This is a genomic window from Pseudomonadota bacterium, from assembly GCA_037200975.1.
Lineage (GTDB): Bacteria > Pseudomonadota > Gammaproteobacteria > Steroidobacterales > Steroidobacteraceae > CADEED01.
The window spans coordinates 1,089,001-1,145,929 of the sequence record JBBCGI010000001.1 but is presented as its reverse complement, the minus strand read 5'-3'; the positions used below and the strand labels follow the sequence as shown (position 1 = coordinate 1,145,929).

The following is a 56,929-nucleotide window of genomic DNA, read 5'->3' as shown; positions in this document are numbered from 1 at the left end:
ACGCGGGAGTGCGCGACGTGGAAGCGACGGTTGCCGCCGCGCGCGGGTTGTCAGGCGGACTGCCCACCGGAGTCATGGGATTCTGTCTCGGCGGGTTGCTGACATTCCTCGCCGCGGCGCGTACGCGCGTGGACGCGGCGGTCGCGTTTCACGGCGGGCGCACCGAGGAATTCCTCGGCGAGGCGCAGGACATCGATGCGCCAATGCAGATGCATCTCGCCGAAGAAGACGAGTTCATTTCGAAGGATGCACAGGCCAGCGTCAAGGCGGCGCTGTCCGGCAACCCGCGCGTGGAAATCCATAGCTACCCCGGCTGCAATCACGCATTCTCGCGGCACGGCGGCGCGCATTTCGATATCGACGCGGCGGGCATCTCGCGTGCCCGCACGCTCGATTTCTTCAACCGGCATCTGAGGTCCCAATGAAAGAAGAGTTCTTTACCGGCCGTTACGGCACCCGACTGTTCCTGCGCTCGTGGCGCCCCGATGCGCCCAAGGCGGTGGTCGTGATCTGCCACGGTGTGAACTCGCACAGCGGCCAATACATCTGGCCCGCCGAGCAGTTCGCGGCGGCCGGGTTCGCGGTGTACGCCTACGATCAGCGCGGTCGCGGCAAATCCGAAGGCCCGCGTTTCTACATCGACGAATACGCGGACTACACCGAAGATCTGGGAACGGTCATCGCGCTGGCAAAATCCCGTGAGCCCGGGTTGAAGGTGTTCCTGTTAGGCCACAGCGCCGGGGGCGTGGTGGGCTGCACCTGGACGCTGGATCACCAGACGGAAATCGCCGGCTTCATCTGCGAAAGTTTTGCCTTCCAGGTGCCGGCGCCTGCCATCGTGCTGAGCCTGGTGCGGTTCCTTGGGAAGGTCGTGCCGAAACTGCCGGTGCTGACGCTGCACATGAAGGATTTCACGCGCGACCCGAAAGCCCTCGCGGTGCTCAATGCCGATCCGTATTGCCAGGGTGAAAAACAACCGGCACGGACCGTGAAGGCGCTGCTGGAAGCCGGCGACCGGATGCTCGCCGGGTTCGGAACGCTCAAGCTGCCGCTGCTCATCCTGCACGGCACGGCCGACCACGCGACCGTGCCCGCCGGCAGCCAGCTCTTCTTCGACAAGGCGGCGTCGGCTGACAAGACGCTGAAACTTTACGAGGGGCATTATCACGATCTGTTGAACGATCTTGGCAAAGAGCAGGTGCTCGCCGAGATCGTCGGCTGGATCAATGCCCGCAACTGACCCAGGGAGTTCGCAATGAGTTTCGTGACGACCAAAGACGGTACGGAAATTTTCTACAAGGATTGGGGCAGCGGGAAGCCGATCATGTTCCACCACGGCTGGCCATTGAGCGCCGACGACTGGGACGCGCAGATGATGTTCTTTCTGGCGAAGGGCTTCCGCGTGATCGCGCACGACCGCCGAGGTCACGGGCGGTCTTCGCAGACGTTCGCGGGCAACGAGATGGATACCTACGCGGCGGACGTCGCGGCGCTGGCGGCGCATCTGGATCTCAAGGGCGCTATACACATCGGGCATTCGACCGGCGGTGGCGAGGTGGCGCGTTACGTCGCGCAGTACGGCGGCGGTGGGCGCGTGTCCAAGGCCGTGTTGATCGGAGCGGTGCCGCCGATCATGGTCAAGAGCGACAAGAATCCCGGTGGCCTGCCCATCGAGGTGTTCGACGGATTCCGTGCCGCGCTGGTGGCGAACCGCGCGCAGTTCTATCGTGATGTGCCGTCAGGTCCGTTCTATGGTTTCAATCGTCCGGGCGCGACGACCATCCCCGGCGTCGTCGACAACTGGTGGCGGCAGGGAATGATGGGCGGCATCAAGCCGCACTACGACTGCATCAAGGCGTTCTCCGAGACGGATTTCACCGAGGACTTGAAGAAGATAGACGTGCCGACGCTGGTGCTGCACGGCGACGACGACCAGATCGTGCCGATCGCGGACTCGGCGCTGTTGTCTTCCAAGCTGCTCAAGAAAGGCACGCTCAAGGTTCACAAGGGTTTCGGACACGGCATGTGCACGATCAACCCGGATGTGGTGAACGCGGATCTGCTGGCGTACATCCAGGAGTAGAGGAAGTCGGTGCCGCGGAAAGTCGGTGCCGGGTCGGACTTAGAAGCATTCGCGCGAACAGTCTTTCACTGCTTCTAAGTCCGACCCGGCACCGACTTCCTCGGCACCGACTTCCTACTTCTTGACGGCGCGGGTCACGATGTATTTCCACTCGCCGGTTGCGAGCCGCTTGTGCGCCCGGTGGCCTTTCACGCCGGACCAGTCGCGGAAGTCGGCGCGCAGTTGCTCGGGGAAACTCATCACGATCTGCTCGCGGCGATCGCTGTCGAGCTCGAGTGCCTGGCGCACGTTGTCGGTGATGTCTTCGGTCTGATCCACGGAAAATCCGGCGGCCTCGATGAGCTTCGCCGGGTCTTTGTCTTTCCAGGTGAGGTCCACATGGAAGAACGCGCCGCCGCGGTCGAGTACGCGCCATGCCTCGGAAAAAAACTGTAACGGATTGTCGTACAGATGTGACGCTTCGACATTGATCAACGCCTGGCACACGTTCGACGACAGCGGCAACGCCTCGGCGTTGCCCACTTCGAAACTCAAACCCGGAACATCGCCGAAACGCTGCGTGGCCAGCGCCACGTTCTTCTCGCTGATGTCGATGCCCATGTATTGCAGCGGCTTGTAGGTAGATGCCACATGCGCGGCTCCGCCGCCGCGCCCGCAACTCACTTCGACCACGCGTTTTCCGGTGAGGTCCGCACCGCCCAGCAAGTGACGATAGAGCTGCAGGCAATACCTTTCCGGCTCGGCGGAACTCGCCAGTTCCGCAGACAACGGCGCATAGCCGTAATTCATGAAACAGAAATCGGTGCTCGTGGTCGCCGCGGCGTTGTAGAACTGCCGCGCCTGTTCGCCGCGCGTGAGGGGAGTGCTCAAGCCTGGGTCCGATGATGGATCGTCATTTTCATTCCGTGGCGTGGATACATGGTGGTGCCGGGAGCGGGCTCTATCTTCTGCCCGGGTACCAGCTCGAGCGTATAGCGCTGCGCGATGCGCGCGATGACCAGTTTCAGTTCCACCAGCGCCTGCGCGGCGCCGACGCAATTGCGATGACCGGCGGCGAACGGGAAATAGGCAAACCGCGAACGCGCCGCGACCTGCGCCGGCTCGAAACGCGTGGGGTCGAACCGCTCCGGATCGGGCCAGTACTGCGGCAGGCGATGCGTGGCATACATCGACATGACGATCGTCTGACCGGCGGGGATGTGATACCCGCCCACCGTGTCGTCCTGCATCGCCACGCGCGAGATCGCGTGGATCGGCGAATACAGCCGCATCGATTCGTCGATCACCTGGCTGGTGTATTGCAGCTTGCGCAGTTCGGCGGCGGTGGCCATGCGGTTGCCGAGCACGTCGGCCACTTCGAGCTGCAGCGCGTTGCGCACCGCGCCGTGTTTGAACAGCAGGTAGTGGATCCAGCACATCGCGGTGGCCGACGTTTCGTGGCCGGCGAAGAACAGCGTCGAGATCTGGTCGCGCAGCGAGGTGTCCGTGAACTCCGGCTGCCCGTCCTTCTGGCTGGCGACCAGGCGGGTGAGAACGCCGCAATCCTTGAACCCCGTCTTGCGATGCTCGGTGATGTAGCCGTAGATGCAGGCGTCGAGCTCCGCGATGGCGGCGTCGAAGGCGGCCAATTTTTCTTTCGCGGGCTTCTTGAACAACGCCACCAGCCCGCGCGGCGCGAGCGGCCAATGCTCCTTGCATTCCGCCGCCACCTTGCAGAAGCGGTCGGCGATCGCATCGAAACCCGGGCCTAACAAGTAGCGCCCGGCGAGCAGCTGCGCCAGGCGCGCGAACTCCGGTTCGACGTCGATGGCTTCGCCGCGGTCGGCGAGCACGCGCCAGCGTTCGAGGAATTTGTCGGTGAGCTCGGTCATCCAGCCGACCTGGGCGTCGATGTGATCGGGCTTGAATTCCGGCTGCGTGATCAACCTCTGGCGGCGCCACTCGGCGGCTTCGCTCAGCAACATCCCCTGGCCGACCAGCGCCTGGATGTGCCGGTAGCGGATGTTCTTCATGTACTTGTCGCGATTGGTGACCAGCAGCTCGCGCAGCAGGTCGGGCTCGGACACCAGATACAGGAATTTGCCGCGGATCGGGATGCGCACGATGCCGCCGAACTGGCGCGCGGCCTTGGCCATCGTCTGCATGGGATTGCGCAGGACCGACAGCAGGCAACCGATGATCGGCAGACCGCGAGGTCCCGGCGGATGACGAGGCGCGGCCGCGGTGCGCGCGGCTGAAACGAGCGAGCTCAAGATATTTTCCCCCCGGAATTGCTCGCCGAGAACGGCGCTCGATCCTACACCGTCGCGCGCGGGGAGAAATGCAATTGTCGGCGCCTCACAGAGGCGCGCCCGCCCGGAGAATTTCGATCAGCCGCCAGGGTTCGACAGGTTTCGTAAAATGCAGGTTGAACCCGGCCTCGATGGCGAGGGTGCGATCCGTCTCCCGCCCCCAGCCGGTTACTGCGATCAAGGTGAGCCCGCGCCCCGATGGTCGCCGCCGCACGCGTCGCGCGACTTCATAACCATCGAACTCGGGCATGCCGATATCCAGCAATGCGACCTCCGGTTCGAGCTTTTCGATGCTGGCCAGCGCCTGGCGTCCATCGTGCACGACTGTCACCTCGTGGCCTTCCATCTCGAGAAGGATGGCGAGGCTGCGGGCGGCGTCTCTGAACGGTCCTGGGCTGAATCGACCTGCGAGAACATCGTGAACACTGCGCTCAACCGTTCCGCGGTCAGGCCGACACCGGTATCCGAGACGGAGATGGTGACGGTTTCGCCGTCCGCGAACGCCTGCAGGCGGATCGTGCCGTGCGGATCGGTGAATTTCGCGGCGTTCGTCAGCAGGTTGGTCACGACCTGCGACAGGCGCAGCGGGTCGGCCGCGTGCAGCCGGGTCAGGATCGCCGGCTCGTCGCCCTGCAGCCCGGGCGGAATCAGCAGCATGATCGATTTGCCGATGACCTCGCTCGCGGAGTAAACGAACATGCGCTGCGCGCCGGAGTTCCAGGTGGTGATGATGCCGTCGAGGGTCGTCGAGATGATGGCATCGTCGGACGATTCGACGACCGCCGCGAGACGGCCGTTCGAGTGGACGAAGCGGCTCTCCGCCTCATAGCTGGCTATGTCTCCTGCCAGCAGCCGTCTCATGTGCTCCTCAGTGGCCGGTCGATCGTCGGCATGTGTCAGCTGGCCGAGGGTGCGCTCGCGCAGTTCGTCGAGCGGGAAACCGACGATCGAACAGAACTTGTAGTTCGCCTCGAGGAAGCTGCCGTTGAGATCCGCGATCACGATGCCGACCGCCGCCTGGGCGAACATGGCGCTCAGCCGTTCTTCGTTGGCGCGCAACCTGCGCTCGACGCGGCGCAGGTCTCGATGCCGGCCTCACGGCCATCGCGCGCGATCAGCGCCGTGTGCAATGACACTTCGATGACCTTGCCGGTGGCCAGCGCCTGTTCGCCCGGGTTGTCGGCGGCGGAACGCGTTTCTTCGTTGACGGTGCGGAACACGTCGGAGAGAGGCAACCCGTTCGCCGGTGCCGCGCGCCTGCGCATCGGTGGTGATGACGGCGTCGCCGATGCTGGCGAGCGTGACCTGAAACCATCTTCGCGTGCATTGTTCCCTCGACGCGTATCGAGTGCCGTCGAGCTTACGCCTTATCTACTGACAATTCGCCTGGCGCACGTTCAAACCACTTCGGGTTCTGCGTAGATGATCACCGACAACATGCGTATCGGCGTTTTCAGCAGTTTTTCCGGGCCATGCGGCACGGATCCGGCGAAGGTGAGCGCGTCCCCGGCCTTGAGCAGGTGGGTTTCGTCGCCGTGCCGGTAGGTGAGCGACCCCTCGAGTAGATAGATGAACTCGGTGCCCGGATGTTCGAATTCCGGGAACACCTCGCTCTTGTCGTTGAGCGTGACGAGGAAGGGCTCGAACGCGCGCCGTGGCCCGCGATCCGCTGCGAGCAGGTGGTAGGTATGGCCGCGCCGGGTGCCGCGGCGGACGACTTCGAGCCCCTGGCCCTTAGGCACATGCTGGGCGCCGCCGCGCGGCTTGCCGATGTCCGTGAACAGGTTCGACAACGGCACACCGAGTGCCTGGGTGAGGGCGCCGAGTGTTTCCAGGCTCGCGGACACGTCGCCGTTCTCGAGCCGGCTCAACATGCCCGCGCTGATGTTCGAGCGCTTCGCCACTTCACCGAGCGTGAGGCCCATGGAATTGCGCAGCCGTTTCACCGTGCCACCGATCTGGCGCGACACGCTGCCCGGGTCGGGCGGTTTGGTCATGAACGACTCCTTGTCTCTTGCACGCGCAGCCCTTGAACGAAACCGGCTCGTATGTTATCCGTATGCAACACAATTTACTCTCATGCAACTCGCGTTTCGATGCCCCATCGCCTGCTGAAATTCGCCCTGCGCCGCAAACACCCCGAGCCGCGCATGTTCCGCACGCCCGGGCGGCTCAAGGACGGCTATGAAGTCGTGATCATCGGCGGCGGCGGCCATGGGCTCGCCGCCGCTTACTACCTGGCGCGCGATCATGGCATCCGCGACATCGCCGTGCTCGAAAAGGGCTATCTCGGCGGTGGCAACACCGCGCGCAACACCACGATCATCCGCTCGAACTATCTGACTTCCGAGGGCGTGAAGTTCTACGACGCGAGCGTGCGCCTGTGGCAGGACCTGTCCACCGAGTTCGATCTCAACCTGTTCTATTCCACGCGCGGGCACTTCACGCTGGCGCACAGCGATGCCGACCTGCGCACCGCGCGCTGGCGCGCCGAGGTCAACAAACATTTCGGCGTGCGCTCGGAAGTGGTGGACGCCGCGTTCGTGAAGCGGGTCGTGCCGCAGATCGATCTCGACTGCGGTGGCCACACACCCATTGTTGGAGCGCTGTATCACGAGCCCGGCGCGATCGCGCGCCACGACGCGGTGGCCTGGGGTTACGGGCGCGGCGCGGACCAGCGGGGCGTGGAAATCCACCAGAACACCGAGGTGCTGGGGATCGATGTGCAGGGCGGCGCGGTCACCGGCGTGAATACCTCGCGCGGGCACATCGCCACGAAACGCGTGTTGTGCGCGGTTGCGGGCGCGACGCCGCGCGTATTGAAAATGGTCGGCCTCGACTCACCGCTCGCGATCCATCCGCTGCAGGCGATGGTGTCGGAGCCGCTCAAGCCCTGGCTCGATCCGATCATCGTGTCGAGTTCGCTGCATGCCTACGTATCGCAGAGCGCGCGCGGCGAGCTCGTGATGGGCGCGTCGCTCGATCCGTATGAGCTGCATTCCACGCGTTCCACGCTGGATTTCGCCGAAGGGCTGGCGGCGCACATGCTCGACCTGTTTCCGTTCCTGTCCGAGGTGAAGGTGAATCGCCAATGGGCGGGCATGGCGGACATGACGCCGGACTTCGCGCCCATCATGGGCACGACGCCCTGCGAAGGGTTTTTCCTCGATGCGGGCTGGGGCACGTGGGGGTTCAAGGCGACCCCGATCTCCGGAAAAACGATGAGCCATACGGTTGCGACAGGGAGCAATCACCCGCTCATCGAAAGCTTCTCGCTGGCGCGGTTCGCGCGGCTCGAGCTCACTGGCGAGAAGGGCGCCGCTTCGGTGGGCCATTGAAGAACCTTCACTGTCCATTGAACGGTCCGCGCCCGCTGCTGGAGTTCGTCTGCGGCGGAGAGGTGCGTGTGCAGCCGGATGCCGGTTCCTGCAGCGATGCCGAATGGACCGCGTGGCTGTTCAACCGCGACAGCGTGCCGCGCGTGAAACGCGAGTGGTGGTGCCATACGCCCTCCGGCTACTGGTTCATCGCCGAGCGTGACACTGCGCGCGATGAGTTCCTCGCCACTTACGACGCCGCGGAATTGCCGGCGCGGGCGGCGCCATGATGTACCGCCTGCCGCCCGTGCCGGGCGAGTGGATAGACCGCGCGCGCGAGCTCGACTTCGAGTTCGAAGGCCGCGCGCTGCGCGGACTCGAAGGCGACTGCATTTCCTCCGCGCTGGCCGCGGCGGGCGAGATGACGCTCGGCCGCAGCTTCAAGTATCACCGCCGCCGCGGCATCTTTTCGCTCGCGAACCACGACGCGAACAATCTGTTCGAAGTGGACGGCGTGCCCAACGTGCGCGGTGACGTCACGGCGTTGAGCCCCGCGAGCCGCGTGCGCGCGGTGAACACGCGCGGCGGGCTCGAGCGCGATCGCACCCGCTTCATCGAACTGCTCGCGCCGTTCCTGCCGGTCGGGTTCTATTACAAGGCATTTCACGGCAAACGTTTCCCGGCGTGGGAACGGCGCATCCGTGCGCTGTCGGGGCTCGGCGCCATTCACGCGGCGGCGCCGCGTGAACGTACGCCGAAGCGGTACGCGTTCTGCGACGTGCTGGTGATCGGCGCGGGTCCCACCGGTCTCGCGGCAGCGCTGGCCGCGGCGGATGCGGGTGCGCGCGTGTTGCTGATCGACGAGAACGCGCGCGCCGGCGGATGCGGGCGCTGGACGGGCGCGCCGGCGCCGGAGCTCGACGCGCTGCTGGCGCGTGTCGCGGCGAATACTTCGATCGAGACCTTGCTGTCGACGTGTGCGGCCGGCTACTACGCGGACCATTGGGTCGCACTGGTCGAACCCACGCGCATGACCAAGGTGCGCGCGGGCGCGGTGGTGTTCGCGACGGGAGTCATCGAGCAGCCGGCGGTGTTTCGCAACAACGATCTGCCCGGGGTGATGCTGGGGTCGGCGGCGCAGCGGCTGCTGCGTCGTTACGCCATCGCGCCGGGGAAACGCGTCGCGATTCTGACCGCCAACCTCGAAGGTTATGAGCTTGCGCGCCAGCTGCGTGGGCAGCGCGTCGACGTCGTCGCGCTGCTCGACTTGCGCACGGGCGCGGGGCGCGACGCGCAGGGACTGGGCGAGGTACGCAGCCTCGTCGGCGTCGTGCCGGATCAGGCACTCGCGGGCCGCGACGGTTCGGTACGCGCGCTGCGCCTGCGCAGCGGTGAAACCATCGAGTGCGATGCCTTGTTGATGAGCGTGGGATTCGCGCCGGCCAGCCAGCTGCTGCTGCAGTCGGGCGCCGTGTTTACCTACGACTCGGCGCTGCAGCAGCACCTGCCAGCCAAACTACCGCCCGGCATCTTCGTCGCCGGCCGCGTGAACGGCGTCTACGAACCGGCCGCGCGGCGCCAGAACGGGCGCGACGCAGGTGTCGAGGCGGCGGCGTACGCGCGCGGCGGGCACGTGGGCCCGCCCGCGGCGCTGGCTTCGCACGAGCGCCAGGTGTCGCATCCGTATCCGGTGTTTTCGCACCCGCGCGCGAGGGACTTCGTCGATTTCGACGAGGACATCCAGGTCAAAGACCTGCTGAACGCCGCGCAGGAAGGCTTCGACAGCACCGAGCTGCTCAAGCGCTTCAGCACGCTCGGCATGGGGCCGTCGCAGGGCAAACACTCCAATCTGCATGGCGCGCGCATCCTCATGCGCGTGCGCGAGGCGACGCTGGCGGACACGGCGTTGACGACGCAGCGGCCGTTTTATCATCCGGTGCCGCTCAAGCATCTGGCGGGCGCGGGGTTTCATCCTGTGCGATTGACGGCCGCGCATGCGCAGCACGTGGAGCTCGGGGCGAACTGGATGACGGCGGGTGGTTGGCAGCGCGCGGAATACTATCGCCGCGATGGGCTCGAGCGCGCCGCCTGCATCGCGGCTGAAGTCCGCGCCGTGCGCGACAGTGTGGGATTGATCGACGTCTCGACGCTGGGAAAGATCGAGATTCACGGACCCGACGCCGCGGCGTTCCTCGATCGCATCTACGCCGGCAGCGTCGCCGATCTCAAGCCCGGCATGACGCGCTACGGCGTGTTGCTCGACGAGGCCGGCATCGTGCGCGACGACGGCGTCATCGCGCGGCTTTCGGAGCAGCATTTCTATTTCACGACGACGACCAGCGGCGCCACGAACGTCTATCGCGAGCTGCTGCTGTGGAATGCGCGCTGGCGCATGGATTGCGCACTCGTCAACGCCACGGGTCATCGCGCCGCGTTCAATCTCGCCGGTCCCGCGAGCCGCGAGCTGCTGCAATCGCTGACCGGCATCGACCTGTCGGCGGCGGCATTTCCGTTCCAGGCCGTACGCAGCGGCCAGGTCGACGGCATTGCGGCGCGCGTGTTGCGCGCGGGTTTCGTGTCGTCGCTGGGGTTCGAGATCCACGTGCCGTATTCGCAGGGCGCGCGGCTGTGGCGCGCGCTGCTGGCGCACGGCGCCGGCGCGGGTATTCGCGCCTTCGGCGTCGAGGCACAGCGTGTGCTGCGGCTCGAGAAGGGTCACGCCATCGTCGCGCAGGACACCGACAACCTCACCGATCCGTTCGAAGCGGGGCTGGGCTGGGCGGTGCGCATGGACAAGCCGTTCTTCGTCGGACAGCGCAGCCTGCGGATTCTCGAGAAACGCGGCGCGCGGCAGAGGCTGGTCGGATTCACGCTCGACGGCGATGCACCGGTGCTCGAATCGCACTTGCTGATTCATGCGGGCGACATCGCCGGGCGCGTCACCAGCGTGGCGCGTTCGCCCACCCTCGGCCGCACCATCGGGCTCGCGATGGCGGCTCCCGCGTTGAGCGAGCCGGGCACGGTCATTTCGATTCGCGCAAGCGACGGATCGCTGATGCCTGCGCGCGTGGTGCGCCCACCATTCGTGGAGCGCACGTGAGCCGGCGCAGCATGGCATGGCTCGACGACGCGGCCGCGTTGCGACGCTTCGGCATCAAGGGGCCGCGCGCTGCCGAAGCGCTCAAACAACTCGGCCTGACCGTGCCCGCGCGGCCGAACAGCTGGTCGCCGCTGCGCGCGAGCGATCGCGACGACTCGCCGAACGTGATCGGGCGGCTTGGCAACACGGAATTCTTCCTCGAGGAAAGCGGTGCCGCGCCCGGCATCGCGGCGCTGGAGCAACTCGCCGGGGATCTGCCCGGTGTGTATCCCGTGCTGCGCGAGGACACGGCGCTGGTGCTCGGCGGCCCGCGCGCGAGCGACGTGCTCGTCCAGGTGTGCAACGTGAATTTCGCGGCGCTGCCTGGCCCCAAAACCGTGGTCATGACCCTGATGATCGGGGTCGGTGTGCTGGTGCTGCCCCAGGTTGCCGACGACGGGCCTATCTATCGAATCTGGTGCGACCCGGGTTTCGGGGCGTACCTCAGGACCGAGCTCGAAGAGATCGTACAAAAAATTCCTACCGGGAGAGCGTGATGAACGTGAGTGAAGCGCGCGAGTTGTTCGCGAAACACCAGATCAAGTTCGTGCTGGCGCAGTTTGTCGACATCCATGGCGCCGCGAAGGCGAAAGCGGTACCGGTGGAACACCTGGAGATGGTGCTCACCGACGGCGCCGGGTTCGCCGGCTTCGCGCTCTGGGGTTTCGGCATGGGGCCCGATGGGCCTGACTACATGGCGGTCGGCGACCTGTCGACGCTGACGCCGATTCCGTGGATGCCCGGCTACGCCCGGCTGATATGTAATGGCACCGTCAAGGGCAAGCCGTATGCGTACTGCTCGCGCGTCACGCTGCAGCGCCAGCTGGCGCGGCTCGCCGAGCGCGGCCTCACGATGTACGTCGGCATCGAACCCGAGTTCATGTTGTTGGGGCGGGACGAAAGCGGGAAACTGGGCCCGTTCGACGGCACCGACACGCTCGACAAACCCTGTTATGACTACAAGGGCCTGAGCCGCATGAGCGCGGTGCTCGACGACATCACGCTGAACCTGCGCAGCGTCGGCATCGACGTCTACCAGATCGACCACGAGGACGCGAACGGACAGTTCGAAATCAACTTCACGTACGCCGACGCGCTCAAGTCCGCCGACAACTTCACCTTCGTCAAGATGGCCGCGAGCGAGATCGCGCGGCGCCACGGCATGATCGCGACCTTCATGCCCAAGCCGTTCTCGAACCGCACCGGCAGCGGCGCGCATTTTCACGTCTCGATCGGCAACGACAAGCAGAAGAATCTGTTCGAGGATGCCAGCGACAAGCGCGGTCTCAAGCTTTCGACGCTTGCGTATCAGTTTCTGGGGGGAGTGCTGGCGCATGCGCGTGCGCTGGCGGCGGTGTGCGCACCCACGGTGAATTCGTACAAACGGCTCGTCGTGGGGCGCTCGCTGTCGGGGGCGACCTGGGCGCCGGCCTACGTCGCGTACGGCGACAACAATCGCACGGCCTGTGTGCGTATTCCGGGTGGACGCCTCGAATTCCGCCTGCCGGACTCGGGTTGCAATCCGTATCTCGCGCTGGCCGCGCTCGTGGCGGCGGGCCTCGACGGCATCGAGCGCAAGCTCGATCCGGGCGAGCCCACCAATCTCAACATGTACGAGCTCACCGAGGCGCAGCTGCGCGAGAAGAAGATCGCGCTGCTGCCGCAGAACCTGCTCGAAGCGATCGGCGAGCTCGAGAAGGACGAGGTGGTGCGCGCGGGGCTGGGCGCCGAGTTGTCCGCTGAATTCATCAAGCTCAAGCGCATGGAATGGATCGAGTACGCGCGGCATGTGTCCGATTGGGAGACGCAGCGGTACCTGGAGTTCTTCTGATGTGCGGCATCGTCGGATTGTTGTTGAAGGAGCCCACGCTGCGCGACAAGTTGGGTGAGCTGATGGCGCCCATGCTGATCGGCATGACCAGTCGCGGGCCGGATTCGGCCGGCGTGGCGCTGTTCAGCGAACCCGTCGACGACGGCGTGTCCAAGATCTCGCTGTTCTGGGGTGAAGGCGTGGCCGACTGGAAAAGTCTCGCACGGGATTTCTCGGCGGCGTTTTCGGGCAAGAGCCAGTTCACGGAAACGGGTCGGCATGCGGTGTTGCAGACGGCGACGGCGCCCGAGGACGTGCGGCGCTGGTTCGCCGCGGCCGCACCGCAGGTGTACCTGCTGTCGGTGGGTAGTTCGATAGATCTGTACAAGGACATCGGGGCGCCGGCGCAGATCGTGGCGCGGTATGGTCTCGACAAGGCGGTGGGCACGCACGTCGTGGCGCACACGCGCATGGCGACCGAATCCGCGGTCACGCCGGCGCACGCGCATCCATTCACGGCGGGCAGGGATTTCTGCCTGGTGCACAACGGCTCGTTGTCGAATCCGCACCTGGTGCGCAAGAAACTCGAGCCGCTCGGGATCACGTTCGTCACGGATAACGATACCGAGGCGGCGTGCCGCTTCTTCGAATGGCGCATGCGCGAGGGGGATGATCTGACTACCGCCGTGCAACGCGGTTTCTCCGAGCTCGACGGTTTCTTCACGTTCCTGATGGGCACGGACAAGGAAATGCTGATCGTGCGCGATGCGTTCGCGTGCAAGCCGGCGGTGGTGGCCGAGACGGATGACTATGTCGCGATCGCCTCCGAGTTCCGCTCGCTGGCGCACCTGCCGGGCGTGCGGCACGCCCACGTGTTCGAGCCCAAGCCCGAAGAGGTGTACTCGTGGAAGGTCTGAAGCAGTTCGATCTGGCCGTGACGCCGCTGCGCGAAGTGAATCGGTTCCTGCATCTCGAAGCGCAGGGTGCGGGCGTGCGGCACGTGAAGATATTCAACGCCGACGGCGCGCACTCGATCGCGGCGGGTTGCCACGCGCCGCTCGACATCGAGGTCGACGGGCACGCGGGGTATTACCTCGGCGGCATGAACATGCAGGCGAACATCACCGTGCACGGCAACGCCGGGCCCGGCGTGGGCGAGAACATGATGTCGGGATCGATTCGCGTCGCCGGTTTTGCGTCGACCGCGGCGGGAGCCTCCGCGCATGGCGGGCTGCTCGTGATCCATGGCGACGCGGCGTTGCGCTGCGGAATTTCATTGAAGGGCGGCGACATCGTCGTGGGCGGCAATGTCGGAGGTTTCTCGGCGTTCATGGCGCAGGCGGGCCGCATCGTGATCTGCGGCGATGCGGGCGACGCGCTCGGCGATTCGTTGTACGAGGCGGTGATCTACGTGCGTGGCCAGGTGCGTTCGCTCGGCGCGGATGCGCGCTACGAACCGATGGGTGATGCGGACTTTGCAGCGGTGCAGCAGCTGCTGGCCGCGAGTGGTTTGAACCATTCACCGCGCGAATTCCGGCGGGTGGCTTCGGCGAAGACGCTGTACCACTGGAACGCCGATGCCAACCAGGAATATTGAGACATGAACGAAAGAATACCGCCGGCGTTGTCGCACCTGTCGCTGGAAGAATCCGCCGGTTACGACCGGCACGTGATCGACTACATCCAGCGCGCCGCGGCCACGGGTTTGTACGAAATCCGCGGGCTCGGCGCGAAGCGGCGCCTGCCGGGTTTCGACGACCTCGTGTTCCTCGGCGCGTCGCTGTCGCGGTATCCGCTCGAGGGATATCGCGAGAAGTGTTCGACGAAGACGGTGCTGGGCACGCGCTTCGCGACGCGGCCGGTTGAGCTGGCGACGCCGATCACGATCGCGGGCATGAGCTTCGGTGCGTTGTCGGCGCGCGTGAAGGAGGCGCTGGGGCGCGCGGCGACGGCGGTCGGCACTTCGACGACGACCGGTGACGGCGGCATGACTTCCGAGGAACGCGAGAGCTCAAAGACGCTGGTGTACCAGTGCCTGCCGTCGCGTTACGGCTTCAATCCGGACGACGTGCGCCGCGCCGATGCGATCGAGATCGTGATCGGGCAGGGCGCCAAGCCCGGCGGTGGCGGCATGTTGCTGGGGCAGAAGGTGAATCCGCGCGTGGCGCAGATGCGCACGTTGCCGGCGGGGGTCGATCAGCGCTCGGCCTCGCGCCATCCGGACTGGACCGGGCCGGACGATCTGGTGATCAAGATCAACGAGCTGCGCGAGATCACGGATTGGGAGAAGCCTATCTACGTGAAAGTGGGCGCGACGCGCGTGAACCACGACGTGAAGCTCGCGGTGCACGCGGGTGCGGACGTGATCGTGGTCGACGGCATGCAGGGCGGCACGGCCGCGACGCAGACCGTGTTCATCGAGCACGTCGGGATTCCGACGCTGGCGGCGGTGCGGCAGGCGGTGGAGGCCATCGACGATCTAAACATGCGCGGCAAGGTGCAGCTCATCGTGTCCGGTGGCATCCGCACCGGCGCGGATGTGGCGAAGGCGATCGCGATGGGCGCGGATGCGGTGGCGATCGGGCAGGGCGTGTTGATGGCGCTGGGTTGCAACAGCGCCAGCTACCTGTCGGGCGACAAACATGTTTCTGCGCTCGATGACTACGCCAAGCTCGGCACGGCGCCGGGGTTCTGCCATCACTGCCATACCGGCAAGTGCCCGGTAGGCGTGACGACGCAGGATGCCGTGCTCGAACAGCGGCTGGATCCGACCAGCGGCGCGAAGCGGCTTACGAACTATCTCAAGACGCTGAACATGGAGCTCACCACGATCGCGCGCGCCTGCGGCAAGCAGAACGTGCATCACCTGGAGCGCGAAGACCTCGTGGCGCTGACGGTCGAAGCCGCGGCGATGGCGAACGTGCCCCTGGCCGGCACGTCCTGGGTACCGGGGAAATAGTGGTGCCGGGGTGCAATTCTCGTAATTAGCACTCGACGCGCTCATTCGACGTCGCCGGGGTATGCCTTGATTGCATGCCTGAGCGCTCCTTCCGTGCGACCCAACGCGCGTGCCACGGCCGCGCAGGTCGCAATTCCACGTCGTTTGGCGTGGTGAGCGATCCACGCGCGCACCTTCATCAAGTAGCGATCACGTGCCGGGGAGCGCAGCTGATCGTCGTTGACCTCAAAACGTCGGCGGGCTTCATCGATCAAATCATTCAATGTCTGGCGCGTGCGGGGTTGTGGAGATTCACGGCCGATTCGAGCGATGAATTCGTCACTGCCGATCATTGCCTCGCCGCCCTCGAGCCTGGAACAGACCGACTCGTCGGGCGTCGACTCGACAAATCGCAGATAAGCGGCAATGGCGCGCAACCGATCTGCCGAGAAGAGCTGGAGGACGAAATCCGTCGTGACCCACGGTTCCTGGCGCGCGCCGGCATAGGCGTGGTGACTCGACCAACGGAACAGGGAGGGCGCGGGAACTAGCCCGGCGCGGACTGGATTGAGATGGATGTACCGCAACACCTCGAGTAGATAGGAATCCGCGTCCACCAAAGTGGCGTGGTAGCGCCGCTCGAAGAAATGCCCCGTCGTTTCCAGCTTGACCTGCATGGCGCGCGCGAACTCCGACGCCATCTGCCGCATGGGCCCTGAAATTGGTTCGGTGCCGGCCTGCAGGAGCAGGTGCAGGTGATTGCTCATCCAGCAATAGGCATGCAGACGGGCGCCGAACTTCTCGATCGCGCGGGCAACGATCTTGTTGAGCAGATGGCGATCGTTATCGACGACGAAAATATTCTGCTGGTGATTGCCCCGGAGCGTCACGTGATAGAGACCACCGGCGAGGTGAATTCGAAGTCGGCGCGGCATCCGTGCCTCGCGATTGCTTTGAAGGAGAGGGCGACCTTGCAATGTCGGGTTGCCGTGGTAAACCGGCAAAAGCGACGTGTTCAGCCGCTAATTACGAGAATTGCACCCCGGCACCACTTAGCGCCTAGAACCAGGCGCGAATGCCGGCTATCAAAGTGGCTTCTCTGGCGGTTTCACCGGCGGCTTGCCTCAAATCAGCGCTGTCGCCGAAGTGTGCCGCCCAGATCACGCCAAGATAGGGCGCGAACTCGCGCTGCCATTCGTAACGCAGTCTCAATCCCAGCGTGAGGTCGGAAAGCCCCGAGCCGATCAGCCGCGCCACATCATCGCGTGTATAGGCGTTCAGCTCGGCCTGCGGCTGCAGGATCAACCGCTGCGTCAGCAACAGGTCGTAGTGGCTAGTTAGCCGGAGCGCGCCGCGGCCGCCTTCGCCGAAGTACGCCGCGGCCTCGACTTCGATGAACCCTGGCGCCAGGCCGGCGAGACCGATGGACGCCCAATCGCGCGCCGGCCCGGAACCCGCATCATGGCGCGCACCGGCGCGCACGCTCCACCAGGGCGTGACGATGCGTTCCCACAGCAGCTCCGTGCGCGCCTCGTGCGTCTCGCCCGCGGTCCGTGTGCCTTCGCTCTCGATGCGCAGCTTGTGGTAGTCGCCGCCGTACCAGGCGGCGGCATTCCATTCGAAGGTCGAACCGGCATCGCTGTCCTGCCATTCGACCTCATCGAGCATCACTTTGCCGAAGCGCTTGCGATCGTCCATGCCCATCATGCCGGCCATCTCGCCGTAGGGCATGGAATGCACGCGCGACTGCGGCACATCGGGCGGCACGTGTTCGAGCTCGCTCTGGCCCTGCGCAAACCCGCAACGCATGCAGGCCAGCGACGCGAGGATGAGCAGCCGGCACCTCACGCCACCACCACTTCGCGGAACATGCCCGCTTCCATGTGGTAGAGCAGGTGGCAGTGATACGCCCAACTACCCAGCGCGTCGGCCGTTACCAGATAGGCGAGACGTTGCCCCGGTTGCACCACCACCGTGTGTTTGCGCGCGAGAAATGCGCCGCGCGCATCCAGCAACTCGCTCCACATGCCGTGCAGGTGGATCGGATGCGTCATCATGGTGTCGTTGACGAGCACCACGCGCACGCGTTCGTCGTGTTTGAGCGCCAGCGGCTGCGCATCCGAGAACTTCTGGCCGTTGAACGACCAGATGTAGCGCTCCATGTGGCCGGTCAGGTGCAGCTCGATCTCGCGAGCGGCATCGCGCCGGTCGATCGGCCCACCGAGCGTGGACAGATCGGAGTACGTAAGCACGCGCCGGCCGTTGTCGCGCAGTCCGATGCCGGGGTCGTCGAGGCGCGGCATTACCATGCTGGCCTTCATGTCGACGATCGGGCCTGATTCCTCGGGTGCATGATGCAGCGTCGAGTGATCCATCTTGCTGTGGTCCATGGCTCCGTGGCCCATGTCGGCCATCGCCAGTTCGGCGCGCGAGTCGAGCGTGGGGACTTCGGCCGTCATGCCGGCGCGTGGCGCCAGCGTGCCGCGCGCATACCCGGAGCGGTCCATCGATTGCGCGAAGATCGTGTACGCGGCATCGCCGGGTGCGACGATGACGTCGTAAACCTCCGCCGTGCCGATGCGCAGTTCGTCGACAGTGACGGGTTCGACATCCTGGCCGTCCGTGGCCACGACGGCGAGTTTGAGGCCCGGAATCCGCAGATCGAAAAAACTCATCGACGAGCCATTGATGACGCGCAGCCGCACACGTTCGCCGGGCTTGAACGCAAGGGTGAAGTTGCCGGCGGGCGGCGCGCCGTTCAGTAGATAGGTGTATGCGTAGCCACTGACGTCGGCGAGGTCCGTCGGGTCCATACGCATCGACGCCCACATGCGCCGCTCGGCGGCGGCGGCCGCGAAGCCCTGCGCGCGCGCGTCGGCCAGGAAATCCGCGAGCGTGCGTTTGTCGTAGTTGTAGTAATCGCTCTGGCGCTTGAGCGTCGCATAGATGTGTTCGGGGTCGTGGTCGGTCCAGTCCGACAACAGCAGCGTGTGTTCGCGATCGGCGCCGTGCCGCTCGCCGCCGCGTCGTTCGACGACGATGGAGCCGTACAGGCCGACCTGCTCCTGAAAGCGCGAATGCGAGTGATACCAGTACGTGCCCGACTGGTTCACCTTGAAGCGATAGGTGAACGTGGCGCCCGGCGCGATGCCGTCGAACGACAAGCCCGGCACACCATCCATGTCGGCCGGCAGGATGATGCCGTGCCAATGGATCGAAGTGCGTTCGCGCAGTTTGTTGGTGACCCGGATCGTGACCGAATCGCCCTGGCGCATGCGCAGCAGTGGCCCGGGCACCTGGCCGTTGACGGCAACCGCGCGGCGCGGCGCGCCGGTGAAATTCACCGGCAGTTCGTCGATGGTCAGATCGAAATCCGGCCCCGTGAGCTCGGTGCGCGCCGCCGCGGCGGCGAAGGCGCGATGCCCGCCCGCCAGCAGCAAACCGCCGGTGCCCAGGCCCTGAACGAATCGACGTCGGGAGAACATCAGCGAAGACTAATGGGGCGCGGATGCGCGGGCAACGCGTTGTGGCAGACTGGTCAGCGAAAGACCGGGGAGTTGCATGGCCACACGTCACAATCTGCTGCGCACGCGCGAGGGCCACACTCGTGTCACCTACGTCGAGCTGTTTTTCGACCTGGTGTTCGTGTTCGCCGTCACGCAGCTGTCGCACACGCTGCTCGAACACCTGACGCTCGCGGGCGGGCTGCAGACCCTGTTCCTGTTGCTGGCGGTGTGGTGGGTGTGGATCTACACCTGCTGGTTCACCAACTGGATAGACCCCGAGAAGCCCGCGGTGCGCATGATGATGTTCGCGCTGATGCTCGCGGGCTTGATGCTGTCGGCGTCGATTCCGAATGCCTTTGGCAGCGAGGGCCTGTTGTTCGCCATTGCATATGCGTTCATGCAGATGGCGAGAACCGCATTCCTGGTGCACGCGTTACACAAGCGCGACGCGGCGAATTTCGCCAACATGCGCCGCGTGTTCATCTGGCTCGCGGTCTCGGCGCTGTTCTGGATCGCGGGCGGATGTCTCGCCGCCGAGCAGCGCGTGTTGTTGTGGCTCCTCGCCCTCGGCATCGAGTATCTCGGGCCGGTCGCGTATTTCTATGTCCCGGGCCTCGGACGCTCGAGCACGGCGGATTGGAAGATCGACGGCGCACACATGGCCGAACGCTGCGCGCTGTTCGTGATCATCGCGCTCGGCGAGTCCATTCTCGTGACGGGGGCGACCGCCGCGTCCTTGCCCGCGACCAATCCTGCGGTGTGCGCCTTCATCGTGGCGTTCCTCGGCAGCGTCGCGATGTGGTGGATTTACTTCAACATCGGCGCGGAGCGTGGCAGCCGGGAGTTCGCGGGAGCGAAAGATCCGGGCCGCATGGCGCGCAACGTCTACACGTATTTCCACATCCCGATCGTCGCCGGGATCGTGGTGTGCGCGGTGGCGGACGAGATCACCATTGCGCATCCGATGGGGCACCTGACGCCCGGCGCCGCGGCGGCCTTGTTAGGTGGGCCGGCGCTGTACCTGGCCGGGAACATCTACTTCAAGCGCGCCAGCGCCAAGTACTACCCGTTGTCGCATCTGGCCGGGCTCGGGTTGCTGGCGCTGGTCGCGGCGATCTCCCCGACGCTCGAACACGTGACGCCGCTGGCGCTCGGCACCGCGACCACGGTCATCCTGGTGATTGTGGCGCTCTGGGAAACACTTTCGTTCCGGAAATAGCGCCGCCGCCAGCTAACTAGAGGGAACTCTCTTTCTTGCGGATCAGGTTGGCGACCGCGCTCACCAGCGCTTCGGCCCGCACCGGCTTCGCCAGGTGTGCCTGGAATCCCGCGGCCAGCGCATCGTCGCGATCCTGCAGCCGCGAGAACGCGGTCAGCGCGATCGCCGGCAGCCGCAGCGCATCGAACCCGGCGGCGCGCAGGTTGCGCAGCATCTGGTAGCCGTCGAGCCGCGCCATGCCGATGTCGCTGATGAGGATGTCGGGCACATTGCTGCGGACATGCAGCATCGCCGCTTCGGCATCCGACGCCTCGCTGACCAGGGCGCCGACATCGCCGAGAATGCGCGCGATCAGCGCGCGTGCGTCCGAATCGTCCTCGACCACCAGCGCCTTGACGCGCTTCAACCGCGTGGAGCGATCGGCCGTGATCTCGCTCGGACGCCGGTCCGTCAGCGGCAGGCGGACGCGGAAGGTCGCACCCTTGCCGACCCCTTCGCTGAGCACGTCGATCGTGCCCTGCTGGATGTCGACCAGGTGTTTGACTATGGTCAGTCCGATGCCGAGGCCCGCGAAACTCTTGCCCGTCCCCGATTCCTGCTGACTGAAACGTTCGAAGATCTGTGGCAGGAATTCCGGACTGATGCCTCGGCCGGTGTCGCTCACCGCGATTTCGTATTGCTCGCCGATGACGCGCGCGTGGACTTCGATGCTCCCGCCCGCGGGCGTGAACTTGATCGCATTGCTCAGCAGGTTCCAGACTATCTGCTGCAGGCGCGAGTCGTCCGCGAACACAAAGGCTTCGGGATCCGCGACCCGCAGCTGAATCTGCACGCCCTTGTGCTGAGCTTGCGTGCCGACGACTTCCAACGCCGCCTGCACCGACAGCGCCGGCTGGATCGCATCGAGATCGACGCGCATCTTGCCGAAGCGGATGCCGGCGAAGTCGAGCAGGTCCTCGATGAGGTGGCTCTGCACGCGTGAATTGCGCTCGATCGCGTCCAGACCCTGCGTGAGCATGGCGGGCGTGACGTTCTTGCGCTTGAGCACGCTAGCCCAGCCGAGCATCGCATTCAATGGATTGCGCAGCTCGTGCGACAGCGTGGCGAGAAATTCGTCCTTGAGGCGGTTGCTGCGTTCGGCTTCGGTGCGCGCCGCGCGTTCGCTGGCCAGCAGACGCTCGCGCTCCGTGATGTTCGTGGCGATGCCGATACGCGCGCCGTGGCTGTTGTCCGCGGCGATGCGCCACTCTACTTCGACCACGGCGCCGTCGGGCCGCACGATCGGCATCGGGCCTTCCCAGCGGCCGCCGTTCGCCAGTGATTCGTGCAGCTGTTTGCACAACTCCTCGTGGCCGGGCGCAGTCAGGTGACCGCAGGATTTGCCGACGATGTCGCTGCGATCGCGGCCGGCGATGCGGCAGAACTCCGGATTCACGTCCAGGTAGACGAGGTCGGCGTCGAACAAGGCAATGCCGCTCGACGCCAGCTCGAATACCGCGCGGAACCGCACATCGGCGCTGCGCCGGGTCACGTCCGCCTGGCGTGCGTACAGCAGCGCGCGCACGGTCGCGATCAGCACCGGCGGGTCGACCGGGTGGGTGAGGTAGCTGTCGCCGCCAGCGGAAAGCCCCTGCATGTAGTCGTCGCTGCCGATGAACGTGGCGGTCAGGTGCACGATTGGTAGATAGGCGGTGTTGCTGCGTGCGCGCAGGCGGCGGCACACTTCGAGGCCATCGATGTCCGGCAGGTTGATGTCGAGGACGATCAGGTCGGTATCGTGTTCGGCGGCCGCGAGCGCGTCCGCGCCGGTGCTGGCCTCGACCACCTCGAAGCCCGCCGAACGCAGGATGCGCGAGGTCGAATACAGCGACGCGGGATTGTCGTCGACGACGACGATCTTCTGGCGCGACGACTTGACAGGAGCCGCGTTGTTCATGCGCGCGCCTGCGATTCACTCGCGCCCGGCAGGCGCAGCGGCACCGTCAGCGAAAAGCGTGAACCCTTGCCGAGCTCGCTTTCCGCATGAACTTCGCCGCCCAGCAACGTCGCAAATTGACGCGCCAGCGACAATCCGAGCCCGGAGCCGCGCAGCCGTTTCTGCAGCCGCACGTCGAGCTGAACGAAGTCGATGAAGAGGTTCGGAACGTGTTCCGGCGCGATGCCGATGCCGGTGTCGGTGACCGCGAATTCGACGCGTTCGTCCGGCAGCAGCGTCGCGGTGACGCGCACTTCGCCGACCGGCGTGAACTTGAGCGCGTTCGAAATGAAGTTGCGCAGGATCTGCGACAACTTCTTGTCGTCCGTGTAGAGCTTGATCTCGCCCTGCGGTTCGTCGAACACCAGCGAAATCCCGGAGCTGGCAACAATGGGCTTGAACATGCCACGCAATGCCGAGAACAGGTCCATCATCTCGAACCATTCCGGTGAGATCGTGATGCGGCCGGCCTCGACCTTTGCCAGATCGAGCAGGTCGCCCACCATGTCGGTGAGCTCGCGCGTCGAGGCGCGAATGAACTGCAGCTGTTTTTCCTGCTCGGACGTCAACGGCCCGTCCATACGGGACAGCAGCAGGCCCGTGATGCTCGTCATCGACGTGAGCGGCGTGCGGAACTCGTGACTCATATAGGAGAGGAACCGGCTCTTGAGCTCGGTGGCGTCGCGCAGCTGCGTAGCCTTGTCGTCGAGCTCCGCGTACAGCGCGACCACACCCTTGTTGGTTTCCTCCAGTTCCTTGCGCAGCAACTCGATGTCCGCGTCGCGCGCGGCCAGCTGTGCTTGCAGGTCGGTGCTCATCAGCTCACGACCACGACGGTGGCGTCGTCGCGCCCGCGGCCATAGTCGCGGTACAGCGCGGCGGCAATGATGGCTGGATGGCAGGCCAGAACATCGGGCCGATTCCTGAGATCGCCGCGCGCCGAGATGCCGTCGGAGTGCATGACCAAAAAAGCGCCGGGGTCGCGCTGGTATTCGAATTGCTGGGTGCGCCGTTGATGGAGCCCGAGCGTGCCGTTGTGCGACACGAGGCCCTGTGATTTTCCCGGCGAAACCAGCATCGCCGAGATGTTGCCGACGCCGGCGTACGAGAGTTTGTTGCCGACCGCGCGCGCGCACGCGGCCGCGCCACCGCGAGTCCTGGACATGAGTCCGTTGGCGCGCGCCAGGATTTCCTGGGGTGCCGCGAATGGATTGGATTCGAACGCGCCGACACCCACGCGCGCCGCTTCTGCGGCGAAGGTACCGTGGCCCAGCCCGTCGATCACGAATACGGCGATCCCGTCGGCGTCGTGCGCAAGGCTCCAGGCATCGCCGCACTCGATCTCGCCTTCGAGCGCGACATTCACCGCGCCGTAACGCAGCGCCAGCGTTGCGCCGAAGCGCGCCATGACCAGCGTTCCTTCCCCCGGCATCGAGTGCAGGTCGAATTCGCTGGCCAGCCGCCGGATTGCGCCCAGCCCCGTGCCCGACGTGCCATGAGTCGAATAACCATCCTGCATGCACTGCGCGACGTTGGCCATGCCCTTGCCACGATCGATTGCCAGTAGTTCGACGGTGACGTCGTCCTCGTCGCCCAGCGTCTGCACCAGCAGCTCGCCGCCGCCGGCATGCAGCAGCATGTTGTTGGCCAGCTCCGTCGCGGCGATCGCGACCTTGCCGGCGATGTCGGCGTTGAATTCGAAGTTCGCGAGCGTCTGCGCAGCGCGGCGCGCCTCGCCGACCTTGCTGGAGTCGTCGATGACGTGGCGTTGTTGAATGCCGCGGCGCGGCGCCTTCACGATTGCGTCCATCGCATTACTTCCATCGGATGATCGTCACGCGCGTGCCCACGCCGATCGCGCTTTCGATCTCGAATTCGTTGACCAGCCGCTTCGAGCCGGTGAGACCCATGCCGAGACCGTTGCCCGAGGTCCAGCCGTCGGTCATGGCGAGATCGAGGTTGGCAATGCCCGGGCCGTCATCGGCGAACAGGAGCTTGAGACCGGTGCGACCTTCGATGTTCAGGATCGCCCAGTGCATGTCGCCGCCGCGGCCATAGGTGTACGCATTGCGCGCCAGCTCGCTCGCGGCGGTGACCATCTTCGTCTGGTCGACCAGCGAGAACTTGAGCTCCTGCGTGAGCCTGCGCACCTGCTGGCGCGCGAGCACGATGTCGTGCTCGGAGCGCAATGACGCCTTTCCTTCAGTAACGGCCGTCATCGGCGCCGTCCGCGTCTATCTTTCGACGCAGCAACGCCATGCCGCGCTCGACGTTGAGCGCCGTAGCGACCCCTGGCAATGCGAGACCGAGCTCGACCAGCGTGATGGCGACCGCCGGCTGCATGCCGACCAGGATGGTTTCCGCGCCGAGGATCTTCCCCATGCCGGAAATGTCGGACACCATGCGGCCGATGAAGGAGTCCACCATCTCGAGAGACGAGATGTCGATGAGCACGCCCTTGCTGGCGTTCTTGTTGATGGCGTTGGAAAGATCGTCCTGCAGCTTCAGTGCGAGCTGATCGTGCATGTCGATCTGGATGGTGACGAGGAGGAAGTCGCCCATCCGCAGGATCGGGATTTTTTCCATTGAATGCTTCAGGCCTTGAGCGTCTGGCCCGTGCGCTTGAGCGCAAGGGCGAGGGCATCGGCCAGGTTTGCCTTGGTCGTGACGCCCTGCAGGTCGACGCCGAGGTGCACGATGGTCTGCGCGATCTGCGGCCGCACGCCGGAGATGATGCATTCCGCGCCCATCAGGCGCAGCGCGGTCACCGTCTTCAGCAGATGCTGCGCGACCAGCGTGTCCACGGTCGGCACACCCGTGATGTCGAGTATCGCGATCTGCGCGCCGGTCTCGACCACCTTCTGCAGCAGGTTTTCCATGACCACCTGGGTGCGCGCGGAGTCGAGCGTGCCGATCATCGGCAGCGCCAGGATTCCATCCCACAGCTTCACCACCGGAGTAGATAGCTCGAGCATTTCGCGCTGCTGGCGGTTGATGACGTCCTCGCGCGACTTCTGGTACGCCTTGACCGTGTGCAGGCCGAGCGCGTCGAGCAACTCGGTGGCGCGCCACACCTGGTCGGCGAGGGCGTCGGCGTCGTTGCCCGCGTCGGTGCGTAGCGCCGCGAAAAACGGCTTCTTCAGCGAGAAGATGAACGACGCGGTTTCATCGGACGAGAAGCCCTGCGCCACACGCGAGCGGGATACGCCATCGAGGAAGTCGCGGATGTCCTTGAACGCGGGCGCCGTGATGTCGCTGGACTTCGCGTGTTCGGACGCGACCGTCAGTAGTTTGATGAACTCGGCGGATTGCGCTTCGAGCTCGCCCGCCGAGATCCGGCCTTTGCCGATCGATTGCGCGCCGGCGAGATCCCTGGCCCAGTCGGCCTGGATCTGTTTGCCACTCTTCTTTAATACGTTTGACATCGTGGCGTCCGCCATCGGACTTCCCCTGGGTGAATTAAAAACGAGCCGGAATCGTAGCAACGCACCTTGGTTTGCCCCGTAGGTGACGTCCGACTCTGGCGCCGGACGATCCCCACAGTTGAGTGGCGAGCGGTTTTTAGTCGGCTACGGGCGTTGAGCCTCTCGAGAGGCCTTTCGGGGAGCGGCGGGCGGGGGGATGAAAAGGGGTGCGGCGGGGCAGTGCCGCCTGCGCCAAGTGTTTGTTCGGCTTGGGGTTATCTTTGTTCGCGACGCAGAAATTCATTCTGCTATGATCGCGCCCCTTAAATTTGAGCCACGCGCCCGTAGCTCAGCTGGATAGAGTACCTGGCTACGAACCAGGTGGTCGGGAGTTCGAATCTCTCCGGGCGCGCCATTTTCCTCTACCGCGACAACACCTTGTCGCGGTTTTCCTTTCCCGCTCTTCTCCGCAGCCAGGTGGTTGCGGGGGAATTGTGGGACTTCTCATCGCAAACCTTCTCTGCCGCCGCGATCAGGCTCGTGAGTTCGGCTGAGGAGTAGTGCGTGGTGATGCGGCTGCTCTTGTGGCCGAGCAAGTCCTGGCGATCCTCGAACGACACGCCAGCCGCGCGGAGGCGTCGGCCGAAGGTGTGCTTGAGATCGTGGACCCGCACTCGGCGAAAGCCGTCGGCCGCGTCGTTTCCGGTTTGCTCCTTCCACTTGTTCGCGGCGCGAACACGCGCGTTTTGCCACGCGGTCGTGTTCATGCTCGTCAGTGGAAGGCCTTTCTTTGGCACTTGCGCGCTTCCGGCATCGGCCTTCTTCGGCTTCGGAAATCGAACGAAGACAAACTCTGAATGCTGACCCCGCACACTGCCGATGACCGAACGCGCGACGCGGTTGAGAACGACCAAGCGGTCCTGGCTGTTCTTCACCTTGTCGCCTTCGATTATGAACACCGATGTGTTGAGCTCCGGCACCTCAACCTCGTCGGCCCACTTCAACCCGCAGACTTCCTGTTCGCGAAGGCCGGTGTTCACCTTGAAGAGCGACATCCGCGCGAGGTAGTCGGGAAGCTCCTGGAAGAGCGCCGCCTGTTCGTCGCGCGACAGCGGATAGGGCGCTCGCTTGTCCTTGACCGGCAGCAGCTTAATCTTCGCTGCGTGTTCCAGCCAAGTCATGCCGCGCTCGTCCCGCCATTCGGAAGCTGCCAGATTCAAGATCCGCCTCACCGTGCCCAGCGCCAAGTTGATCGTCGTGGTCTTGACGCCATCCGCGCGCCGGCTGGCGATGAACGGCTGCAGGCTGTCCAGATGCACTTGCTTGAGAAACAGGTTCCCGATGAAGGGATCGAGTTGGGACAAGTGAAGCGCATCGTCGTCGATACTCCTCTTGTGCTGGTTCTCGTTCAGGAACTTGGTCGCTGCCGCGCGAAACGTGCGATCTGGTCTTACGCCGTAGAGCTGCGCCGCGCGGATCTCTTCAATCCGCTTGGCTAGCAGTTCCTGGGCTTTGACGATCTCGCCTGTTCCAGTGCTTTCGCGTATGCGCGTTCCTCTGAACACCTTGTCGATGTGCCAGGTTCCACCGCGCTTGGTGATGCCTGACATTTTCTGGGTTCCCATGATTTGCTCCTTAGTGAGCGAGCCGCACGGCACCCGTTGCGGCTCTTATAGTCGTCCGCCCAAGCATCGAGGTCAACGCGGTCGAAGGCGATGCCTTGGACGCCAATGCGGAGGGCGAGGACGCTCGGGCGCACTTCGCGGTTGAAGCGGTTCTTGTCCATGCCGAGGTAGGCGGGTGCGTCGCGTAAGCGGATGAAGCGGGGTTGCAACGCGGCATGCGCTTTCGACGTGTGGGTCAAACCGTTAACGGACGAGCTATCACTCATGGCTCATGTTTTCACGCCGTGAGATCACCGTCAGTTGGGGTATCGCGGGAAATTTTGGCTAAAGCCTGAGATCGGCGGCCTTGCAGGTCTAGTTAGAAACGGGTGAGTGCCCGGCGCATGTGTGCGTGAGGTTTCGGCCGGATTTGGAGTGAAAGGCAGGATAGCCTCGCGGCGGCTCTTGTCTCACGATCACACGCATGACGGCGTCGGCGTTCATTCACTTGCGCGTGACTCAGGAGACGAAGCTGCGGCTTCGCGCGCTTGCCCAGCGCGAAGGACGGACCGAATCCGCGCTCCTCCAGGAAATGCTCGGAGTCATGCTCCGTGGCGTGGGCGATGAAGTGCTCTCAGAGCCAAGGCGGGACGAAGGAGGACTTCGCCAGGCGCGACTGACTGTTCGCCTGCAGCCCAGCGATCAGGTCATGCTGCGCGACCGAGCTGGGGCTCGAGCGATGCCGGCGGCGACCTATGTCTCCGTCCTGGTGCGTGCTCACCTGCGATCGCTCATTCCCTTGCCGAAGGACGAGCTGCTCGCGCTCAAGCGCAGCATCGCCGAGCTGGCGGCCATTGGGCGGAACATCAATCAGATTGCCAAGGTCGCGAATGAGGGAGGCGGGTTTCCTGGCTCGGTGCGCGAGGAGTTTCGGGCGATGCTCAAGATCTGCGAAGCGCTGCGCGAGAACACCAAAGCGTTGCTCAAGGCGAACCTTCGAAGTTGGATCGTGGGGCATTCGAGAGCGGATGCTTAGGCTTGGGTGGCCTTGGGCCTAGCAAAGTAGCCCTCGCTATTTACATTGCTAGGGTCGCCGTGCATAGGTAGTTGGTCCGATGCGGCGGCCAGTGCGTGCTGCGGGGCAGCAAGATCAGTGCCTCGGGCCAAGCCGTTACGTCCAACTACAAAAATAGGAATTCTCTGCATGTCGGCGCTCGAAGATGTCCTAGCTGTTTCCACCGGAGCGCGATTCTTTCGCGCCGATCTGCACATTCATTCGTCTGGCGCATCGCATGACGTGCGCGATAACGCGATGACGCCGATAGCAATTGTGCAGACGGCGGTCTCAGAGGGGCTATCAATCATCGCCGTCTCAGATCACAACGAGATTGACAGCATCGAGGCCATGCTTCGCGCTGCACAGGGCACCTCGTTAACTGTAATTCCCGCAATTGAGCTTTCGACACCGCAGGGGCACATGCTCTGCTACCTGCCCTCGCTGGAGGCCCTTCGAAGTTTTCGAGGAAAGGTAACTATCGTTGATCGAGGGACCGCAACCTCGCGGTGTCAGGAGTCGCTACTTGGCTGCCTCAATCTCCTCATGCCTTTAGGTGGTTTCGGAATCCTTGCCCATGTAGATGTGCCCTCCGGATTTGAGACCGAGAATCCCGGCGCTAGCCCCCACAAGGAAGACGTGCTTTGCCATCCTGCGCTGCTCGCAATCGAGCTGAAGCACGCGAATTCTCAAATCTCATACGCCGATGGAGATCCCGATCAGCAGCGTGCGAATATCGGGAGGAAAAGGATTGCCAAGCTCAAGCTAGGTTCCAAGCAATTCTTGGCTCGTGTCCTAAATTCTGACGCCCACACGCTCGATGCTCTCGGTCGCAACGCTGCGAGCAAGCGCAGGGTAACGCGCTACAAGATGGATGCACCGTCTTTCGACGCGCTTCGCCTCGCGTTGGAGGATGCAGATGCGCGGGTTCGTATTGAAGACCACGTGCCCGCGGCAGTCCCCCGAATTCTCGGCGTACACATCGATGGTGGATTCCTGTCGGGCCAGGTCGTGCAATTCAGTCCAAATCTCAATTGCATCATCGGCGGGCGCGGGACCGGAAAATCGACTGTATTCGAATCGGTTCGCTGTATCGCAAGCGCTTGTGAGAGCGATAGCAAGGTGATTGATTCAGAGGTCTGGCCGGATGAACTCCACCTCTTTTGGGAGGATCAGGCCGGGCAACGCCACTCCCTATTACGGATGAAAGACGGTCAGGTTGAGAATCTCGACGACCCTTTAGTTGGCCCGACTTCGTTCGAAGTGGCTTGCTTCGGGCAAGGTGAGGCCGCAAAGATCAGCCATGATGCTCAAACTGATCCGCTCGCCCTCCTGAAGTACCTGGATAGGTTTGTTGATCTCTCGGAAGCGATCGCGGCGGAAGAGGCGGCGCGGGAGAAACTGCTACACCTGCAAAGCGAAATTGAGAAGGCGGAACAAAAGGTAAAGCTCATTCCGCAGTATGAAAGTTTGCTTGCTACCACAAAGAGTCAGCTTGCCGCGCTGCAGAAGCCGGAGGTCAAGGAGCTAATTCAGCTTCACCGCCAACTTGCGACGGAGCGGACGATCAGAACTGAAATTCAGACAAAGCTGCGTGAGGTGAGAGAGGGAGTTGAAGAAGGGTCGCCAAGAGCGGCAATCGAGGAGATCCGGGCCCTGGGCGAACCCGCAAACCTGGCTGTCGGAGCAGATGAGTTTCGCGCCATCCTTGCGGGCGCAACCACGCTTGAAAGCGCCATTACCTCAGCCGAAGGTCAGCTCAAGACGGCATTGACAGGGTTTGAGACAGTTGTAACGACCCAGTTTGCAAGCTGGAAGCTGAAGGAAACGGAAGCGCAAAAGAAGGTGGATGCGAAACGCAGAGAGCTTGAAGGCTTAAAGGTCTCTTTCGACATGTCGTACATCGCCAAGCTTGCGAAGGACGAGGCGGCATACCAAAACGATTTGAACAACCTAAGAACATGGGTGCCGCACCTCGACGTAGTCAAGAAACAGAGAGCGGCCGCACTGAAGGAGCGGTGGGCCGCGCGCGAGAAGGTGGCGAATCTGCGCGATGCCTTCGCACGCAGGGCAACGGCGACACTTGGTGAAGCTCTTTCGGACCTTCAGGTGAGCTTAAAGTACGCGCGAGATGCGTTTTCACCCGACGCGGCCGAACAAATCATAAATGCAATGGGTTGGAAGACCAACCAGCAGCCAAGAGCGGCCTTTTTGGTCGAGCAGCTAACTATTCCGAGTTTGCTAGAGGCCATAAAGAAGGTCGATCCCAAGGCAATCATGGATTTGAAGACTCCGGAAGGAGTGCAAGTCTTCAAGAAGGAGGACGCAGATCAAATCATCGTGCGCCTATCTGAGCCGCCTGTAAGGTTTGCGCTGGAACGGACGGTCTTGCACGACATGCCTCGCCTCCATGTCTCACGTATGGTTCCTGACGGAAAAGGTGGCAAGCGCGCTCTGGTCCGCGACTTCTCAAAGCTATCGCTCGGTCAACAGCAGTCAGTACTGCTTGCGCTGCTGCTCTCGTCAGAAAGCAATTGTCCGCTAATCATCGATCAGCCGGAAGACAATCTGGATGGCGAGTTTATCTACACCACACTCGTTCCCGTGTTGCGCCGGGCGAAGGAGCGGCGGCAGGTCATCATCGTCACCCACAATCCAAATGTCGCGGTATTAGGTGACGCAGAGTTGATCGTTGTTATGAAGGCACTCAGTGACCGCGGCGAAATCGTTGCGAGAGGATCGATAGATCATCCACCCACGCGCGACTCTGCATGCGCAATCCTCGAGGGAGCGCGCGAAGCGTTTCTTCGTCGAGCCAAAACATATGGCGTTCGACTGCGTGGAGATGATTGAAGTGGCGTTGAAGCCCAATGTCGCGATTCTCGACTCTTGTCTCTCTTCACTCGAACATGCGACAACGACTGAATGAACTACGAGCACAAGAAGATCATCGAGGCGATCACGAATCTGGATGCTGCGCCTCCTGGCCCGCCAGAATTCGCCCGTTGGCTACAGGGCGATGCGCACATCGCCTTCCTGCAGCGGAACGCGGCTGAAGACGAGCTCGTCGTCTTTGCGTCGAGCGAGCACACCTTCATTAACTCGGTCGCTGTTTCGAATGAGCGACTGTCGCCCATAGACCGAAAAGACCTCATGGGTTGGAACTTCAACGCTCATCGCTCGATCGCGAGCATCGTATCGAGCGCAGACGACACCTGGATCGAACGGGGGCTGACAGGAACGGCAAGCAGGACGCTCGATGGGGGTGTGCAGCTGATCTTTGGCCGCACCTTTGAAGAGTGGACCGGCCCTGGCCGCAATTACCTTGAGCTTCACCAGGAATACGCGCACCTTGCGCAAATCCACTGGCGCCCGGAGAAGCGCGCGCACTGTCGCTTCAATAAGCACGGAGATATTGAGCACACCGTCTCGATCACGACCCGTGAGGACAAAGGAAGTTCACTGGGGTTGGCGACTTTCAAATGGGAGCCGCTTGAGGAGTACTTGGTCGCCGGCAATTCATCGCTTGTACGCATGTTCGATATCCCGCTCTATCGGAACGCAGGATTCTCCGGCTGGACGAACGACCCTCCGCAGGATATCCGGCTTTCGGAAGAGCTGTTCTTCCACCAGAAAATTAACGGCCACGCCTCCTATCTGCGCGGCGTGCAGATCATCCGCCCGCGCCGCTCGAAAAAGGTCATCTTTCCTCCTTGGGGCGCTCGCGCACAGAAGGAGGACAGGCAATATGCGGAGTTCATTGTCAGTGACTGGCGCAACAAACAGGTGAGAAAAATTTCCACCGACCCGGCTGCGACGACGAACTACTTTGAAGCGAAAGGAAATTCGCTGCCGTTTGAATTGTCGCCCGCGTTTTTTCGTCCCGACGTGCTGCTCAAGTACAAAGCCGACCGCGAAAAATACACTGTGGGAGAGCGCGACGTTTCATGCCGGGCGGCCTGGCATCTCAGCGCCATCGACGTTAATGAAGCCGGACAGGTTTTCGCCTATATCGTGTATTTGCGCGGCCTCCCGTACTCCGAGCAGATGCATTGGGCGGCCTACAACGAGAACCCGAAGGCGGGAATTTCACAGCGCGCCATTACAACGGACTTCGAAGGAAAATTCGAGACCATTCCGGATCCGCTCATGGACACCATGCAGATCGTCCATCGCTGGCAGAGCGAAAAGGTTCCATGGTGGACGTTGCGCGACAAGAAGCTGCTCGATCGCGTGAACACGCCGCTTTCCGCCAGCCCGGACGAATGGGCGGAAGCATTTTTGGATCTGGCAAAGCTGCTGGTGGAAGGTTTTGAGACGAAAGCCATCCGCGCGAAGTTAGACGCAGAGAAAGTGCCGTATGAAAAAGATGATAAGACGATCGCGCTGCTTGAAAAGCTATTGAACAACGGGAAACCCGCAGCTGAAGTTGGAAAGCTGAATGGTCTGCGCACGATTCAGTACGTGAGGACGAAAGCGAAAGGGCACAGCGGCGGCAGCGAGAGGGACCAACTGGTTCAGGATGTGCTCAGAGAGCATGAGAGCTTCGCCAATCACTTCAGATTTGTGTGCGGACAGGTCTCTGGAGAGCTGGAGTTGATTGAACATACGCTTACACAGGAACGACCAGACGGTGGATCGCGAATACACAAATGACAAAGTTCCCGGCAGGCTGGTCCAGCGCATCAAGGCGGTCGGCAACGGCCGAAGATTTCGGCGAAGGGCTGTTCTCACGAAGGCAAACGCCAAGTGGGAACTGCTGTGCTGCACAGTTGAAGCCTTCTTGCCGGATGCAACGCTCCCGGAGCGCGTGACTTCGCGTGAGTATTCGCAGGCGATCCTCTTTGAGGATTTCCTCACGGCAAAGGAGTGTCTGAAGTTCACGCGCGATCTGCAGGATGGGAATGTGAGCTTCGGTGGCATCCAGCTGCAGCGCTCACAGAATACTCACTGGAGCGCGGAGCTCTTGCCCGTCAACAATGACTACATGACGCGCGCCGGGTATGTAGTCTCGCTGCCGTTCGCGACGGGGGGCGGCAGAGCGTCAGTCCGCACATTGCTGGCTGTCAAGCAGCCGTATTATCCCGACGCTGACGGGGCGGCGCGCGACTGGCTGCCGCTTCGCGTCTATCACGGCGACCGCGATTCACGGAATGACCATGTCCACTTCCTGTTGCCGGAAATACGTGCCTACATTGCCGATGCCGCGTTCTCCGGCGAACGAACGCTTGTTATTACGATCGCCGGTACAAAGACCTCAACCCTGTCTCTGCTCGTCAAGGGCGCGTACTGGGAAGGAAAAGCGCTGCATCACGTCGAAGCTCCTGTGGCGGATGGTCGAGCCGCGTTGGCCGTGCCGGAGGGTGCCGACCGCTTCGAGTATTTCCTCATAGATGGTGAAGCCGTGGTCTATGACTACCGCCGCGAGGATCAGTTTTCCCGGCAGAGCCGAGCAACGCCGGGGTCGATCGAACGCACGCTCCAGGATCAGGTACGAAAGGCGTGCCAAAGCGGTGAAGGGCTGCGCATCGAGTTCAAGCCGTTCATCGAAATTGCAGACAAACGTTCTCCGAAGGAGGACGTGATCAAGCGCGGCAAGCAGAATCCGAAATTGCGTGAAGTCGTTGAGACGGCCGCCGCCCTTGCTAATGCCGAGGGCGGGCACATCTACTTAGGAGTCAACGATGACTGCACGATCTCAGGGATAGGCGAGGCGCTCAGAGAATGGGCCAAGCAGGAAATTGGAGACGCGGCAATTGACCGCTATTTCGGCGCGCTCAGGAACCGCATCAAGGAGTTGCTACACGGTGAAGTCGCGCTCGCTTTCTCGCATGTCGAGATTGACGGGATGCTGGTCGGCATCATCGAGGTCTCGCAGGGTGCGCACGGCCCGGTGGCCCTGCAGCAGGAATTTCATTTGTATATACGCAGCGGTGCAAGTAACCGAAAGGCGCCGCCGGAACAATGGAAGAGCATTCTCAAAGCCGACAAGCCGCATGGGATGTTCTGAGCGCTTCATGTGGCGCCAATGATGCCGTAAGGCGCCGGCCAGGTTGAGCAAGCGGTCAGGCTTTCGAAGCGTGGATCGGAGAATTCGATGACCTCAAGTACTTCAGAGCCAAGCAGGTCGCGCTCTGTGCAGAGATCGAATCCGGGACTCGGCTCCGGATATTCGAAGTCATTGGATATGAACTGAGAGAAGAAGCGCGCTGCAAATTGCGGGTAGTAAGGGTCATCGCAAGGAAACGGGATGGCGCATTTCACGATGCAGGGTGTGCCGATGCCGGCGAGGACAGCGGCTATCTTTTCATCCTCTTCGTGCCCGAGGTATACGGCTTCCCCGCCCCAGGAGCGGAACAGGCGATAGACGCCCGACGATTCCTGCAGCGTCGAACGGTTCGGGCAAAACCAGATCATGCCCGTTCGGTTGCCGTGCAGGTTTCCGAGGCTTTCACGCATGATCTGGCTTCCGACTAGATACTCGCACTGGGCGGACGTCATGTGTCCATCGGCGACGCACGAATCAAGGCGCTGGCGGACAAGGTCCGTAGAGAGAAGTCGAAGCCCGTTCGCTTTGATGCTGCGGATCTCGCCCGGCGTCAAGCGTGTGCAGTGATATCCCACGATCCGGTGGCGCACGAGAGATCCATCGAGACGATCCACCAGCGCTTTGTATTCATCTTCGTATCTGTTCTCCGGAGGATTAATGCGAACCCGGATGTCATCCCATCCGAGTCGGTCGATGCGCTGCCTCTCGCGCTGAAAGGAAAGGATGAGCTCGCGATTCTGCACTGCGGCCTGGAGGAATTCCGGCGGCCAGGTGTCCACGGCCTCAAGCTCAACGTCGAGGACCGCAGGACTGTTCATGTGCGCGCCATGCGTTCCGGGTTTGCGTGCACCGCCTCGAAGCGCCATTCGCATACGCCTTCAAGACCCTTTATCAGGTACTCAGGGTCGATCGGCGTGAAGATATCTGCGCCGTGCGAGAGGTGGGCTGTGACCGCATCCTGCTGCTCGGCGGGCAAGGCTTCCCACCAGGCCGGTGAGAAAGCCAGGTTCTCGCAGTTTGATACAACCGTCCGAAACATCGCATCAGAAGCACTGGAGTTGTCCTCGTGCATCACCGTGGCAAGTGATCGCATGAACTCCCTGCATGCGATAGAGCTGCTCTTGTGCCAGGCGAACAAAAAGCCCCAGCCCTGGTACATCGACGCCGAAGATATCGTCAGGAGGTCGAGCTTCCAGGTCTGGTCTGCGAGGTCCTGAAGTTGCCGTCCTAGGAAATCATGTTCGGGGAAAAACAGCCCGGAGAACGCCAAAAACTGTGGCTGTCTGCAGGTGAAGAGTACGTATTCGATATCCGTGTAGTTCTTGCTCTTCAAGGATGCGTCAAGCGCAATCTTCTGCTCACGCAGATTGGCGAGGCCAAACGTTGTACCCGCCTTCAGATCTTCAAAGAATTGTCGTGCGGTACTGGTCGTTGGCAGCTCTGCAAGCTGTGAGTCGATGAATACGAGCGCATTCTCCTTCACGAACAATTCGCGGCAAATCGAGCGGTAGGCGTACAGCAGAACCTGCTCATCTGTTGGATGCAACGGCGAGGTGTCAATCGGCGCGAATAGCTGATTGTCGTGTTCCTTGCAGAAGCCGAGGAACGTTGAAAGTTTTCCGGTGCCGTGTTTTTCCAGAACAAGGCGGCCGGTGTTCTTCCTGATGATCCCGATGTTCTTTGTGACTGTATACGCGCGGCCGTCATTGGTGATTGCCGAGAGCTGCCCGTTCTTCTGTATCGAGTGCGCGCTGATGATTTCTCCGCACTGGTTGCCTCTATCGAAATGCAGGCAGCGCCCCGTCCCAGCCAGTTTCTTCAGCTGTCCGACATAGGCATTCAAATCGAACTTGTGTGATCGTTCGAGCTGCACTGGTCCGGCTGAGGTCTTGCCGTCCCGGGACCAGCCGACATACGCGATTGCGATGCCGGTTTCCTGCGCCTTGTTGAATTGCGCCAGGCCGATATTCCGATCCTGAAAATCCTCTTCCGTAACCTCGACGGGGAACTCCTCCGTTGCCGTGATCTCCCATTCTTCCCTCAAGATGAAGAAGCGTGCCTTGTTGTACGCAGCGATTTCGGTGTGCTCGATGATCCAGCAATGGGCAAGCGCGCCTTGCAACATTGAATGTTGCGCATTGTGCTCCGTCGGAATCACTTCGAATTTCACGAAGTACATCGGCATCGCGCGCCTACCGCTTCCAGTCATCGTCAAGCGGCGTCAGCTTGATCGGGAAGGCGATGCCTTTGCCGGAAGCATCCGAGCGCTTCCTTTCCTCGCGATGCACAGCCAATGAAAGGTAGATCAGGGCTGCCCGCGAGAGTCGGAGCAAGCGCAGGGTCTTTGCGGCAAGCGCGCCGCGTGAAATGAGATAGCGGTATTCGCTATCCGCTTCCTCGGCTTGCGTCTCGATGCTCCGGTCGCCGTCCTCATAAATCTGGACGTAGCGGTGTTCAAAGAAGTTTCGCAGCCGGTCAAGCGCCTTGGCTTCCGGATCGGTTGAAGCCTGTAACTTTTCCTCGAATAGATCCTTCGAGAGCCAGAACAAACCGCGAAGCGGCCAGTTGTCGTTTTTCTCAAATCGCGGGAGCAGCGCCGTCTGGCCCTTGGCGTACCAGAGTTTTCGGAATGACACCGCCTGCGGCTTTATGCCGAGGTCGAGATAGTCATTCAGGAAGAACGCGATCTTATCGAGCAACGAGTATGCGGTTCTGAACGCGGCACGTTGCCGCTCCGCCGCGAGCGAGTAGTGCGGCAGTTCAGGCGCGTCATAAAGCAGCACGTCGCGGTCAGAAAAGTGGAGATTCTCTCCGCGCAGCCCTTCGTAGTAGGTGAACCGCGCGGAGACGTACTCCTGCTTCATCTGGTTATAGAACCCAATGACGCGCGGCACGCGTTCATCGCCCAAACTCCCTCTCAGCGAAGGAAGCGTCAGAACATCATTCGCAGCAATCGGAAGAGGTCCAAGATCGTTCAACGGGTTGAGGAAGAGCCGGTGCGACAGGCACCAGGTCCGGTACGACCTCTCACTTGCGCTGCGCCCCACGCTGAAACGCTTGCCGACGCGCTTTCGAACTTCGGCAACATTCACGCGCCTTGCGACCTCATCCTTTTGGCGTCGGAATTGAGCCTGCACCTCGAGGTATCCTGCACTCTCATATCGAGCATCCGCGGCAAGCGCGCTGGTCAGCAGGTCATGCGCGGCAGTCAGCATGGCGCCGGCGTGCCCGGGGTCATAGAGAGACTGCGCATAGCTCATGAGGCCGATTCCCTGATTGCCAAGAGCCATCGCAAATCGAGGATCCTCTTCGAGAGCGAGGCTTCGGGCTTCTCCCGCCTCGATGAAGCGGCCGATAAAGCCGAATTGATTGGCGAGGTTCGTTCGTATCCGGCAGCGTTGAAAGACAGGCAACTGGGCAAAGCCCTGATGCTGCTCCGCTCGGCGCAACTCAAGAATTTGCGCCTGGATTTCAGGCTGCTCCCACGCCCAGATTCCGGCATCTTCCTTTTGATGCCGCCTGTTCTCCCATGCGTTCGCCGTAAAGTAATGCGCCGTTGCTTCTTGCGCCGGAGAAAGTTTGCGCGTGCGGAGTTGCTCAAGGAGCTCGAAGGCTCGCGTTGTGCCGGCCTCCGACTTCTCATCGAATGAGGTATCGATCAGAAGACCGATGTGATCAATGGCCTCGTCTTCCCCAATTTCGGCAATTTGTCTCTCGATCAGCTCGTCCAGACTTGAAGGTCGGCCCTTCATCATCGTCTTGCCCGCTCTTCTTCAACGATGTTGGCAAGCGCATTGAGATTCTTGGCGAGCTGCCAGGCACGTTCTGTGAATAAGTCCACGTCAGAATCGAGCAGGTCGGTTCGCTCCAGGATTGTTTCTTCGATCAGCTCGGAAAAGAGCGCGTGAATACTATGCGCGAGATAGTTGCGCTGTGTGCCAAGCATATCGAGATGTGGGCGCATCGCGCTCAGAAGACCGTGGCGCTCCAGGAGCCTTGTGAGCTGGCCGAGCGTAGTTCTCTCTGGTGTGCGGACATTGTTTGCGGCCAGGAACTGTCTTAGTTCGGATTCGAGTCTCCCGGCAGCCAACATCGCGCGGCCCAGCTCTGCGCAGAACGCGTCGTCGGTGCGCAGAAGATCGAAAAACTCCTTCCCTGATGCCGGCTCGCCCTTACGCATCGATCCACTCGCATTCAAGCACCGCGCCCGACGACTTGCCGGTGCCAAGTCTCAAGAAGAGTGCGTGACGGTATTCGAGATCACGCCGGTAGGCACGTAGCTTGCGGATATCGCGGTCCTTCGGTTCGCGGTTCGAATCCTTCTTGAGTTCAATGACCAGCAGGTTTGCCGTGTTATCTCCCCTCATGTGAACAATGATGTCGGGATAAACAAGCTCGGGCAGTTCATCGTAGGCAACCGTCTTGGGCGCATCACCCATGCGGTTGTAGTCAACGTCGATGTCGGAACGTTCGAAATGAGGACGGAGATAGTTGGCGATCTGCGCAGCGATTGTGCGCTCCGCGGCGTCTAACTCCAGAAGCTTCCGGTCGCGATCAAAGAGCGTGCTGAGCGCGTCGCGCACCGCCTTGCCAACGGCAGGGTCATCGCACGCCTCCAGCGCCGCAGCGAAATCAACATTGTTAATCATTGAATCGAACCTACAGATGAATGCGCCGCGTCGGCAAGCCAATACGTTCGCAGCGATTTTGGAAAATCGTTTGAGACCGTGCCCGGCGCCCGCACTTCGCAGGTTCCAACGGAAAGCTTGCTTTTCCGAAGAGGCGTGCTACGTTGATCTCCGGGAGTCGTATGCCTTGGTTATGAGTGACCAAAAAGACGACGTGCTTGATTCGCTATCTGCCTGTTAGCTGTCTTCATAACCGCTGGCGCCAGTAGCAGTTAAACGCTCATTGCTGCTGAACAAAGCCCAGCCTGTATGGAGACTACGCTATGCAAATCGATATTTCGAAAGCCAGTTCGGACTTTTTGCGCTGCGAATATGTTGCCGTTGGTGGTGAGAAGCTAAAGGCCAGTCACTCGCGTGAACTGACGGCAGCGTATTTCGGCTACAACACTCATGCTGCACTGCTCGCGGAGAAGAACTACCCATTGCAGCGACTGGGCAAAGCCGACGTGCTCGTTCCGAATATCGGACTCATCGATCAGCGCCGGAAGGCGCTTGCGGGTCTGCCCGCGGATCTTTTTCCATCCCATGAGCTCGCGACGAAAATCAGCTCGTTCCTGCAGGCGCAAGGTTATTTCGGCGGCAAGGTGTGGCTGTACGAATCGCTCGAAACCTATGTGATGGAGGTTCTCCTGATCGAGGAGGACGCCCGAATCCTGGATGAGCTGGCGGGCGTGATGACCGAGACCAACGCGAACTTCGATAAGGACTTCGGAAGCTACGAGGCCGCCGAGCTGATCGAAGACGATGACAGCGTGAGGCTGGAGGTCGAAGGCCAATACCACGGCTCCGCCGATCCCGAGCGGCCCTTCTGCGGCGATCAGATTGACTTGACCGTGACCGTCAATTTTCTGCGCGTCGCCGGGCGCGTCGCCTTCGCATATCCGCATATCTCGGCGAGCGGCACGGTCAATGATGATTGGGTCGATCCGGAACTGAAATCCGGGAACGCGTCTGCCACGACCAGCAATTTCGAGTAGGCGAGAGCACGATCATGGACCCCTCGGAAATGCAACTACGCCTGGATGCGATCTCTGATGACAACGGTACAGCCTATGGCCGCGTTCACGGATTGTTCGATGCCGAGGAGGCATACGGTCAACAGGTGGCCAGGTACAAGGGCTATCTCGCGTTGTCGGACGCCTTCAAGTCCTTCTTCCTCGAGACAACGGAGACGTTCAACCGACACATTCGGCCGCAGGTCAATGCTCCTCTGTCCGAGTTCCACGCGATGTTTTTTCCACGCCTCGTCTATGCATGGCAGTCACTATGCGGCTTCGAGAGGTTGGCGCTTCATGGATATCCGCTTCAGGCTTACGCGGGGATTCGCAACATCTTCGATTCAGTTCAGTCCCTGTCGGCTGCGATGCAAGGCTTCGTTGATATGTACGCCACGGAAGGCGTAGTGGCGGGTCAGGCTTTCGACCTGAAGCAGGTCAAGAAGCTCCGAAGACAGACTGAACAGGAAGTATCGCTTCGGATGTCGGGCGCGAAGAGCGGCCTCAGTAAATCCACCGTCGACGAACTTGCTGTGTGGGACGAATTATTCAACTTCGAAGTCCACGGCGGCAGATTGTCTTACGCCGCGTCGGTGGGATTTATGAAAGGGCAGGCCCCTCTACAGGTTGTTCCGGCTTTTCGGGAGCAGGACTTCGCAATGTTCATGAACCGGTATTGCGAAATTTCCTGGATGACGCATCGGCTGATCCCTCTCGTGCAACCGCCTGCAATTTCGTTCGATCCGAAATGGAAAGAGAAATGGAAGGTGATCGATGAGAGTTTTGGCATAGTCTGCGCGTCTCTCACCAAAGAGAACGGCAAGGCTATCGGCGCCGCGATTGTTGAGTACGTGAACGCCAAGTTTCCGTTCAACGCGGATTCTGCGTTTCCGCTGAAATAGCAGGGAAGAGAGGAAGTATGCCGGGGAAACGGCCGATCGACATTCAGCGAGATGCGGCGATCACGCTGCAAATCGGCGGCAATGACAAATCGCCGACAAGGGAATTTCTCTCGACAGGAAATTGCCTCTACATCATCAAGGATACGAGCGTCTTCAAAGTCCAGTTGGCTGACGACATCGATCCCGGCAGGACGAACCCAGCGGTCCCCAATCTCAGCCAGCAAATCCTGACGGCCGGGTATGAGAACGAAATCGTCGCCCGCATCTTGCTTACCGCCAAGTACCTGTTCGATGAACGAAACGCGACGGTAACGCCCTTTGTGGCGACTTTGTTTGAGAACTGCATTGTCCTCACGCGCCATCTTCTGGAGTTGGAGTTACTAGTGCGGGAGCTTGCAGACGAAATACTGCGGAAGCAGGCGGCCTTCGCGGAGCAGCCTGCCGCGCCGAACGCTTTTAGTCTTCCCTCCATCACCGGACTGGACTCGAAGCTTCACTCCGTGCTGACAAAAGCGGATAAGGCGAAGGATTCCATCCTTGGCATTTGCCGACTGCAATTTCTTCCAGGTGCGGCGGGCAAGGGCAAACTCGAAGATCTGCACAAGGCGATCGAAGCGGCGATGCAGGCGGAGCCAGACCTTTTTACGGCATGGACGGAAACCTCCAAGTATTTCTCGCTCATACGCAACATGAGGAATGTCAGCGAGCATCCGAAGGAGAACTATCAGCTTCTCCTGACTAACTTCGAGATGCAGCCGAACGGACAGGTCTATCCCCCGCTCGTCGAAGTCCAGCATCCGGACACGCCGATCAGGACGCTGCCATTGTCCGAACTGGTCGAATTTGTCCGGAACATGACGCTAGATCACGCGGAGATGATGCTGGCCTTCATTCGCTTCGCCGTTCTGCTGAAGGACAATCCTTTTCAAGAATGGGTCGCCGAGTTTCCGGAAGGGGAGCGCCGACACAAGTTCGTCCGCTACTACCGTGCCATTCAATTGAATGGCGCCTGGCGCATCCTGGGCTAGGTCACTCGCAGATGCCTGTTTGCGCTCGCGGCATGACGCGAAGTGCCGGGCTCAATTGCGGTGCGCACCACAGAGCCGCAATCCGTATCTCGGCTCTTCCGACTGTGGTGGAGCGAGCCCGGCCTGATTCGACTACTTGGTATTTGTTAGTAGCAGAGAGCTAAGTTTCGGGGGAGTAACGAAGTCGGAGCTGATCGCACAGATCGCGTCCGAAACCAGACTCGTCTTCTCCGAAAATCTTCATCAGTTTGCGCAGCGCGTTCTGGCCTTGTGACTGGATGACGAGATCGGTCAGCGCAGACCGGATACCGAATCGATTCATCGCGGAATTGAGCGACGGAACCGGGATGCTCAGGCTGAAGAACCCGACAGACAGAGAAATGTTTGTGGAGTTTGTCTCTTCCGCGCCGTAGCTTGCTTCGATGCTCTTTGCGACGGATATGAGTAGCTTGTTGTTCGATAAGAGCTTCTTTTCATCTTCGGTTTCGAGGGCATGCTGGTAGGTAGATAGCCACTCCCTCAGTTTTGCGTATTTGTCGCGAAGTGCGATCGCGGACAGCAGTAGGTCGTCCACACCGGTTGCCTGTTCGATTACCTGCACCGCGATCGGTGGAAGATTGAAGGAAGCAAGTGCTCCATCTATTTCTGAGTGGCGAAATCTGAACATCTGAGCACGAGCACCAGATACCACTTTTTCGGTTCTTGCCCACGCATCACGGCGTGCCGCGAGGAACCCAGATTCCTTGATTAATGCTCGACGAAAGGGATGGCCGAAATACGGGGCCGAGAGTATGTGGCTTCGAGCCAGCATGCCAGCGCCGCCCCAAAGCAGCGCCGACATATGAGGGTCGGCTGACGCTCCCGTTAGTTTCCAGGCCTTTCTGTTGTCGTCCGCGGCCTCCCTCAGAGAGGGCGTGACTGCCATCCTATCGACGATCTTCTCTCGCACGGCCACGAGCGTTTCAGCATTCGGGTTAAACAAAACAGGTCTAACTAGGGAATCGCTGATTAGCCGGGAAAGCTGCGGATGATCTTGGTTCCATGTGGCCATGAAACCTTGGTCCACGATCAGTTCATCGTAGATCACCAGATTGGTAAGAAGCGTCAGCAGGCAGTCAATCTGTATAACCGCAAGCGGAACATCCGTGAATGTATGGGACTGCTTGTCTTTCGAGATTTCGATCTGTCCAACGGGCACGGGCGACAGCCCGGAAACGAGCAGCTCGTTTACGTCCTGGAGTGTCCAATTATCGGTTATCAGATCTAGTTTCACTGCCTTTGTGTATTCCGACTTGAAGTATTGCGGATCGCATTGCCTCAACCTACCCAACGCCCTACATAGCGTCAATGTGATGGTGGCGCGGCAGTATTGGTTACCAGACGTGTTTTGCCCCCCAATACGGGTCGTTTATTCCGAAACTTGTATAAATATACAGATTCTGGAATACTCGCCGCGATGCCAAAGCCGATGCCACGGCTGAAACCGCTAACGTTTCTGGGTTCCAGTCTCGACGACCTGCGGGAAATGCCCGCCGCAGTTCGGCATGCGATCGGCGTAGAACTGATGACTGTGCAGCTCGGCGGTACCCCGACCGACTTCAAACCCATCGCTTCCGTCGGTGCCGGTGCATACGAGATCCGCGTTCGCGATGTCGCAGGAACATTTCGCACGGTGTACGTCACAAAGTTTGCCGATTCGATCTACGTGTTGCATGCCTTCCAGAAAAAGACCCAGAAGACCGGAAAGGCGGATCTAGAGCTGGCGAGGCGGCGGTACAAATTGATTCCAGGAGCGAAGCCATGAACAGCACGACCCGTAAGTCCCGTCGAAAGAGTGATCCCCGTCTTGCCGATACGCGAGTGATCGCCGGCGGCGGCAACGTTTTCATCGATCTGGGATTCGATGAAGCCGAGGCGCGCGTGATGGCTTTGCGCGTGGAGCTGATGATGCGGCTACGTGAAAGGCTGCAGGAGAAGGGTTACACGCAGGTCGAAGCGGCCAAACATCTGGGCATGACCCAGCCCCGAGTGTCGGCACTGCTCAAGGGCGCCTGGAAAGACTTCAGCATGGACATGTTGCTGACGCTCGCGACTCGTGCGGGCCTCAAGCCGGTGTTGCATCTCGCAGATGCAGAGAAGAGGCGCGCAGCCTAAGCATCGAGTCCCGACCACCTGGCCAATGACTAGGTGGCTATGCGTGAGAAATAGCCAGGTTCTTGCGGGGCTTTTGCGGGACCTGGTCATGCTTCGTCGTGCTCAGTCGTGACAATTGCAACGGATGCCATGCGAGCTCGCGATTTTTGACTCAACAAAATCAACTATCTACGTTATTCGTCCCGCCCGAGTTTTTCACCCCCTCCAACTACGAACCAGGTGGGCGGGAGTTCGAATCTCTCCGGGCGCGCCAATTTCTCTTACCGCGACAACGTCTTGCCTCGGTTTTCATTTCCCACTCGTCGCCGTAACCACGTGGTTGCGGGGAATCGCGCGCACCTGGTGTTTTACCAGTAGTCGCGCCTGTTCCGAAGCCTGCTGTGAGATTCGTGCGCCGTCGGCGCCCGTTACATCACCCGCCGTTGTTGGGTTATTGATGAAGCGCTTCTACGCCTATCTACGCAATAACCTAGAAACGGCGTGACGCAATAACCTAGAAACCGTGCGAGGCCAAACCCTAGATCTGGCGAAGGCCTTGGCGACGCCGACCGACAACTGGCTACCTCCCAGTCCCCGATCCCCGGCATGCGGAATGTGGAATCGCTCACTCGTGAGAAGTGTTTGGGTTGCCCAAGTTATCGAGTTCCGATAACCTCAAAACGTGATTGAATCCTTTGGAAACCGCTTGGCCGAAGGCCTCTTTTACGACCGCCGATCCAAAGAGACGCGGGCGATTCCCGCCGAGCTGCTTCGCGCGGCGCGCCGCAATGTCCTGTACTTGCACGATGCCGCGCAGCTCAGCGACTTGCGGGTGCCTCCGGGAAACCGACTCGAGGCACTCAAAGGGCGGTGGAAGGGCTTCTACTCGATTGGAATCAAGGATCAATGGCGTGTCATTTTCCGATTCGAAAGCGGCAATGCTTCGGATGTTCGAGTTGTCGACTATCACTAGGAGGAGACATGGCTAAGAAAGTGACCCATCAGCCGGCGAATCCGTTTCATCCTGGCGAAGTTCTGCTCGAAGAATTTCTGCTGCCCGGAAACGTCACACAGACAGAGTTTGCGGAGCGCCTCGGATGGACGCGTGCGCGTCTCAATGAGGTAATCAAGGGGAAGCGAGGCATTACCGCGGAAGCGGCGCTCGACTTGGCCGAGGTGCTCGGTACGTCGCCGCGACTGTGGATGAATTTGCAGGCAACTTTTGATCTCGCGGCTGCGGAAAAAAGACGCGCAGCTTGAGGCGTTGAAAGAAGCTCGGGACAGTGCCGCCGCAATCAGGCTCGTGAGTTCAGCTGCGGAACAGTGAGTCGTGATCCGCCCACTCTTGTGACCCACGCGGCAACATCCATCGGCCGCATCCTCACCCCGTTCCTTCCACTTCTCGGCTGCTCGAATATCGCGACCTGAAAACACCCCGATCGCTGCGGACTTTCGTGGGAATTCGAGCTGCTCGGCCGTACCCGGCGGGCCTCCGACCAGAGCCCACTTGCCGAACACCCACCCTCTTTGCTAGCTTCCGCTGCCACCGGTGTCATCAGGGATGACACCGGTGACAAGAAATCTTGACCGTAGTTGTCAAGAAGGGGGGTCACCACATGAGTCAGCGCGCAATGTCGCATTCGATGCGCTTGGTATCGAGCCGTTCAAAAACTGCGTCGATCGGCTAGGCATGTGGTTCAAGCGAATCGGGCGTCGATCGTCAAGTCAGACAGCCCGATAGAAACAATCGAAGAGGGGCCAAGAGAGATGATCAACGTCAAGAATTACACCAAGGGAAGCTTGTTCGGTTTCCTGTTCATGGCATTCGTGCTTTCCATGCTTTCGGCTTGTGGTTCGGACGACATGTCGCCCCAACTGCTTGCGGGACAGCAAGTTTCCTCGGTCGCGGTGAACAAGAATGTCGCCGCCGCTGGTTCATCTTCAAAGGCGCTTGCGGCGGTAGCCGCGCTGCCCACGCCGGCAAGCGGCACCTGGTTCGAAACGGCGTACGCCACCTGGATAGGCGCCGACGCCGGATACCGGGCTTACGTCCGGACCCTTGGCGCGTTTGACTGGCGGGATAACGCTCCGATCCAGGGCTGGCTGGTCGACTGGGAAGAAGCGGACGCCCAGCTGGTCCGCGAGGTCGACCCCGCTCGCAACACCTGGCGGGTGGATATTCCCGGCCTTCCCAGAGGCGAATACGAAATTCAGATCCGGGCTGCCGACGGCGTCGCAGTCGTTCACACGTTCGCGGGCCTTCAGACCCGGTCCTTCCCGCGTTACGGCGCGGCGTTTGTGCCGTCCAATCAGGACGTCTTCGGGTTTCCTGGAACGCACAATTTCGCGTTGAACGGCGCCATTGGTGGCTATCTACCGGACGGCAGAGAAGACCCCACCGCCATCATCACTTACGTGACTCACGAGAACATGGCGACGGCGCTGCCGGCGAACATCTTCTCGACGGGACGCGGCGCCACGGCGAATGCGAGAACACCGCTCATCGTTCGCTTCCTGGGTACGGTCGGTTCCTTCGAAACGGTCTCTACGACCAAGGCAGGCGCCGGCGCGATCGTCCCGCCTGGCGTCAACGACAGCGGTCGTTGGATCAACATCGGCACGGGCAACGGCAACGTGACGCTCGAAGGCATCGGGCCGGACGCCAACATCTTTGGCTGGGGCATGACGATTGGCGGTGCCCACAACGTGGAGTTCCGCAATCTTCGGTTCGACCAATGGTATGACGACGCCATCTTCATCGATGGCGCCAGCACCACCGTCCGGTCTTCCAACATCTGGGTGCACAACAACACGTTTGCATACGGCCAGAACAAGCATCTCGCGCTGGGTCAGGACCCTGACCAGGCGAAGGGCGACGGCGCGATCGACATCCACAATCACGCCAGAAACTACACGATCAACTACAACATCTTTGCCGGCAGCAGCAAATCCATGCTGATCGGTGGTGGCGCCACGGCCATCAGCGCGCACTACGGCACCGTTGATCACAACTGGTTCCACGGCTCGGAGGAGCGGACGCCGCGTGTGCGCAACGGCCGCATCCACGTGTTCAACAATCTGTACCAGGATATTCAGGGCCATCCGTATCACAACCAGCTGCTGGCAAGAAACACGGGTTATGGAATCGGCGCGGGTCACAACGCCAACATCTGGGCGGAAGGGAATATCTTCGACCATGTGAACTTCCCGTTCCTGCGCAGCCGCCAGGGACACGCGCGGGGTAGTCAGGTCATCAACTACGAGCCGGGCCCCGGCGAATCCGCCACCGCGAATGCGGGCTTCAATCATTTCTTTGGTGATGCGCCCGGCTTCATCATCGCGCGCGAGGCGGTAGTTGGCGGAGATTTCCCCGCCAGCGTGGCGGGTTTCAGAAGGACGACCGACTACGTCACCGGCCTCACGGACCCGGCGCTCGATGCCCTGAGGCAGGCCGCGCTCGCGCTCGAGCCCAACGTGCTCGACGCAGCGTCGCTGGTGAATTTCAACCCACTCGAGGACGTGGGTGTCGTGGTTGCAGCCGGTTCCACGACTACGAATCCGGCCATGACGACGAACCCCGCGGCGCAGCTGGATTGGTCATTCAGGCCAATCCGCACCGGAGTGTGGCCAACCGGAACGCCGGCGCAGGCAACCGCATTGCGGACCGAGATCGAAACCTTTTCGGGCGCACAGGCCTGGTTGGTTCCCGATGCGGTTCCGGCCGCCCCGCTGGTTTCCAGCGTGGTAATCAACAATGAAGTGCGTTCTGCGATCAATGCGCAGTTCACACCGGCTCCCGGCAAGATCGTCATCTACGAAAACACGTTCACGATCGAGTGGGTCAATTCGGATGTCTTGACCACCAGCTACGAAATTGAGTGGGATGGTGGATCGGGCACGTGGGCACCCATTGCCTCCGTCCCGGCAAGCGCCAGGCCGACCAGCTTCGTCACCCAGAAGCTCAATCCACTCGCCACGCCGGCGACGCTGACGCTGTTGGCAACGGCCACCAGCAGGGAAGCGATGTACGTCTTCAGAATGAGGGCGGTCAATTCCTTCGGCGCGAGCGACTGGTCGCACAACTATGTGTTGAATGGTCATACGGTGACGTTTGATGCGGCCGGCGGTTCGGCAATCGCGCCGGTAGCAGTGCCCACCGGAAGCGCAGTTGCGGTGCCCACGGCCCCGACCCGAGCCAACTTCCTGTTCGGCGGCTGGTCCGCCGGAGTCGAGTGCGAAGCGCCGTACGACTTCGCCACGCCGGTGACGGCGGACATCACGTTGTTCGCCTGCTGGGATCCGGCGCCGGCCGAGATCACCTCGTTTGTCGCCTCGCCGTCGAGCGTGACGGTGGGAACGCCGGTGACGTTGACCTGGGTTTCATCGCCGACCACGACGATCTGCGTGGGCAGCGGCGCATGGAGCGGCAACATGCCGCCGAGCGGCAGCCAGGTCGTCACGCCGAGAGCGGATGGCGAAATGACCTTCGGGCTGACGTGCAGCGCCGCGGGTGGCGATGACACGGCAAGCGTCACGGTCACCGCGGAGAAGCGCAAAGGCGGCGGTGGTTCGATGGGCTGGTTGCCGCTGGCCGGACTGGCTGTGCTGCTGGCGTCGCGTCGGCGCCGCGTTTTGCGTTCAGCGGAAGCTGCTCACTGAGTACTGATGGCCGGCGGGGCGGGGCAACCGCTCTGCCGGCCTTTCTCATGAATCATGCGATGGCACACAAAGCAGGAATCGACGTGTACGGCCTGTGGTCGATGGCGCGATCAGCATCTCCAGTTCATCCGGCCGCCGCGTATGCCCGTGCCTCTACCTATTCGACCTTCCCGTCCGGACGATTGCAGGGATTCAACGGGAGTCCGCCCGCTAGCACCCGCACGACTTCTTCTGCTGCGCGCCGGCGCAACTCGTCGAGCGAAGCGTCCGAACTGAAGGCGACATGCGGAGTGACGATGACGTTCGGGTACGCCAGCAGCGCCGGCGGAACTTTGGGTTCGGTTTCGAGTACGTCGAGCATGGCTGCACCGACTCGCCCCGATTCGAGCGCTTCGATGAGCGCATTCGTGTCTATCAAGCCACCGCGGCTCACGTTGACGAGCGCCGCGCCGCGCTTCATCGACTGAAGTCTCGCCCGATCGATCAAATGGCGCGTGGTGGCATCGAGCGGCAGATGCAGGATGATCACGTCGCTCTCGCGTACCAGTTCCGCAAGTTCGACGAACTCGACCTCGGGGGCGTCTATCGCGGGGCGGCGAGCACTGACCAGGATACGGCACCGGAATGCGGCGAGCTTTCGCGCCGTCGCCCGTCCGGTCCTGCCGAAGCCCACGATGCCGCAGGTCAGCGTCGCGAGACGCCTCAATTTTGCCGACTCGGGATTCCAGCGCCCCGCGCGGACGGCGCGATCGAACTCAGCGAGCCCGCGGGTCCAGGCGAGCACCAGACCCACTGCATGGTCGGAGACTTCTTCGAAGCAGTAGTCCGGAACGTTTGTCACCCAAATGCCGCGTGTCGTACATTCGGCGACCGCGATATTGTCGAGACCCACACCGAGACGCCCGACCATCTTCAGTTTCGCGCTTGCCGCGACGGCGATCGCGTCGACGGGTGCCCAGTTGGTCAGGATTGCTGCGGGCTGATGGATCTCCACGAGAGCGCCAATCGTTTGCGCGGATGCCGGACTGCTCGGACCGGCCACGACGCTGAACCCTGCGCTTTCGATGATGCGGCGTTCGATGTCGAGGTTGGGCCAGGCGTAGTCGGTGATCAGGACGTTTGCGGTCATCGAGTATCGCGTCCGGTTGAATCTAGGAGATGGGGCGGCCTTCGAGTGGATAGGCAGGGTCATTGTAGCCGGGTGTCGACGGGTGACCGGGTGGCACCAGATTGTCGACGAACGCCTCATCTTCCGCGCTGAACGCGTAGGCGAGTCCGCCGAGATAGTCCTCCCATTGCGCCTCGGTGCGCGGCCCGGCAATCGGACTGGTGATCAACCGGTTGTTGAGCACCCACGCGATTGCAAACTGACCTGGCGTGATGCTGCGCGCGGCGGCGTGCGCGACGATCATCTGCGCGATCGAGATGCTCTCCGAACGCCACTCGGTTTCCAACATGCGCTTGTCGCCCCGTCCGGCGCGGCTGTCCGCTTGCGGCGCAGAGTTCGACGCATATTTTCCCGTGAGCACGCCGCGTGCCAGCGGGCTGTAGGGAGCGACTCCGACGCCCAGGTGCGAGCAGACGGGCAGCTGTTCCACCTCCGGCATGCGATTCAGCGCGTTGTAGTAAGGCTGGCTCACAACGGGACGTCCGATGCCGGCGGCGTCACACAAGCGGCAGATCTCCGCGATACGCCAGGCACGAACATTGGATACGCCGAAGTGTCGTATGTGTCCCGCGCGAATCAGGTCGGCGATTGCGCCGACCGTTTCGTCCAGTGGTGTGGTCGGGTCTTCGCGGTGCAGGTAAAGGATGTCGATGACGTCCGTGCGCAGGCGCTGGAGGCTCGCACCCACCGCGCGGAACGCATGGGCGCGCGACAGTCCGCGGTCGTTTGGGCCGGGCCCCGTCGGATTGCCAAACTTGGTGGCGAGGATCCAATGGGCGCGGTTCGACGCGATTGCGCGTCCCACGATTTCTTCGGCGCGCCCTTCGTTGTAGACGTCCGCCGTGTCGATGAAATTGAAGCCCTGTTCGGCGGCGCGGCCGACGATCCTGTGCGCCGTCGCTTCGTCCGTCGGACCGCCGAACATCATCGTGCCGAGGCACAGCGGCGAAACCTTGAGGCCACTGCGTCCAAGATTGCGATAGTTCATGGGCTGCGCACGTTCCGGTAGCTAGATCTGCTTCAGGCGCTCCGCGTCCGCCAGCCTTCGTGATATGCCTCGCGCGCGTCCCGCGCGTATGGAACCGGCGCCACTTTCACGCGTATGTCGAGCTGTTTGTGACGCTCGACCGTCGTCTTGCGCGTGCCGCCGTTTTCTTCGCCCCAGGCGAGCGTAAGTACGTCGCCGACGTTGATGTCCTGGTCGACCACACCGAGCGAGAGCGCGGTGCGCTCATTGAAGCTGTATCCACCGAACATGGAATACCCGACCGTCTTGCCGCCCATGCTGACGCGGTCGTACGAGGAACTCGCGTAGTTGGCGATCGGCAGGTCGAAGGACTTGTACAAATCGCTCCCCGGCATGAAGAGCGATGCGAAGATCTTTGCCATGTCGTCCGCATTCCACGCGAACGTTACCTTTTTTCGTTGCGGGCGACCGTCTTTCACCATCTTCTCGAGCGCTTCGCGCCCGACGAATTCGTGATCGAATTTCACGAAGGGACCGTAGCCGAGTTCGTACGGCGTCAGGTAGTAGTCTTCGATGTTGTTCGAGACAAAACTGCCGCCGATCGAACCGGTGGCTTCGTAGCCCGACGCAGGCAGCCACTCGCGATACTTCTTCATCTTCTCGCCGGTGTAGACGGCGGGCAGCGGCGAGGGAATCCAGCCGGATTCGAGTGTATTGCTAGCGTACGCGCGCGAGCCGACGGGTGTCAGCCCGAACTCGCGGCCCGCTTCGAGAATGGCTTCGCGGATTTCGTCACCTTCCTCGTACGGACCCCAGAGCTCGAGACCCGGTGCGCCCGCCATGCCGTGGCGCAACGCGCGGACCTTGCGGCCTTTGACCGTGATCGCATCCATCGTGAAGAACTTCACGTCCGGAATCGGACCGCCGTTCACTTTCTCGAGCACCTTCGCGGCGTTCGGACCCTGCACCTGAAAGCGGTAGTGGCGGCGGTAGACCGCCTTGCCGCGCGGATGCGATGGCGAGCGGTCGTCGCGGATGCAGTCCACCTTGAATCCGCCCGTCTCTGCGTGGAACTGCAGCCAGTTCACCGTCGGCGCGCGGCCGACGAACAGCAGTTCATCCTTGTCGAGATAGAAAAGGATGCCGTCGCCGATGACATAGCCGTCGTGGCTCACCGGCACCATCTGCTTCGCCTTGTTGACGCCGAAGTTCGTGAAGCTGTTGATCGTCGTGTACGAGATGAGCTTCAGGGCGTCCGGGCCCTTGACGGTGAATTCCGCCATGTGATGCGACTGATCGAACAGCACCGCCGATTCGCGCCAGGCGCGTTGCTCGTCGCGCCAGTTCGAAAACTCGCTCGGCACCACCGGATACACATAGGCGCCCAGCTGCGAGTTGCGCAGCATCGTCACCGGATTGCCGGCGGACTTCAGCAGATCTTCCAGATTTCGCTCGCTCATCGCTTTCGTTCTCTCGGGTTCGGGTTTGCCGGCTTCAAATTTAAGCCAGCGCGCGACGGCGCCGATAGGACAATTCGATTCAAGCCGTGGAAGATTCGACGGTCGCGGCGTGCCGGGCGTGCCAGCGCCCGACGTTGCGGATTCCGATGATCAGCACGGCGATGGTGATCGAGATGAACACCGCATAACAAAGCGACATGGCGTTGGCGAGCGCGCGCGGACCATCGAATGCAAAGTGCGCGACAGCTGCCATGATCGTGGGCGAGGTCGCGCCGGCCACCAGATTGTTAGTCAGGTAGTAACAGGAAGTGGCCTTCCCCATCAGCCGGCTGGGCGTGAACGTGGCCAGCATGTAGCCGCATGCGATCTGCACCCCGGCCGTCGTGCAGAAGATGTAGCAACCGTAGGAGATCCACATCAGCTTGATCGTCGGGGCGTGCAGTACCAGCATCGCGGGTCCGAGGTTGAGCAGACAGCCGCCGATGGCCACCCAGAACGGCGCGGCCGGGTTGTTCCATTTGCGCTTGATGAAATCCATGAGATAGCCGACCAGGAACACCGACAGGGGAAACACGATGAGGCCGAGCGTGCCGATCGTTTTTCCGATCGTGCTCGGCGACAACCCCCAGGTACGGCCGATCGCGGCGGCGATCCAGACGTTCCAGCCCGCGAATCCGAGCGAAACGGCAATCGTCGCCGTGAAGATGACCGCGTAGATCCCGGCGTTGCGCCGCATGTGCCGGAACAGTTCCGCGAAACTCACCGGGTCGCTTTTCACCGGTGCCCGGCTTCGCGGGGGGTCGCGGGCCGACAGCAGCAGCAGCACGATGAACGCGCCGCAGAGCCCCGGAATGACGATGACGTATTGCCACGGCCGGAGGTCGCCGATAAACGGCAGCGCGGAGAATGCGCCCGCGGTTGCCAGCGCGAACACGGCACCGCCGATCAGCGCGCCGGAGCCGTTGCCGAGCATGAGCGCGGAATTGTAGATGCTGAACGCGCGGCCGCGATTCTTTTCCGCGACGCCGTCGCGCAGCAGCGAGTAGGCAGTCGGCGGCAGCGTGGATTCACCGAGCCCGAGCGCCGCGCGCGCGACGAACAACTGCGTGTAGTTTCCGGCAAAGCCCGACATGACGGCGGCGCCGGACCAAAATACCACTGCGCCCGCGAGCATCAACCGGCGGTTTATGCGGTCGGCGATGTATCCGGCCGGCACGATGCCGATGCTGTAGAGCGACACGAAGGCGAACCCGATCAACACGCTCATTTCAATGTCGGTGAGATTGAGGTCGTGCTTGATCGGCTCGACCATGAGATTGATCGCGCCGCGGTCGATGTAGTTGACGATATACGTGAGCGCCAGAACGACGACGAGATACCACTGCTGAAACGCGCTGCGCTGATCGGAACTAGGCATTGGCGACGTTGGCCGTTTTTGCATGCCAGCGGTGGATCTGGCGCACGCCGATCAGCAGCACGACGACCGCGCAGCTCACAAAGAGTGAATAACTGATCGTCATGGCGCTCGCCAGCCCGCGGGAGCCCGTGAATCCGTACTGGGCGATGAGCGCGACGATCATGGGTCCGAATACTCCGCCTAACATGTTGTTGATCAGATAGTAGAAGGACGTCACCTTGCCCATCAGCCTCCCTGGCGTGACCGTCGCGAGCATGTAGCCGCAGGCCGCTTGTACGGCCCAGGTCGAGCAGAAGATGAATAAACCGTACGCGATCCACATGGAAGCGATCGACGGAGCATGCAGAACGTACATCGCAGGGCCAAGATTGAGGATACAGCCGCCGACGGCCACCCAGAACGGCGCGGCCGGGTTCTGCCAGCGGCGTTTGATGTAATCCATCAGCGAACCGGATACAAAAGCGGACAGTGGGAAGAGGATGAGACTCATTGTCCCGACGGTCGTGCCGATCGTCGCCGGCGACAATCCCCAGGTTCGCCCCAGCGCGGCGGCGATCCACGCGCTCCAGCCGCTGGTGCCGAGCGAGATCGTGATGACGCCGGCGAAGATCGCGGCGTAGACACTGGCATTCTGCCGCAGGTACCGGAACATCTCGCCGAAGGTGGCCGGGTCGCCGGCCGCGGGAATTTTCGCGCGCGCTGGCTCGCGCACCGTCAGCAGCAGGGCGGCCACGAGAATTCCACACAAGCCGGGCAACACGATGACGAGTTGCCAGGGTCGCAGATGGCCGAAGAAGGGCATGGAAGAGAAGAAACCCTGAGTTGCGAGCCCGAAGATGGCGCCTCCAGCGAGCGCACCGAGTCCGTTGCCGAATGTGATGCCCGACTGGTACATGCTGAAGGCCCGGCCCCGATTCTTTTCCGCCACGCCATCACGCAGCAGGGAGTAGGCAGCGGGCGGCAAGGCGGATTCGCCGAGGCCGAGGCTGGCGCGCGCAGCGAAGAGCTGTCCATAACTTCGCGCGAATCCGGAAACAACGGCGGCGGCGGACCAGAAGACCACGGCGCCCGCGAGCAGCAGGCGCCGGCTGACGCGGTCCGCGATGTAGCCGGCCGGCACGATGCTCACGCTGTAGAGCACGACGAACGCGAGCCCAAGCAGGAGACTCATTTGTACGTCCGAGATCTGCAGATCGTGCTTGATCGGCTCGACGACGAGATTGATCGCCGCGCGGTCGATGTTCCCGACCACGTAGGTGAGTGTGACGACGACGACCAGATGCCACTGGCGGAACGGACTGTCGTTCGCGCTCGTCGCCGCTTGCTGGGCGCCGGTCGGACTCTGCGGCGAAGTGCTCTTGGTCGAGGCGTCAGTCGTCACGTGTATGCCTCGTTGTGGTTGAGTCCGCGGCCGTGCTCCTCAAGGCGATGACGATTCCGGCGGCCATGGTGCAACCATGACCCGGCGAAGCTACGGGCTTCGCCAAATCGGCTCCAGAGATGAATGTGCGCTTCGCCAGGACTTTTCGAACGCGGTGAACCCTCGCACCGGACGATCAGAGGAGGTCGCGGCTGGTCTCGTGAATCCGGGAAATGTGTTTGGAGAAGGCGGCCGCGACAGCCTCTGGATTGCGCATGCGCAGCGCACTGACGATGAAACGGTGTTCCTCGAGGCTCCTGGCGATGGCGCCGGGTTTCGCCATGGCAATGCGCCGCTGGTCGAGCATGTAGGAGTAGAGGTCGACGACGAACGCGGCTAACAAGCGGTTGCGGCACGCCTTGTAGATGGTGAGATGAAACTCGCGATCGCAGATGAGGAAGCGCACCGGATCGTTGCCGGCGAGCGCTTGCGCGGCGATGGAATTCTCCAGACGGCGGATCTCCTCGTCGGTCAGATGAAGTGCCGCATCTGCCACGACCGCCGTTTCCACCAGAACGCGCGCGCGGTGCACTTCGTCCAGCTGGTAGCCGTTGATCGAGCTCGGGTTCGTAATCCCGATGCGCTCAACTGCAACGTTGCCTTTGGCGACGCGGGTACGCATGCCGTGCGATACGCGCACGATACCCTCGGCGGCGAGTTGCCGTACGGCGCCGCGCGCGGTCTCCCGGCTCACCATCAGCATCGACGCGAGTTCGCGCTCGCCCGGCAGTTCGTCGCGCACCTGCAGGATGCCGGAGGCAATGAGGGACACGATCTTGTCCCGGATCATTGTCTGTGCGGTTTGCTTGTGGATCGCTCCATTGAGCGGTGAGAGCGGGATCACCGCTTTTCGGCGAGCTGCCATCGGTGTGCCTCTTGCGCGCCGGGGAGCTTACCAGTCCGGTAGAGGCGCGCGATAGGACATTCACGCGGGCCGCGTCGCGAGGATTGTTCCTCAACATCGGTTGAAATGTCCTACCGAGGCGTGCGGGATTCATACTAGATTTTCGCGATCAACAGCCGACCACGTGACGAGCAGCGAAATGAGGACGAAATGAAGCAGAAGGGAGTCATGATTCTTATGTTCGATGCGCCCGACAGCGAAGAATTTCTCGAATGGGTGCACGGGCCGCACATGCAGGACATCGGCAGGATACCGGGCGTGGTGCGGGTTCGGCGCTATTCGATCGTGGACGGACCGCCCGACCGGCGCGGATACGTGGCGGTCATCGAGACGGAAGATCTCGACGCCAGCATCGCCTACCGCAACAGCGAGCAAGGCCGTCGGCCGCAGCAAGACTCCATCGACCGCGGCGTGACCAATCGTTACGGGCTCGCCTGCCGCGAAATCTTCTCGATCAAATTCTCCTAGCCTTGCGCCACGCCACTGGACTGGTGCCCAGTCCAGTGGCAGACTCGGCTCGACTCATGGGGGTGAGCCGTGTTTGACCTGATTCGCACCGAGCCAATCAAAAGTCGTCTGAGCGCCGCTTCGGTCCACAGCCCATCCGGGCGACGACCATGAGCCACGCCGCCACAATTGACTCGGTCGGCGAGAGTGTTTCGCCGGTTCCCAGATATGCGCTGTACGGCGAGCCGGGCAGCGACTCCGGCGAGCGGCCGATCAGCATTCTTCCGCTCAAGGAGAAGCTCAAACCCTGTCGTTATGTCATCGACCCGCACATCCACCCGCATTTCGAGCA

54 protein-coding genes and 1 tRNA gene (2 of these 55 running past the window's edge) are annotated in these 56,929 nt (G+C 62.0%); 27 read left to right on the top strand and 28 right to left on the bottom strand.

What is annotated here, in order from left to right; translation table 11 throughout:
- The 3 genes in view from WDO72_05080 to WDO72_05070 are tightly spaced (at most 15 nt apart) and all read left to right on the top strand, a layout consistent with a single transcriptional unit that may run on beyond the window.
- On the top strand, nt 1-425 hold the 3' portion of the coding sequence (locus WDO72_05080) for a dienelactone hydrolase family protein (protein ID MEJ0085029.1). 301 nt of this gene lie to the left of the window's left edge; only the last 425 of its 726 coding nucleotides appear in the window; the start codon falls outside the window, past its left edge; the stop codon is at nt 423-425.
- Nucleotides 422-1,240 carry a lysophospholipase gene (locus tag WDO72_05075; protein ID MEJ0085028.1) on the top strand — a complete coding sequence of 273 codons (819 nt, stop codon included), beginning with the start codon at nt 422-424 and terminating at the stop codon, nt 1,238-1,240. Before WDO72_05080 ends, WDO72_05075 begins: the two co-directional genes overlap by 4 nt.
- 15 nt (nt 1,241-1,255) lie before the next feature.
- A complete protein-coding gene (locus tag WDO72_05070) occupies nt 1,256-2,083 on the top strand; it encodes an alpha/beta hydrolase (GenBank protein ID MEJ0085027.1) in 828 nt (275 codons plus the stop codon).
- A 114-nt stretch (nt 2,084-2,197) separates the two neighbouring features.
- On the opposite strand, the gene WDO72_05065 is transcribed toward WDO72_05070, so the two are convergent.
- From WDO72_05065 to WDO72_05040, 6 genes are all read right to left on the bottom strand, one after another.
- Nucleotides 2,198-2,953, bottom strand: coding sequence for a class I SAM-dependent methyltransferase (locus WDO72_05065; GenBank protein ID MEJ0085026.1), 756 nt, complete (start codon nt 2,951-2,953; stop codon nt 2,198-2,200).
- Nucleotides 2,950-4,335, bottom strand: coding sequence for a cytochrome P450 (locus tag WDO72_05060; GenBank protein ID MEJ0085025.1), 1,386 nt, complete (start codon nt 4,333-4,335; stop codon nt 2,950-2,952). The genes WDO72_05065 and WDO72_05060 overlap by 4 nt, the downstream gene beginning before the upstream one ends.
- A gap of 85 nt (nt 4,336-4,420) precedes the next feature.
- Nucleotides 4,421-4,720 carry a response regulator gene (locus WDO72_05055; GenBank protein ID MEJ0085024.1) on the bottom strand — a complete coding sequence of 100 codons (300 nt, stop codon included), beginning with the start codon at nt 4,718-4,720 and terminating at the stop codon, nt 4,421-4,423.
- The gene (locus tag WDO72_05050) at nt 4,702-5,433 is read right to left on the bottom strand and encodes a PAS domain S-box protein (GenBank protein MEJ0085023.1); all 732 of its coding nucleotides are present in this window, start codon (nt 5,431-5,433) and stop codon (nt 4,702-4,704) included. The genes WDO72_05055 and WDO72_05050 overlap by 19 nt, the downstream gene beginning before the upstream one ends.
- Nucleotides 5,409-5,639: a hypothetical protein gene (locus WDO72_05045; GenBank protein ID MEJ0085022.1), complete on the bottom strand. Its 231-nt coding sequence runs from the start codon at nt 5,637-5,639 to the stop codon at nt 5,409-5,411. The genes WDO72_05050 and WDO72_05045 overlap by 25 nt, the downstream gene beginning before the upstream one ends.
- Before the next feature lie 132 nt (nt 5,640-5,771).
- Complete coding sequence (locus WDO72_05040) at nt 5,772-6,371, bottom strand: XRE family transcriptional regulator (GenBank protein ID MEJ0085021.1); 600 nt, start codon at nt 6,369-6,371, stop codon at nt 5,772-5,774.
- Nucleotides 6,372-6,470: 99 nt separating this feature from the next.
- Here WDO72_05040 and WDO72_05035 point away from each other — a divergent pair, with 99 nt between their 5' ends.
- Genes WDO72_05035 through WDO72_05000 form a run of 8 tightly spaced genes read left to right on the top strand, consistent with a single transcriptional unit; the run spans nt 6,471 to nt 15,599 of the window.
- A complete protein-coding gene (locus tag WDO72_05035; GenBank protein ID MEJ0085020.1) occupies nt 6,471-7,712 on the top strand; it encodes an FAD-dependent oxidoreductase in 1,242 nt (413 codons plus the stop codon).
- A gap of 17 nt (nt 7,713-7,729) precedes the next feature.
- Entirely contained in the window at nt 7,730-7,981 is a 252-nt protein-coding gene (locus WDO72_05030; protein ID MEJ0085019.1) for a sarcosine oxidase subunit delta, read from the top strand.
- Nucleotides 7,978-10,791, top strand: coding sequence for a glycine cleavage T C-terminal barrel domain-containing protein (locus WDO72_05025; GenBank protein MEJ0085018.1), 2,814 nt, complete (start codon nt 7,978-7,980; stop codon nt 10,789-10,791). The genes WDO72_05030 and WDO72_05025 overlap by 4 nt, the downstream gene beginning before the upstream one ends.
- Entirely contained in the window at nt 10,788-11,327 is a 540-nt protein-coding gene (locus tag WDO72_05020) for a methylglutamate dehydrogenase (protein ID MEJ0085017.1), read from the top strand. The genes WDO72_05025 and WDO72_05020 overlap by 4 nt, the downstream gene beginning before the upstream one ends.
- Nucleotides 11,327-12,661, top strand: coding sequence for a type III glutamate--ammonia ligase (glnT, locus tag WDO72_05015; protein ID MEJ0085016.1), 1,335 nt, complete (start codon nt 11,327-11,329; stop codon nt 12,659-12,661). Before WDO72_05020 ends, glnT begins: the two co-directional genes overlap by 1 nt.
- Nucleotides 12,661-13,557: a class II glutamine amidotransferase gene (locus WDO72_05010; protein ID MEJ0085015.1), complete on the top strand. Its 897-nt coding sequence runs from the start codon at nt 12,661-12,663 to the stop codon at nt 13,555-13,557. The genes glnT and WDO72_05010 overlap by 1 nt, the downstream gene beginning before the upstream one ends.
- On the top strand, nt 13,545-14,237 hold the full coding sequence (locus WDO72_05005; GenBank protein MEJ0085014.1) for a protein glxC: 693 nt from the start codon (nt 13,545-13,547) through the stop codon (nt 14,235-14,237). The genes WDO72_05010 and WDO72_05005 overlap by 13 nt, the downstream gene beginning before the upstream one ends.
- Nucleotides 14,238-14,240: 3 nt before the next feature.
- Nucleotides 14,241-15,599 carry an FMN-binding glutamate synthase family protein gene (locus WDO72_05000; GenBank protein ID MEJ0085013.1) on the top strand — a complete coding sequence of 453 codons (1,359 nt, stop codon included), beginning with the start codon at nt 14,241-14,243 and terminating at the stop codon, nt 15,597-15,599.
- A 41-nt stretch (nt 15,600-15,640) separates the two neighbouring features.
- On the opposite strand, the gene WDO72_04995 is transcribed toward WDO72_05000, so the two are convergent.
- The 3 genes from WDO72_04995 to WDO72_04985 form a co-directional block, all read right to left on the bottom strand.
- Nucleotides 15,641-16,513 (bottom strand): transposase, encoded by an 873-nt coding sequence (locus tag WDO72_04995; GenBank protein MEJ0085012.1) that lies wholly within the window; start codon nt 16,511-16,513, stop codon nt 15,641-15,643.
- 124 nt (nt 16,514-16,637) lie between these two features.
- The gene (locus WDO72_04990) at nt 16,638-17,426 is read right to left on the bottom strand and encodes a copper resistance protein B (GenBank protein MEJ0085011.1); all 789 of its coding nucleotides are present in this window, start codon (nt 17,424-17,426) and stop codon (nt 16,638-16,640) included.
- Entirely contained in the window at nt 17,423-19,063 is a 1,641-nt protein-coding gene (locus WDO72_04985) for a copper resistance system multicopper oxidase (protein ID MEJ0085010.1), read from the bottom strand. The genes WDO72_04990 and WDO72_04985 overlap by 4 nt, the downstream gene beginning before the upstream one ends.
- A gap of 76 nt (nt 19,064-19,139) precedes the next feature.
- Here WDO72_04985 and WDO72_04980 point away from each other — a divergent pair, with 76 nt between their 5' ends.
- Nucleotides 19,140-20,303 carry a low temperature requirement protein A gene (locus WDO72_04980; GenBank protein MEJ0085009.1) on the top strand — a complete coding sequence of 388 codons (1,164 nt, stop codon included), beginning with the start codon at nt 19,140-19,142 and terminating at the stop codon, nt 20,301-20,303.
- 16 nt (nt 20,304-20,319) lie between these two features.
- Here the strand turns inward: WDO72_04980 and WDO72_04975 are convergent, their stop codons facing one another.
- From WDO72_04975 to WDO72_04950, 6 genes are read right to left on the bottom strand one after another with little or no spacing between them, the layout of a single operon-like run.
- A complete protein-coding gene (locus WDO72_04975) occupies nt 20,320-22,239 on the bottom strand; it encodes a response regulator (protein ID MEJ0085008.1) in 1,920 nt (639 codons plus the stop codon).
- Nucleotides 22,236-23,096: an ATP-binding protein gene (locus WDO72_04970; protein ID MEJ0085007.1), complete on the bottom strand. Its 861-nt coding sequence runs from the start codon at nt 23,094-23,096 to the stop codon at nt 22,236-22,238. The genes WDO72_04975 and WDO72_04970 overlap by 4 nt, the downstream gene beginning before the upstream one ends.
- Nucleotides 23,096-24,088: an ATP-binding SpoIIE family protein phosphatase gene (locus WDO72_04965; protein ID MEJ0085006.1), complete on the bottom strand. Its 993-nt coding sequence runs from the start codon at nt 24,086-24,088 to the stop codon at nt 23,096-23,098. Before WDO72_04965 ends, WDO72_04970 begins: the two co-directional genes overlap by 1 nt.
- Before the next feature lie 4 nt (nt 24,089-24,092).
- Complete coding sequence (locus tag WDO72_04960) at nt 24,093-24,497, bottom strand: anti-sigma regulatory factor (GenBank protein MEJ0085005.1); 405 nt, start codon at nt 24,495-24,497, stop codon at nt 24,093-24,095.
- Nucleotides 24,481-24,864, bottom strand: a complete 384-nt coding sequence (locus tag WDO72_04955; GenBank protein MEJ0085004.1) for an STAS domain-containing protein — start codon at nt 24,862-24,864, stop codon at nt 24,481-24,483. The genes WDO72_04960 and WDO72_04955 overlap by 17 nt, the downstream gene beginning before the upstream one ends.
- An 8-nt stretch (nt 24,865-24,872) precedes the next feature.
- A complete protein-coding gene (locus tag WDO72_04950) occupies nt 24,873-25,703 on the bottom strand; it encodes an STAS domain-containing protein (GenBank protein ID MEJ0085003.1) in 831 nt (276 codons plus the stop codon).
- Between the two features lie 317 nt (nt 25,704-26,020).
- Between WDO72_04950 and WDO72_04945 the strand changes: the two genes are divergently transcribed.
- Nucleotides 26,021-26,097, top strand: a tRNA-Arg gene (locus WDO72_04945).
- A 7-nt stretch (nt 26,098-26,104) separates the two neighbouring features.
- Here the strand turns inward: WDO72_04945 and WDO72_04940 are convergent.
- The gene (locus tag WDO72_04940) at nt 26,105-27,307 is read right to left on the bottom strand and encodes a site-specific integrase (protein ID MEJ0085002.1); all 1,203 of its coding nucleotides are present in this window, start codon (nt 27,305-27,307) and stop codon (nt 26,105-26,107) included.
- 463 nt (nt 27,308-27,770) lie between these two features.
- Between WDO72_04940 and WDO72_04935 the strand changes: the two genes are divergently transcribed.
- The 4 genes from WDO72_04935 to WDO72_04920 all read left to right on the top strand — a co-directional run bounded on the left by WDO72_04935 (nt 27,771) and on the right by WDO72_04920 (nt 34,350).
- On the top strand, nt 27,771-28,322 hold the full coding sequence (locus WDO72_04935) for a MobC family plasmid mobilization relaxosome protein (GenBank protein ID MEJ0085001.1): 552 nt from the start codon (nt 27,771-27,773) through the stop codon (nt 28,320-28,322).
- Between the two features lie 168 nt (nt 28,323-28,490).
- Nucleotides 28,491-31,193: an AAA family ATPase gene (locus WDO72_04930; GenBank protein MEJ0085000.1), complete on the top strand. Its 2,703-nt coding sequence runs from the start codon at nt 28,491-28,493 to the stop codon at nt 31,191-31,193.
- 72 nt (nt 31,194-31,265) lie between these two features.
- Nucleotides 31,266-32,996, top strand: a complete 1,731-nt coding sequence (locus tag WDO72_04925; protein ID MEJ0084999.1) for a hypothetical protein — start codon at nt 31,266-31,268, stop codon at nt 32,994-32,996.
- Complete coding sequence (locus tag WDO72_04920) at nt 32,974-34,350, top strand: ATP-binding protein (protein ID MEJ0084998.1); 1,377 nt, start codon at nt 32,974-32,976, stop codon at nt 34,348-34,350. Before WDO72_04925 ends, WDO72_04920 begins: the two co-directional genes overlap by 23 nt.
- A gap of 5 nt (nt 34,351-34,355) precedes the next feature.
- Here WDO72_04920 and WDO72_04915 read toward each other — a convergent pair whose 3' ends face one another.
- The 5 genes from WDO72_04915 to WDO72_04895 are packed head-to-tail and all read right to left on the bottom strand — an operon-like array spanning nt 34,356 to nt 39,038.
- Nucleotides 34,356-35,207: a hypothetical protein gene (locus tag WDO72_04915; GenBank protein ID MEJ0084997.1), complete on the bottom strand. Its 852-nt coding sequence runs from the start codon at nt 35,205-35,207 to the stop codon at nt 34,356-34,358.
- Nucleotides 35,204-36,559, bottom strand: a complete 1,356-nt coding sequence (locus tag WDO72_04910; GenBank protein ID MEJ0084996.1) for a hypothetical protein — start codon at nt 36,557-36,559, stop codon at nt 35,204-35,206. Before WDO72_04910 ends, WDO72_04915 begins: the two co-directional genes overlap by 4 nt.
- 22 nt (nt 36,560-36,581) lie before the next feature.
- Nucleotides 36,582-38,144, bottom strand: coding sequence for an LA2681 family HEPN domain-containing protein (locus WDO72_04905; protein ID MEJ0084995.1), 1,563 nt, complete (start codon nt 38,142-38,144; stop codon nt 36,582-36,584).
- A complete protein-coding gene (locus WDO72_04900) occupies nt 38,141-38,569 on the bottom strand; it encodes a hypothetical protein (GenBank protein MEJ0084994.1) in 429 nt (142 codons plus the stop codon). The genes WDO72_04905 and WDO72_04900 overlap by 4 nt, the downstream gene beginning before the upstream one ends.
- A complete protein-coding gene (locus WDO72_04895) occupies nt 38,562-39,038 on the bottom strand; it encodes a hypothetical protein (protein MEJ0084993.1) in 477 nt (158 codons plus the stop codon). Before WDO72_04895 ends, WDO72_04900 begins: the two co-directional genes overlap by 8 nt.
- Before the next feature lie 302 nt (nt 39,039-39,340).
- On the opposite strand from WDO72_04895, the gene WDO72_04890 reads away from it, so the two are divergent.
- The 3 genes from WDO72_04890 to WDO72_04880 are packed head-to-tail and all read left to right on the top strand — an operon-like array spanning nt 39,341 to nt 42,002.
- Entirely contained in the window at nt 39,341-40,054 is a 714-nt protein-coding gene (locus tag WDO72_04890; protein ID MEJ0084992.1) for a hypothetical protein, read from the top strand.
- Between the two features lie 14 nt (nt 40,055-40,068).
- Nucleotides 40,069-40,974: a hypothetical protein gene (locus WDO72_04885; protein MEJ0084991.1), complete on the top strand. Its 906-nt coding sequence runs from the start codon at nt 40,069-40,071 to the stop codon at nt 40,972-40,974.
- Between the two features lie 17 nt (nt 40,975-40,991).
- Nucleotides 40,992-42,002, top strand: a complete 1,011-nt coding sequence (locus tag WDO72_04880; protein MEJ0084990.1) for a hypothetical protein — start codon at nt 40,992-40,994, stop codon at nt 42,000-42,002.
- Between the two features lie 160 nt (nt 42,003-42,162).
- On the opposite strand, the gene WDO72_04875 is transcribed toward WDO72_04880, so the two are convergent.
- A complete protein-coding gene (locus WDO72_04875; GenBank protein MEJ0084989.1) occupies nt 42,163-43,275 on the bottom strand; it encodes a hypothetical protein in 1,113 nt (370 codons plus the stop codon).
- Nucleotides 43,276-43,458: 183 nt separating this feature from the next.
- Between WDO72_04875 and WDO72_04870 the strand changes: the two genes are divergently transcribed.
- From WDO72_04870 to WDO72_04850, 5 genes are all read left to right on the top strand, one after another.
- A complete protein-coding gene (locus WDO72_04870) occupies nt 43,459-43,806 on the top strand; it encodes a type II toxin-antitoxin system RelE/ParE family toxin (GenBank protein ID MEJ0084988.1) in 348 nt (115 codons plus the stop codon).
- Nucleotides 43,803-44,156, top strand: a complete 354-nt coding sequence (locus tag WDO72_04865; GenBank protein MEJ0084987.1) for a helix-turn-helix transcriptional regulator — start codon at nt 43,803-43,805, stop codon at nt 44,154-44,156. Before WDO72_04870 ends, WDO72_04865 begins: the two co-directional genes overlap by 4 nt.
- A 661-nt stretch (nt 44,157-44,817) precedes the next feature.
- The gene (locus WDO72_04860) at nt 44,818-45,108 is read left to right on the top strand and encodes a type II toxin-antitoxin system RelE/ParE family toxin (protein MEJ0084986.1); all 291 of its coding nucleotides are present in this window, start codon (nt 44,818-44,820) and stop codon (nt 45,106-45,108) included.
- 8 nt (nt 45,109-45,116) lie between these two features.
- The gene (locus tag WDO72_04855; GenBank protein MEJ0084985.1) at nt 45,117-45,395 is read left to right on the top strand and encodes a HigA family addiction module antitoxin; all 279 of its coding nucleotides are present in this window, start codon (nt 45,117-45,119) and stop codon (nt 45,393-45,395) included.
- Between the two features lie 507 nt (nt 45,396-45,902).
- Nucleotides 45,903-48,794 carry an InlB B-repeat-containing protein gene (locus tag WDO72_04850; protein MEJ0084984.1) on the top strand — a complete coding sequence of 964 codons (2,892 nt, stop codon included), beginning with the start codon at nt 45,903-45,905 and terminating at the stop codon, nt 48,792-48,794.
- 157 nt (nt 48,795-48,951) lie between these two features.
- On the opposite strand, the gene WDO72_04845 is transcribed toward WDO72_04850, so the two are convergent.
- From WDO72_04845 to WDO72_04820, 6 genes are all read right to left on the bottom strand, one after another.
- Nucleotides 48,952-49,923 carry a C-terminal binding protein gene (locus tag WDO72_04845; GenBank protein ID MEJ0084983.1) on the bottom strand — a complete coding sequence of 324 codons (972 nt, stop codon included), beginning with the start codon at nt 49,921-49,923 and terminating at the stop codon, nt 48,952-48,954.
- A gap of 22 nt (nt 49,924-49,945) precedes the next feature.
- Nucleotides 49,946-50,950, bottom strand: a complete 1,005-nt coding sequence (locus WDO72_04840; GenBank protein MEJ0084982.1) for an aldo/keto reductase — start codon at nt 50,948-50,950, stop codon at nt 49,946-49,948.
- Between the two features lie 32 nt (nt 50,951-50,982).
- Nucleotides 50,983-52,389 carry an aminomethyltransferase family protein gene (locus WDO72_04835; protein ID MEJ0084981.1) on the bottom strand — a complete coding sequence of 469 codons (1,407 nt, stop codon included), beginning with the start codon at nt 52,387-52,389 and terminating at the stop codon, nt 50,983-50,985.
- A gap of 79 nt (nt 52,390-52,468) precedes the next feature.
- A complete protein-coding gene (locus tag WDO72_04830; GenBank protein MEJ0084980.1) occupies nt 52,469-53,806 on the bottom strand; it encodes an MFS transporter in 1,338 nt (445 codons plus the stop codon).
- Nucleotides 53,799-55,187 (bottom strand): MFS transporter, encoded by a 1,389-nt coding sequence (locus WDO72_04825; GenBank protein ID MEJ0084979.1) that lies wholly within the window; start codon nt 55,185-55,187, stop codon nt 53,799-53,801. The genes WDO72_04830 and WDO72_04825 overlap by 8 nt, the downstream gene beginning before the upstream one ends.
- Nucleotides 55,188-55,362: 175 nt before the next feature.
- Nucleotides 55,363-56,091, bottom strand: coding sequence for an FCD domain-containing protein (locus tag WDO72_04820; protein ID MEJ0084978.1), 729 nt, complete (start codon nt 56,089-56,091; stop codon nt 55,363-55,365).
- A gap of 189 nt (nt 56,092-56,280) precedes the next feature.
- On the opposite strand from WDO72_04820, the gene WDO72_04815 reads away from it, so the two are divergent.
- Nucleotides 56,281-56,598, top strand: coding sequence for a hypothetical protein (locus WDO72_04815; GenBank protein MEJ0084977.1), 318 nt, complete (start codon nt 56,281-56,283; stop codon nt 56,596-56,598).
- Between the two features lie 149 nt (nt 56,599-56,747).
- Nucleotides 56,748-56,929, top strand: partial view of a helix-turn-helix domain-containing protein gene (locus WDO72_04810; GenBank protein MEJ0084976.1) — the beginning only. It continues 766 nt past the right edge of the window; only the first 182 of its 948 coding nucleotides appear in the window; its start codon is at nt 56,748-56,750; the stop codon falls past the right edge of the window.

What these genes read in the sequence shown, in the direction of transcription:
- WDO72_05075 (MEJ0085028.1), top strand. Translation starts at nt 422, where the DNA reads ATGAAAGAAGAGTTCTTTACCGGCCGTTACGGCACCCGACTGTTCCTG.
- WDO72_05070 (MEJ0085027.1), top strand. Translation starts at nt 1,256, where the DNA reads ATGAGTTTCGTGACGACCAAAGACGGTACGGAAATTTTCTACAAGGAT.
- WDO72_05055 (MEJ0085024.1), bottom strand. Translation starts at nt 4,720, where the DNA reads ATGGAAGGCCACGAGGTGACAGTCGTGCACGATGGACGCCAGGCGCTG.
- WDO72_05045 (MEJ0085022.1), bottom strand. Translation starts at nt 5,639, where the DNA reads ATGCGCAGGCGCGCGGCACCGGCGAACGGGTTGCCTCTCTCCGACGTG.
- WDO72_05040 (MEJ0085021.1), bottom strand. Translation starts at nt 6,371, where the DNA reads ATGACCAAACCGCCCGACCCGGGCAGCGTGTCGCGCCAGATCGGTGGC.
- WDO72_05035 (MEJ0085020.1), top strand. Translation starts at nt 6,471, where the DNA reads ATGCCCCATCGCCTGCTGAAATTCGCCCTGCGCCGCAAACACCCCGAG.
- WDO72_05025 (MEJ0085018.1), top strand. Translation starts at nt 7,978, where the DNA reads ATGATGTACCGCCTGCCGCCCGTGCCGGGCGAGTGGATAGACCGCGCG.
- glnT (MEJ0085016.1), top strand. Translation starts at nt 11,327, where the DNA reads ATGAACGTGAGTGAAGCGCGCGAGTTGTTCGCGAAACACCAGATCAAG.
- WDO72_05010 (MEJ0085015.1), top strand. Translation starts at nt 12,661, where the DNA reads ATGTGCGGCATCGTCGGATTGTTGTTGAAGGAGCCCACGCTGCGCGAC.
- WDO72_05000 (MEJ0085013.1), top strand. Translation starts at nt 14,241, where the DNA reads ATGAACGAAAGAATACCGCCGGCGTTGTCGCACCTGTCGCTGGAAGAA.
- WDO72_04995 (MEJ0085012.1), bottom strand. Translation starts at nt 16,513, where the DNA reads ATGCCGCGCCGACTTCGAATTCACCTCGCCGGTGGTCTCTATCACGTG.
- WDO72_04985 (MEJ0085010.1), bottom strand. Translation starts at nt 19,063, where the DNA reads ATGTTCTCCCGACGTCGATTCGTTCAGGGCCTGGGCACCGGCGGTTTG.
- WDO72_04980 (MEJ0085009.1), top strand. Translation starts at nt 19,140, where the DNA reads ATGGCCACACGTCACAATCTGCTGCGCACGCGCGAGGGCCACACTCGT.
- WDO72_04975 (MEJ0085008.1), bottom strand. Translation starts at nt 22,239, where the DNA reads ATGAACAACGCGGCTCCTGTCAAGTCGTCGCGCCAGAAGATCGTCGTC.
- WDO72_04970 (MEJ0085007.1), bottom strand. Translation starts at nt 23,096, where the DNA reads ATGAGCACCGACCTGCAAGCACAGCTGGCCGCGCGCGACGCGGACATC.
- WDO72_04965 (MEJ0085006.1), bottom strand. Translation starts at nt 24,088, where the DNA reads ATGGACGCAATCGTGAAGGCGCCGCGCCGCGGCATTCAACAACGCCAC.
- WDO72_04960 (MEJ0085005.1), bottom strand. Translation starts at nt 24,497, where the DNA reads ATGACGGCCGTTACTGAAGGAAAGGCGTCATTGCGCTCCGAGCACGAC.
- WDO72_04955 (MEJ0085004.1), bottom strand. Translation starts at nt 24,864, where the DNA reads ATGGAAAAAATCCCGATCCTGCGGATGGGCGACTTCCTCCTCGTCACC.
- WDO72_04950 (MEJ0085003.1), bottom strand. Translation starts at nt 25,703, where the DNA reads ATGTCAAACGTATTAAAGAAGAGTGGCAAACAGATCCAGGCCGACTGG.
- WDO72_04940 (MEJ0085002.1), bottom strand. Translation starts at nt 27,307, where the DNA reads ATGGGAACCCAGAAAATGTCAGGCATCACCAAGCGCGGTGGAACCTGG.
- WDO72_04935 (MEJ0085001.1), top strand. Translation starts at nt 27,771, where the DNA reads ATGACGGCGTCGGCGTTCATTCACTTGCGCGTGACTCAGGAGACGAAG.
- WDO72_04930 (MEJ0085000.1), top strand. Translation starts at nt 28,491, where the DNA reads ATGTCGGCGCTCGAAGATGTCCTAGCTGTTTCCACCGGAGCGCGATTC.
- WDO72_04925 (MEJ0084999.1), top strand. Translation starts at nt 31,266, where the DNA reads ATGAACTACGAGCACAAGAAGATCATCGAGGCGATCACGAATCTGGAT.
- WDO72_04915 (MEJ0084997.1), bottom strand. Translation starts at nt 35,207, where the DNA reads ATGAACAGTCCTGCGGTCCTCGACGTTGAGCTTGAGGCCGTGGACACC.
- WDO72_04905 (MEJ0084995.1), bottom strand. Translation starts at nt 38,144, where the DNA reads ATGATGAAGGGCCGACCTTCAAGTCTGGACGAGCTGATCGAGAGACAA.
- WDO72_04900 (MEJ0084994.1), bottom strand. Translation starts at nt 38,569, where the DNA reads ATGCGTAAGGGCGAGCCGGCATCAGGGAAGGAGTTTTTCGATCTTCTG.
- WDO72_04895 (MEJ0084993.1), bottom strand. Translation starts at nt 39,038, where the DNA reads ATGATTAACAATGTTGATTTCGCTGCGGCGCTGGAGGCGTGCGATGAC.
- WDO72_04890 (MEJ0084992.1), top strand. Translation starts at nt 39,341, where the DNA reads ATGCAAATCGATATTTCGAAAGCCAGTTCGGACTTTTTGCGCTGCGAA.
- WDO72_04885 (MEJ0084991.1), top strand. Translation starts at nt 40,069, where the DNA reads ATGGACCCCTCGGAAATGCAACTACGCCTGGATGCGATCTCTGATGAC.
- WDO72_04880 (MEJ0084990.1), top strand. Translation starts at nt 40,992, where the DNA reads ATGCCGGGGAAACGGCCGATCGACATTCAGCGAGATGCGGCGATCACG.
- WDO72_04870 (MEJ0084988.1), top strand. Translation starts at nt 43,459, where the DNA reads ATGCCAAAGCCGATGCCACGGCTGAAACCGCTAACGTTTCTGGGTTCC.
- WDO72_04865 (MEJ0084987.1), top strand. Translation starts at nt 43,803, where the DNA reads ATGAACAGCACGACCCGTAAGTCCCGTCGAAAGAGTGATCCCCGTCTT.
- WDO72_04855 (MEJ0084985.1), top strand. Translation starts at nt 45,117, where the DNA reads ATGGCTAAGAAAGTGACCCATCAGCCGGCGAATCCGTTTCATCCTGGC.
- WDO72_04850 (MEJ0084984.1), top strand. Translation starts at nt 45,903, where the DNA reads ATGATCAACGTCAAGAATTACACCAAGGGAAGCTTGTTCGGTTTCCTG.
- WDO72_04845 (MEJ0084983.1), bottom strand. Translation starts at nt 49,923, where the DNA reads ATGACCGCAAACGTCCTGATCACCGACTACGCCTGGCCCAACCTCGAC.
- WDO72_04840 (MEJ0084982.1), bottom strand. Translation starts at nt 50,950, where the DNA reads ATGAACTATCGCAATCTTGGACGCAGTGGCCTCAAGGTTTCGCCGCTG.
- WDO72_04835 (MEJ0084981.1), bottom strand. Translation starts at nt 52,389, where the DNA reads ATGAGCGAGCGAAATCTGGAAGATCTGCTGAAGTCCGCCGGCAATCCG.
- WDO72_04830 (MEJ0084980.1), bottom strand. Translation starts at nt 53,806, where the DNA reads ATGCCTAGTTCCGATCAGCGCAGCGCGTTTCAGCAGTGGTATCTCGTC.
- WDO72_04820 (MEJ0084978.1), bottom strand. Translation starts at nt 56,091, where the DNA reads ATGGCAGCTCGCCGAAAAGCGGTGATCCCGCTCTCACCGCTCAATGGA.
- WDO72_04815 (MEJ0084977.1), top strand. Translation starts at nt 56,281, where the DNA reads ATGAAGCAGAAGGGAGTCATGATTCTTATGTTCGATGCGCCCGACAGC.